This window comes from Promicromonospora thailandica (genome assembly GCF_024171955.1).
GTDB classification, from domain to species: Bacteria; Actinomycetota; Actinomycetes; order Actinomycetales; family Cellulomonadaceae; genus Promicromonospora; species Promicromonospora thailandica.
On record NZ_JAMTCS010000001.1, the window covers coordinates 396,120 to 452,664 of the forward strand.

The following is a 56,545-nucleotide window of genomic DNA, read 5'->3' on the forward strand; positions in this document are numbered from 1 at the left end:
GTGGGCCGACGCCGGCACGGACCCGAGGGTCACGAGGACGGCCGCGGCCAGGCCGGACAGGGCCGTGCGCCGCACGGCGGTCGTGCTCTTCATGGAACTCTCCGACTCTGGAGGTGGCCCGCACACCTAATCAGCGGGCCGAACTGCTGTCAAGAATGTGAACCGATGCGGCCGGAACCATTTACTCCACCCTGCGCCCCGCGTACGGTGGTTCACGTCACTGAACCAAGGTCGGCTCCGTGAACCTGGCGACCGCCAGGCCCGACCCCACCGGAGGGAAGACATGCCCAACATCACCGTCGAGCTGCTCCGCGGCCGCACGATCGAGCAGCGTCGCGAGTTCGCCAAGGCCGTGGCCGACAGCGCCGTCGAGATCCTGGGCGCCCGCCGCCAGGACGTCCGCATGGTCTTCAGCGAGATCACCCCCGACATCGTCGCCAACGGCGGTGTGCTGGCCAGCGAGGACGAGAGCCGCGCCGGCGTGGTCGCGGCGCTCGCCGACGACTGAGGCACGCGAGCCGCGCACGGCACGGCACGCGGGGCGTGGGCCCGGAGGACGAATCCTCCGGGCCCACGCCCGTGCTGCGCTACTTCACCCGGAGCGTCACCCGGGTCTCGGCGGCGAGGACGAGGTCGCTGCCGAGGTAGGAGACCGTCACGGTGACGTCCTTCCCCTTCACCTGCGGCACCTCGAACCGCACGCGCCCGTCCTGGACCGTGCCGAGCACGGTCGGGCCGTCCTTCACCACGAGCCGCACCTGCCCCGTCGCCGGGACGTCGTACGGCGCGGTGAGGGACACGTCCACCACCGTCTTCTTGTCCTTCCCCTTTCCGCTGTTCGCGGCGGAGATCTCCATCGTGGCGACCACCTTCTCCACGACGACCCGCACCTTCGACGACGACGCCGCGTGGTCGCCGTCCCCGCCGTAGCGGAGCGTGAGGTCGTGGACCCCCGGCGCCAGCGACCGGGCCGGCAGGACGATCGTGCCCCGCCCGTCCGCGATCGTCGCCGTGCCGAGCGGCTCGGTGCCGTCCCGCAGCTCCACCTCGCCGGTGGCCGTGTCGGGCGACACCGCCAGCGAGACCGAGCCCGCCGTGCCGTAGACGACGGGCAGCGCCACGCCGGCCACGGCCGTCGCCGTCGGGGACTTCACCGTGACCGTCACGGTGGCCGCTGCGGACCGGTCCTTCCCGTCGTCGGCCCGGTAGGTGAACACGTCCTTGCCGTTGAACCCGGCGTCGGGCGTGTAGGTGAACGAACCGTCCGCCGCGAGGGTGACCGTGCCGTTGGCCGGCTGGGTCACCGCCGTCGCGGTGAGGACGTTGCCGTCCTCGTCGGTGTCGTTGGCGAGCACGCCCGGCGCCGGGAGCGTCAGCGGCTGCCCGCCCACGGCCGCGTAGGCGTCGTCGCGCGCCACCGGCGCGGTGTTGACCGGCGGCTGCTCCTTCTCCTCCACGGTGATCGTCACGGTCGTCGCGGCCGACGACGCGGTGCCGTCGGACGCCCGGTAGGTGAACGTGTCGGTCCCCGCGTACCCGCTGTCGGGCGTGTAGGTGAAGGACCCGTCCGCCGCCAGCTCGACGTCGCCGTGGGCCGGCTGGGTGAGCCCCGTGGCCGTCAGGTCGTCGCCGTCCGCGTCGGTGTCGTTCGCGAGGAGACCCGGCGCCTGGACGGTCAGCGGCTCGTCCTCCACCGTGCCGTAGGCGTCCGCGGCACCCACGGGGGCCGCGTTGGCCGGCGGGCCCGCGTAGAGCTCACCCACCTGCTCCTCGGTCAGCTCGTACCCGAACATCCGGAAGTCGTCGACGAGCCCGTCCCAGCGGGCGTCCGGCCAGCTGGTACCACCGATGAGGTTCGTCGTCGTCCGGCCGTCCACGCCCACGTCACCGATGTCCACGGTGAAGTCGTCGCGGGTGGCCTGGAGCTCGCCGTCGAAGTAGATCTTGCCGACGGAGCCGCTCTGGGTGAACACCACGTGCGTCCACTCGTTCAGCGGCAGGTCGTTGCCCTGCCCCAGCACGAGCCGTTCCTGGGCGCTGCCCGGGGTACCCGGCGCCTTGAACGTCGCCGCGAAGCCGGTGGCCCCGTTGACCTGGGTGTTCGACTGCAGCAGGAAGAACGTGTCCGTGCTGCTGCCGATCTGGAGCAGGGGCACCCAGGTGGGCAGGGCGTCCGGCCGCGCCCAGATGGAGACGCTGAACTGGTCGTCCATGCCCGCCTCGATGTCGTCGGGCAGCTCGACCTGGTTGCCCGTGCCGGACGCGCCGCCGGGCAGGTTGATGCCCGCGCCGAACCGCCCGGTGGGCGTCCAGCCCGTCGCCCCGGAGAGCGTCGCCGCCCCGATCGAACCGTCCAGACCCGTGTTGGCCGCCGTCGACCCCTGGCCCTCGTCGAAGGCGTAGTGGATCGGCGTGCCCTCGCCGGGCGGCGGCCGCTCGACCGTGTGCTCCACCGTGTGGGCGGAGTCGCGCCAGCCGTCGTCGGCGAGGAAGCGGACCTCGACCTCGTGGGCGCCGGACTTGAGCGCGACGTCGGTGAACGTCACCTCCCCGTCCGCCACGTCGACCTGCCCGCCGAGGCGGGAGCCGTCGACCCACAGCTCGGCGACGCCCGCGGGCGCGCCGCCGGACGCGGCCGCGACCGTGGCCGAGACCGTGACCGGCTCGCCGAACGGCGACGGGGAGCCCGGCTCGACGCTGACCGTGGTGGTCGTGGCGAGCGCGGTGCCGTCGTCGTACAGGGCCGCGACGTCGGCGTCGCCGAGCGCCGAGGTGTAGACCCGGACGTCGTCCAGCAGGCCGTCGTAGGCCGGGTCCGGGAACCCGTTGCGGCCGAGCCAGTTGTTCGCCGTCGGGCCCACGTCGGTCATGTCGATCGTGAGGTCGTCGCGCGACGCGATCGGCTCGCCGTCGAGGTACAGCGTGCCGGTGGCACCCTGCCGCGTGAAGGCGACGTGGTTCCACTCGCCCGCCACGACGTCCCGGGTCGGCGTCGCGTAGACCCGTTCCTGGAGCGCCGCGCCCTTGGCCTTGAAGGTGGCCGCGAGCCCCGTCGCGCCGGCGGCGTTGGTCTGCATCTGGATCTGGAAGAAGCTGCCCGTGTCGCCGGTCCCGTCCCCGATGTGGAACAGGCCCGTCCAGCCCGTCTTCGTGTCGGGCCGCACCCAGAACGACGTGGTGAAGCTGTCCTCGCCCTGCAGCAGGTCGTCGGGCAGGTCGACGGCGTTGGCGGTGTCGCCGCCGGCCAGGTCGAGGGCGCCGCCGAACACGCCGTCCTCGCTCCAGCCCGTGGCGCCGGTCAGGGTCGCCGCGCCCACGTCACCGTCGGTGCCGCTGTTGGCGCCCCGGGTCCCGGAACCCTCGTCGAAGGCGTAGTGCACGGGCACGTCGGACGCGCCCGGGTCGGAGCCCACGACGACGACGTCGTCGATCATGACGCCCGCGCCCGAGTCACCGCCGCTCAGGGTCAGGTCCTGCGAGCGCGACTGCGCCGTGAACGTACCCACGTACGTGCCGAACCTGGTCTGCGAGGACAGGTCCGTGCCCGCCGTCAGGGTCGTGGTCAGGTCACCGACCGAGAGGTCGGCGGTGCCGGGCGCGGAGCCGGCGGACCGGCTGTCGCGCGCGTACCGCAGCGAGATGCGGTACTCGCGGCCCGGGTCGAGGCCCTTGACCGTGCGGGTCAGGCTGCCCTCGTCACCCACGGCGAGGTGGTAGCCCGTGAGGCCGAGGCCGCCCTGGCCAGGTCCCGCGGCGCGGACGAGCTGCACCTCGCTGTCGACCTCCCACGGGGACATGCGGCCGTTGCCGGGCTCGACGTCCACCACGGCCGGCGGGTTGGCGGAGCGCCACTCGGCCGGGATGCGCGGGTACTCGAGCTGGTCCACGAGGTGTGGCGAGCGGGCGTCCATCTCGACCGTCGGGTCGATCTGGACGATGTCGGCCACCGACGGCGTGCCGTCCTCGTCGAACACGAACAGCATGTACGCGCCGGGCGGCGCGTAGGTGCCGTCGACCGGCGTCTCGATCGTGAGCGTGTCGCCGTCCTGGGCGAACGCCAGGTCCTGGAAGTTCTGGTCGTTGTTGAACCCGTGCGTCACCGACCCGTTGCGCACCAGCGTGACGCGCGAGACGTCGGTGTCGGCCCGCACGTCGAACACGCCGTCGTAGCCGACCTTCTTCGGCACGGCCGTGACCTCGGGGCGCTCGGCGAGCTCCTCGCCGTCGAACAGGTAGGCGGGCGAGTAGAACTCGACGTCCGTGTAGCTGCGCGGACCCGGCGTGCCGCCGCCGCCCACCATGAGGCGGCCGTCGGGCAGGAGCAGGGCCGTCGAGTGGTACAGGCGGGCGTGCTCGTAGGGCACGTCGACCTGCGTCCACTCGCCGGTGTCGGGGTTCCAGATCTCGGCGGTGGTGACGTAGCCGCCGTTGCCGTTGTTGTCGCGCGAGCCGCCGGTGACGATCACGTTGCCGTCGGGCAGCACGGTCGAGGTGGCCCAGTGCCGCGCGTACCGCATCGGCTCGGTCGCCTCGACCACCGGCGCGTCGGTGCCGCCGGTGATGTCGACGGTGAAGCCGGCGCGGGCGCCGTCCGGACCGCCGCCGTTGGCCCACCAGCCACCGCCGACCTGCAGGATCTTGCCGGGGCGGTACATGGTCGCCGTCGACGTGGCGCCGACCGGGTTGCCGAGCGTGCCCTGGTTGGCGACCGCCGCGGGCAAGGTGCCGCGCAGCGTGATCTCGCCGTCGCCCGAGGGGTCGAGCTCGTACATCTGGGTGCCGGTGATGTTGAAGACGTTGCCGTTGCCCGGCGCCACGAAAGCGCGCGGGTACCACCAGCGGTTCTCGTCGGGCCCGTTGCCGCCCCCGCCGTCGCCGTACGCGGCCGCGCTGGTGGCACCGTCCAGGAGCTTCCAGGAGCTGCCCTCGTCCGGCGTGTAGCGCTCGGGGGTCAGCACGCCCGGGCCGCCGGGGCCGCCCTTGAGGCTGCCGCCCTGCACGACGATCGAGCCGTCCGGCAGCGTGGTGCCCGTCGGGTACCACCGCGGGTAGTTCATCGGGGCCTCGGTGCGCAGCCCCTGGTTGGTGGTGTAGCTCGTGACGCCGATGGCCGCGTCGTTGGGGGCGTTGCCGCCCAGGCCGTCGTCACCGCCCACCGTGAAGGTGGCGCGGCGGTGCGGCACCTGGACCTGCATCGAGCAGAACAGGTCGGTGTAGGTCGAGTTCTCGACGAGCCCCGAGACGAGGTTCGCCGTGGTGCGCTCCTCGGACGGGTCCCAGACGTCGATCTCCATCTGGCCGCCCTGCACCACGCACGAGTTGCCCTCGAAGTCGTAGGGGGTGTTGTCGGTGCAGCCGGACGACACGCTGCCGAACGACTGGACCTTGCCGTCGGACGTCAGCGCAGCGTTGATCGGCACCAGCGGCCACGGCGTCACGCCGCTCCAGGAGCCCTGCTCGGCCTTGCTCGGCGGCGAGCAGTCGGCGGGGAGCAGACCCGACGCGTAGGCGAGGCCGTGCTTCATCTGGGTGCGGATCGGCGCCTCGGAGTAGGCGGTGCCCTCGTGCCCCATGCCCGAGTACCACGACCGGCCGGCATCGATCTCCTGGCACCACGTGATCGGGTGGCTGGTGCCGTTGTGGCCCATGCCGTAGGACGTCTCGTCGGCCTCCAGCAGCGTGCGCACGTTCGGGGCCGGGTTGACCAGCCAGTCGTACCACTCGTCGCTGCGGGTGAAGCTCTCCGACAGGCCCTGGGTCAGGGGGTGCGTGGCGTCCTTGACCACCACGCGGCCCGGCCGCACCGCCGGGTTCTCCGGGTGCCCCTCGGACATCGCGCCCACGAGCCGGGCGTAGAACGGGTTCACGTCGTGCTCGCTCTGGCCCACCGACCAGCCCGCGTAGTGCATGCCCATGTACCCGCCGCCGCCGCGGATGTACTCCTCCAGCGCGGCCCGCTGCGCCACGTCGAACAGCACGCCACCCGTCTGCGCGAAGACGACGGCGTCCTTCGTGGCGAGGTTCTGCGTGGTGAACGCCGCGGCGTTCTCGGTCTCCTCGATCTCGACGGGCTGGGCGTACTCGGTGCCCAGCTGCGTGGCGAGGTCGCGCACGGCCTGGCGGGCCTGCACGTGCGACGCGTGGAAGTTCGGCTTGTAGAACAGCAGGACGCGCAGCACGCCGTCGTCGACGGAGCCTGCGCCCGCCAGGACGGGTGCCGCGGGTGCCGGGGCCGCCTGCGCGACACCGGCGCCGAGGGGTCCGGCCACCAGGAGGGCGGCGAGCGCGGCCGCGAGGTGCGCTCGGCGGGGTCGGCGCGCGTGGTGGCGCCGGTCAGGTCTGCGTAACAGGTTCATCGTTGATCCCTTTTCGCACGGTTCTCATGGAGTTTTCTTGCGCGCGGACACGGCCCGGCCGGCCGATCCCCCGCCCGAGGTCGGCCGACCGGAGCCGGCTCCGGTGGTGCTGTGGTGCTAGTGGTGCTGGTTCGTGCCCGTCACCGCAGCTCTGCGATGACCGTCTTGAGCTCGGTGTAGTCGTCCAGCCCGAAGGAGCCGAGCTCACGGCCCCAGCCGGACTGCTTGAAACCACCCCGGGGCAGGGTGACGTCGTCCGCGTGCCAGGTGTTCAGCCAGACCGTGCCGGCCCGCAGCTTGCCGCCCACCCGGTGCGCGGTGCCCAGGTCGCGCGACCACACGCCCGCGGCCAGGCCGTAGACCGTGTTGTTGGCCGCCGCGACCACCTCGTCCTCGCTGTCGAACGGGATGGCCGTGATGACCGGGCCGAAGATCTCGTCGGTCTGCACCGCCATCTGCTCGGTGACGTCGGTGATGAGCGTCGGGGCGAAGAAGTAGCCCCGGTCGGCCGCCGGGTCGGGGCTGCCCGCCGCGATCGTGGCACCGTCGGCCACCGCACCGCGCACGTAGCCCATGACCTTCTCGTGCTGCTCCTGCGAGACCAGCGGGCCCATCGTGGTGGCCGGGTCGAAGGCGTCGCCCACGCGGATGGCCTTGGCCGCCGCAGCCACCCCCTCGATGACCTGGTCGAACACCTCGCGCTGCACATACAGTCGCGAGCCGTTGACGCAGCACTGGCCCTCGTTGAAGTAGCCGGCGAGCGCGGCCCCGGCGATCGCCGCGTCCAGGTCGGCGTCAGCGAAGATGATGTTCGGCGCCTTGCCGCCGAGCTCCAGCGAGACCTTCTTGAGGTTCCGCGAGGCGCCCGCCGCGATCTTCTTGCCCACCTCGGTGCTGCCGGTGAAGGCCACCTTGTCGACGCCGTGGTGGTCCACGAGCGCCGCGCCCGCGTCGCCGAAGCCGGGCAGCACGTTGACCACGCCGGCCGGCACGCCGGCCTCGAGCAGCAGCTCGCCCAGGCGCAGCGCCGTCAGCGGGGTCTGCTCCGCGGGCTTGAGCACGATCGTGTTGCCCGCCGTGATCGACGGGACGATCTTGAACGCGGCCATGGTGAGCGGGAAGTTCCAGGGCACGATGCCCGCCACCACGCCGATGGCCTCGCGGCGCGTGTACGCGTGGAACTCCTTGCCGGGCACCGACATGGGGATCGTCGTGCCCTCCATCTTCGTGGCCCACCCCGCGAAGTAGCGGAACAGCTCGGCGGCCACGCCGACGTCGCCGCGGGCCGAGGCGAGACTCTTCCCGTTGTCGAGCGACTCGAGCTGCGCGAACTCCTCCGCGCGCTCCTCGATCATGTCGCCGATGCGCCACAGCAGGTGGGAGCGGTCGCGCGGGCTCATCCGCGACCACGGCCCGGCCTCGAACGCGTTCCGGGCGGCGGTGACCGCGCGGTCGGCGTCGACCGCCGAGGCCTGGGCGACCTGGACGAGCGTCTCCTCGGTCGCGGGATTCACCGTCGCGAAGGTCTGGCCGTCCTTCGCCTCCACCCACTCGCCGTCGATGAGGAGCTGCTTGGGCGAGGAGAGGAACGCGGAGACGGCGGGCAGGAGCTGGGGATTCTCGGACATGGGGGCCTTCCGTGAGGTCGTGGGTGTGGTGGTGCGGGCTGAGGACGGGCGTGACTACTTGATGATCAGCACCTTCGATCGGTCGAGGGTGAGCGCGACGGCGGCCACGATGATCGCGCCGTACAGGATCTGCTCGTACGCCGACGGCACGCCGACGATGGGCAGCCCCACGCGCAGCAGCGTCACCACGAGCGCACCGGCCAGGCTGCGCCACAGCGAGCCGTGGCCACCCGTGATGGCGGTGCCGCCCACCACGATGGCCGCCACGGCGGGCAGCAGCAGGTTGTCCGCCATGGTGGGGCTCCCGCTGAAGTTCCGGGACACCAGCATGACGGCCGCCAGCCCCGCGCACGCACCCGACAGCGTGAACGCCCCGACCTTGACCAGGTCCACGGGCGATCCGGCGAGGCGGGCCGCCGACTCGGAGTACCCGATGGCACGCACCCAGCTCCCGACCGGGGTGAGGCGCAGCACCAGGGACACGACCGCCACGACGACCAGGGCGACCACGAAGGCCATCGGCAGCACCCCGGCCACGTAGAGCGTGAGCCAGTGGGTGGTGCCGCGGTCGGACACCGGGATGGGCCCGGCGTCCGAGATCACCAGCGCGATCGCGGAGAAGATGCTCATCCCGCCGAGGGTGACGATGAACGACGGGATGCGCAGCAGCACGTGGGCGACGCCCTGCAGCGCCCCGATCGCACCGGCCACCGCGACGATCGCGAGCGTCGTCAGCCCGCCGAGGTCGGGCAGCCAGAGCGCGAAGAAGACCGTGGCCAGGGAGCACAGCGCGGCGATCGACAGGTCGATGCCACCGCACAGGACGACGACGGTGGCCCCGGCGGCGAGCACGACGAGCGGGGCCGCCGTGCGGACCGCCGCCGTGAGGCTGCTCAGCGTGAAGAACCCCGGGTCGACGACGGTCAGTGCGGCCAGCAGCACGACGAGCGCGATGACCGGCATGAACGACGTGAGCCGCTGGCCCACGGTGGGCCGGGCGACGACGGGCGCGTCGGAGGCCGGCTGGGCGAGGACGGGCGTGGACACGGTCAGACCATCTCCTTGACGAGGTCGAGCGGCGTCGGCTTGCCCCCGGAGGGAGCGGCGATCTCGGTGGTCGCGCGGCCGTCGCTCATCACGACGATCCGGTCGGACATGCCGATCGCCTCCTCGAGGCTGTCGGCGAGCAGCACGGTGGCCACCCCGCTGCCCGCGAGCTCCCGCATCAGGCGGTACACCTCCGAGCGCGCCCCGATGTCCAGGCCGCGCGTGGGGTGGTCGAGCAGCAGCAGCCGCACGTCGCCCGACACGAGCCAGCGCGCGAGCACCACCTTCTGCTGGTTGCCGCCGGACAGGCGCTGGATCGCGGTGCCCCGGTGCGGCGTGCGGATCGAGAGCCGCTCGATCCACGTGTCCACCAGGGTGGCCTGCTTGCGCGGCCGCACCAGGGGCCCGGAGCAGCGCGCCTGCTGCTTGGTCAGGGTCATGTTGTCGGCCACCGACATCGGGCCCACCATGCCCTCGGTCTTGCGCTCCGCCGGCACGTACCCGATGCCCGCCGCGCACGCCGCGCGCGTCCCCGACAGGTCGAGGCGCTCGCCGTCCAGCTGCACCTCACCCGCCGTGGTGGCCTCGGCGCCGAACAGAGCCCGGCAGAGGTCCTCGCGGCCGGAGCCGTGCACGCCGACGATGCCGACGATCTCGCCGGCGCGCACCTCGAGGTCGACGTCGCGGAACGTCCTGCCGGACAGGCCGCGCACCACCAGCCGGGGCCGGCCGGGCTCCTCGGACCGCTCCGCGAGGCCGTCGTGGTAGTGGTCGTCCGAGCCGGTCGAGCCGATCATCATCCGGTGCAGCTCGGCGGGAGCGGCACCGGCGGCGGGCACCTCGCCCACCGACCGGCCGCCGCGCAGCACGGCCACGCGGTCGCACACGTCGAGCACCTCGTCCAGGCGGTGCGAGACGAAGACGACGGAGGCGAACTCGCGCAGCCGCCGCACCTGCGTGAACAGGGTCTCGATCTCCTTGGACTCCAGCACGGAGGTGGGCTCGTCGAGGATGATCACGGGCGGGTGCGACGTGCGCTCCTCGATGCGCAGCACCTTGGCGATCTCGACCATCTGCCGGTCGGCGAAGCTCAGCGAGTCGGTGCGCGCGAGGGGGTCGATGTGCGACCCGATCTTGTCGAGCTGCTCCTGGGCGAGCCGCCGCATCGTGCGCCAGTGGTAGATGCCGCGGCGCACGCCCGGGCCCTCGCTGCCGAGCACGATGTTCTCGGCGGCGGTGAGGTTGGGCACCAGCGACTGCTCCTGGAACACCATGCCGAGGCCGTGGTTCGCGGCGTCGACGACGCTCCGCAGCCGCACCCGCTCCCCGCGCACCCAGATCTCGCCGGCGTCGGGCCGGACGAGGCCGACCAGCGCCTTGAGCAGCGTGGACTTGCCGGCGCCGTTCTCACCGGCCAGGCCGAGCACCTCGTTCTGGTGCACGACCAGGTCGACGCCGTCGAGCGCCTTGACGCCCGGGTAGTGCTTGACCAGGCCCCGCACCTCCAGGGCGGGCGGGGCCGTCCGGCCGCCCGGCACGGGCCCGGTCTGCAGGTTCGTGGTCACTTCGTCACCTGGTTCCTACGACGCTGGGGGATGACGGCGGCCGCGACGGCCGCCACGACGATGAGGCCCTGGACGCCGCCCTGCCAGTACGGGCTGACGCCGACCTGGACGAGGCCGTTGGTCAGCACCGTCACGAGCAGCACGCCGACCGTGGAGTGCAGGATGCCGCCGCGGCCGCCCGTGAGCAGCGTGCCGCCCACGACGGCGGCCGTGATGGCCGAGAAGTCGTAGCCCCGCCCGGCCTGGACCAGCCCGGCGCTGAGCTGGCTGGTGACCATGACGCCGGCGAGCCCGTAGAACGCGCCCGCCAGGGTGAAGACCGCCACCTTGTACGGGGCCACGCGTACGCCCGAGAGCGCCAGCACCTCCTCGGCGCCGCCGATCGCGAAGGCGTACCGGCCCAGGCGCGAGTAGCGCTGCACGAGCCAGCCGAGCAGCACGCAGCCCAGCGCGATCCAGGTCAGGTGGGCCAGCCCGAGGAACCGCTCGACGGCCCAGCCCTCCAGCATCGGGTCGGCGATGTTGGGCTGCACGCCCGCGAACAGGAGGGTGGCGAGGCCGAGCCCCACGGCCGAGACGCCGAGCGTCGCCATGAACGAGGGCACCTTGAGCAGCACCAGGGCGAGCCCGCTGAGACAGCCGAGCCCGGCCGCCAGGAGCACCGCGACGGCGATGCCGACGAACCCGAGGTCGTTGTCGTTGCGGTTGTTGGCGACCAGGAGGGCCACGGTGATCGCGGAGGCCCCCATGATCCCGGGAGCGGAGAGGTCGATCGACCCCATCATCAGCACGAAGCTGATGCCGATGGTCACCACGGCGAGCACCGCCGCGGCGTCGAGCACGTTCTGCACGTTGGAGAGCGTGCGGAAGCCGGGGCTGAGGGCCGCGAACACGCCGAACACGACCACCAGGGCGATCGGCGGGCCCGCGTCCCTCAGGGACACCCCCCGCCGAGGCTGGGGGCGTCGGGCCTGCACGACCTCGGTGTCGGCCTCGGCGGGGGATGTCATGGTCACGAGATCGCGCCCTGCGACCGGCTGAAGAGGTTGTCGCAGGCGAAGTCGGCCTCGCTCGTCTCCGGGGAGACGAAGTCGGCCACGTTGTCCTGCTGGATGAGGAACTGCTCGGCGAACCAGGCGCGGTCGTCGGCGGCGATGTCCTCGACGGCGAGCTCGCCGGTGGCGACGCAGTAGCCGATGGCCAGGCCGATGCCACCCTGCCACGGGCCGTCGCTCGAGACGGTCGCGGTCATGGTGCCCTCCTCGATGGCGGTCAGGGCGTCCGGCACGGCGTCGATGCCGACCACCGCGACGTCGTCCCGCCCGGCCTGCTGGAGGGCCTCGAGCGCCCCGAGCGCCATGTCGTCGTTGGCCGCCCAGATGCCCTTGATGTCGTCACCGTGCTTGGTGAGCAGCGTCTTGGTCACCTCGAGCGCCTCGGCGCGGGAGAAGTTGGCGGTCTGGTCGTCGAGCAGCTCGACGTCGGGGTTGCCCGCGAGCGACTCCTCCAGGCCGGCGAAGCGGTCCTTGGCGGCGCCGGTGTCGAGGATGCCCTGGAGGGCGACGATGCCGCCCGAGCCGCCGATGGCCTCGGCCAGCGCGTCGCCGATCTGCCTGCCGGACTCCACCCCGTCGTAGGTGATGTGCGACAGCCAGGAGTCGTAGTCGGCCACGTTCAGGTCGGCCGGCTTGTTCCACTGCGTCACGAGGTAGGCACCGGCCGCCTCGGCACCCTCCACGATGGGCGGGGTGTCGGAGTCGCCGTTGGGCAGGATGTTCATGACCAGGCACTCGGTGTCGCCGGCGAGCAGCTGGCTGATCTGCTCCTGCTGGCGCGTCGAGTCGCCGTCGTAGGTCAGGCGCTCCTGGGTGAGGCCGACCTGCTCGGCGAAGGCGTCGCCGCCGTCGAGCCACGAGGCCTCGTAGGGGTTGGACTCGTTGCGGACCTGGCCCACCAGGGTCACGTCGGCGGGGTCGCAGGCGCCGGAGGCCACGTCGCCGCCGGCGGCCCCGCCGCCGGCGGCCGTCTCGGTGCAGCCCGTGAGGGCGGCGGCCGCGAGGGCCACGCCGAGCACGGCAGCCGTGGGTCGAGAGGTGAACTTCATCGTTGATCCTCGATTTCGTTGGTGCCGGTGACCGGCGGGGGGTGTCGTAGGGACGGAGGGTCAGCGGGCCATCCAGCCTCCGTCGACGGCCAGCACGTGGCCGTTGACGTAGTCGGCGGCCGGGGAGCTGAGGAAGACGGCAGCTCCGGCGACGTCCTCGGCGGTACCCCAGCGGCCGGCCGGGATCCGTTCGAGGATCGAGCGTGAGCGGTCCGCGTCCTCGCGGAGCGCCGTGGTGTTGTCGGTGACCATGTAGCCGGGCGCGATGGCGTTGACCTGGACGCCGTGCGGCCCCCACTCGTTCGCCAGCGCCTTGGTGATGCCCGCGACGCCGTGCTTGGAGGCGGCGTACGAGACCACCCGGAGGCCGCCCTGGAAGGACAGCAGGCTGGCGATGCTGACGACCTTGCCGTGGCCGCGCGCGACCATGGGCCGGCCGAGCTGCTGGGTGAGGAAGAAGAGGCCGTTGAGGTTGACGTCGAGCACGCGCTGCCAGGAGTCCCGGCCGACGTCGACGGAGTCGGCGCGGTCGATGATCCCGGCGTTGTTGACCAGGACGTCGACCTGCCGCGACGCGTTCAGGTCGGCGCCGACCCGCTCGACCGCGTCCAGGTCGCTCACGTCCAGGTCGACGACGTCGGCCTTCCCGCCCGCCTCGGTGACCAGGTCGCGCGTGGCGTCCTGGTGGCCGGGGCGCCCGAGGAGCACGACGTCGGCGCCCGCGCGCGCGAGGCCGACGGCGACGGCCTGTCCGAGGCCCCGGCCCGCGCCCGTCACCACGGCGCACCGGCCGTGCAGGTCGAAGGGCGAGGTGGCGCCGGTCGCGGTCACAGGTCCTCCAGCGCCACGGGGCTGAGGTCGGTGTAGACGTTGTTCTCCCCGGCCATGGCCCAGATGAAGGCGTACGACCCGGTGCCGGCCCCCGCGTGGATGGACCACGGCGGGGAGATCACGGCCTCGCGGTTGCGCATCACGAGGTGGCGCGTGGCGCCGGGCTGCCCGAGGAAGTGGAAGACGCGGTCGGTCTCCTCGAGGTCCACGTAGCAGTAGATCTCGGTGCGCCGGTCGTGCAGGTGCGGCGGGAAGGTGTTCCAGACGGAGCCGCTGGCGATGACCGTCACGCCGAACTGGAGCACGGAGGTCTGCAGCTCCTGGCCCCACGCGTAGCGGAAGAGGTTGCGCTCGTTGGCCGCCTCGGCCGAGCCCAGCGCGACCGGCTCCACCTCGGTGTGGCGCAGCGCCGTGGTCGGGTAGGTCGCGTGCGCCGGGGCCGACACGAAGTAGAAGGCGGCGTCGGCGCCGCCGAAGGTGACCTGGCTCCCCCGGCCCACGAAGAGGCCGTCGAGGTGGTCGAGCTCGTACTTCTCGTCGTCGACGACGACGTGGCCCGCACCTCCGACGTTGATGACCCCCAGCTCGCGCCCCTCGAGGTGGGACGCCGTCCCCAGCACCTCGGTCCAGGCGGGCAGCTCCACCTCGTCGGTGCCGGGGACCGCCCCGCCCACGACCAGCCGGTCGTCGTGGGTGTACGTTCCCCGCACCTCGCCGGCCGCGAAGAGGTCGGGAACGAGGAAGCTCTCCCGGAGGTCCGCGGTGGTGGCCGTCTCCGCGCCGGACGGAGATGTCGAGTATCGAACCTGGATCACGAAGTCGCCCCTCGGTTTGTGAACTGCGTTCGTCTATGTGAACTACGCCGACCATAGACGTGACCCCGGTCACGGGTCAAGGGGCGGAAACCTGTCCATGTATGCGAACTCGCGGTAGTGTCAGAATCACCCCGGGGCCCGGACCTGGGTACCCCCGCGGCACCAGAGGAGAGTTCATGCAGCGTCAGACGGAGCTTCAGAGGGAGACGGTCACCGAAGCGGGGCCGGTCAAGTCAGCGGCCCGCGCCCTCGACCTGCTGGACGACATCGCGGCCCACGGCCCCGGCACCCAGCTCCAGCTCTCGACGCGCCTCAACATCCCCAAGAGCAGCCTGCACGCGCTGCTGCGCACCATGACGGACCGCGGCTGGCTGCAGACCGACCCCACCGGCAGCGTCTACCAGCTCGGGATCCACTCCCTGGTCGTGAGCTCGGCGTACCTCGACGGCGACCCCGTGCTCGCCCGCGCCACGGCCGTGCTCGACGAGGTGGCCGCCGCCACCGAGGAGACCGTGCACCTCGGCCGGCTCGACGGGGCCGACGTCATCTACACCGCGAAGCGCGAGTCGGTGCACCCGCTGCGCATGCACTCCGCCGTCGGCCGACGGCTGCCCGCGTACGCCACGTCGCTGGGACGTGCGCTGCTCGCCGAGCTGCCGCCCGAGTCCCGCAGCGCCCTGGTGCCGGAGTCGATCGCCGCGATCACGCCGCGCACGACCACCGACAAGGACGCCGTGCTCGAGATCATCGACCAGGCGGCCTACCAGGGCTACGCCACGGAGAGCGAGGAGTCGTGCCTGGGTGTGCGCTGCTTCGGCGTCGCGCTGCCCTTCACCAACAGCTCGGCGGACGCGATGAGCGTCGCCGTGCCGATCAGCCGGCTCGGCAACGGGCGTGAGGACCTGATCATCGAGACGCTGCTCAGCGTGCGGTCGCGCCTGGCCGCGGTGCACGACAACAGCCTGGTGCGCTGACCTTCCCGGGCCCCGGGACCTCGAAGGCTCAGGCGGCTCGGCGGCTCGGAGGCTCAGGGCGCGAGGCCCTGCTCGTCCATCTCGGCCTGGCAGTCGTGGCCGCGGGCGAGCGCGGCGCGATAGCGCGCGGCCTCGGTCCGGACGGCGGCCTGGTCCGCCCGCAGCCGGGTGATCTGCTCCTCGACGGCGGCGGCGTGGCGCTCGAGCAGCGCGATCCGTGTGCGGTGGCTCTCGAGCCCGGCCGGAGCCAGCCGCACGAACTCGCGCACCTCCGCCACGGGCATCCCCGTGCGCCGCAGCACCTGGACGAGCCGGACGAAGCCCACGGCCAGCGGCGAGTACCGGCGCCGGCCGTCCGGGCCCCGGCCGACGTCGGGCAGCAGGCCCGTGCGCTCGTACCAGCGCAGCGTGTCGAGGCTCAGGCCCGTCAGCTCCGAGACCGCGCGGATGCCGATCCCGTCCGGGGGCGTCGAGGTGCCGCTCACCCGAGCCACACTAGCTCCGCCACGCCGCGGCCCGGCCGGCCACGTCGAGCACGAACCGGTACCGCACGTCGTTCTTCGCCAGGCGTGCGAACGCCGTGCCGACCTCGGCGAGCGGGAGCACCTCGACGTCCGCCACGATGCCGTGCGCGGCGCAGAAGTCCAGCATCTCCTGCGTCCGCACCGTGCCGGCGCCCGCGGACAGGGTCATCGTGCGGCCGAGCAGCGCCATGGGCTCCAGGTCGTAGCGGCCGGCCGTGCTGAGCACGACCAACTCGCCGCCGAGCCGGAGCGTGCGCAGGTACGGCGACCGGTCGTGCTGCGCCGACGCGGTGTCGACCACGAGGTCGAGCGGGCCGGCGGCCCGCATCGCGGCCTCGTCCGTGGATACGACCACCGCGTCGGCGCCCAGGTCGCGTGCGGCCCGGACCTTGTCCGCCGATGTGGTGAAGACCGTGACGTGGGCCCCCAGCGCCGCCGCGAACCGCACCGCCAGGTGGCCGAGCCCACCGAGCCCGACGACGCCGACCCGGTCCCCCGCGCCGACGCCCGCCCGCCGCAGCGGGTCGAACGTCGTGACGCCCGCGCACATGAGGGGTGCCGCGCCGGCGGGGTCCAGGCCCCGCCGGCAGGTGGTACACGAACGCCTCCCGCACCACGTACTCGGTCGAGTAGGCGCCGCGGGTCGTGCTGCCGTCGTGCCGGTCGACCCCGCCGTAGGTCGTGGTCGGGAGCTCCTCGCAGTACGTCTCGCGGTGATCGAGGCAGGCCGCGCACACGCCGCAGGAGTCGACGACGTTGCCCACGGCCACCGGGTCCCCCACCCGGAACCGGGTCACGTCGGCCCCGACGGCTGCGACCTCGCCCACGAACTCGTGGCCCGGCACCAGCGGCTCCGCGCCCGGGGCCAGGGCCTCGACGGCGTGGAGGTCGCTGTGACACACCCCCGCGTACGTGACCCGCACCGCGACGTCGTCGGGGTGCAGGTCACGCCGCTCGAAGGTGTAGGGCCGCAGGTCGTGTCCGGGTCCGAAGGCCGCGTAGCCGGTGGTCTCGCGCATACCGGCGACGCTACGAGCTGGAGTGCGCTCCAGCGCAAACGCGGCCGACGGACACGGCGCTGCTCGGCCGGCCTCCGGGTCAGGCGGCCGGGCGGGGCGCGGAACGGGCCGGGAGCGCCAGCGCGTGGACGGAAGCGACCGAGGCGAGCGCCGCGTCCAGGGCCTGCGGGGTCAGGCCGTGCTCGGCGACCTGGGCGTGGACCGCGGCGAGCACCTGGTCGGACGCCGCCCACAGCGGCACGCCGGCCTGGTCGGCCACGTCGAGGAGCATCTGCTCGGCGGTCAGGTCGTCGACCCTGCGCAGGACGGCGACGAGGCTCTTGGCCCGCTCGACGGAGACCTCGCTGACGACGAGGGCGGGGGCCCCGTCCGGGTGGTGCGACGGCTCCGACTCGTACTCCGACTGGTACGGGGCGGGCTGGACCTGAGCGGACGGCTGGGCGGTGAGTGACGGCGACATACGAACCTCCAGATCCGATGAGTTGCTGAGATCTGGAGCCGCTTCATGACCCCGGGACCCACAAGACTAGAGCAAGACCTCGCAAACGGGCAAATATCCCCCAGTGCCTCGAGCGCGCGGATCGGGTTCGGGATGCGAGTAACCGCAAACGGGACGAACCTCGGAATAACGGCGACGCGCACTGCGTCGCCATGACCAAGGAGGTTAGAGATGCCGTCCTGGCTCATCCTCATCATCATCGGTGTCGTGCTCGTGATCCTGGGAGTCGCCACCGAGATCGGCCAGTTCCTGATCTGGATCGGAGTGGCCGTCCTGGTGGTCAGCCTGGTGCTCGGGCTCGCCCGCCGTACCCGGACGTGACGTGACACCTCCGCAACCGGAGCCGGCCGGTGCCCCCACCGGCCGGCTCCGGTCGTCTCACGCCCGGGTCGCGCTTCGGCGTCGGCCCGGGCTGAGTCGTCGGCGCTGAGTCGTCGGCGCTGAGTCGTCGGCGCTGAGTCGTCGGTGGGCCGGGTCGATGGTGGACTGAGGCGATAGGTGCCCTGCTCGGCCTCCTCTCGGCCGCCCTCTACGGCGTCGCCGACGCCCTGGGCGGTGTCCTCTCCCGCAGCTGGCCCCCCGTGCGCGTCGCGCTGGCCGGACAGGTCGGCGGGCTCGTCGTCACCGCGGCGGCGGCGCCCCTCGCGGGCGGCACCGCGCCCACGTCGGCCGACCTGGCCTGGGGCGCGCTCTCCGGCGCCGGAACCGGCGTCGCGATGGTCTTCCTGTTCCGCGGCATGAGCCGGGGCGCCATGTCCGTGGTCATCCCGGTCAGCGCCGTGGGCGGTCTCGCCCTCCCCGTCCTGGTCACCACCGTGCTGCTCGGTGAGCGCCCGTCGGCCTGGGCGTGGGCCGGCATCACGCTCGCGCTGCCGGCCCTCTGGCTGGTCTCCCGGACCCGGACGACGACGGCGGACACTGCCGCCGGCGTCCGCGACGGGCTGGTGGCGAGCGTCGGCATCGCGCTGCAGTACCTCGCCCTGGCGCAGGCGAGCCCGGGTGCCGGCCTCTGGCCCGTGACGTCCGGGCGCGTCACCGCCGTGCTGGTGGTGGCGGCCATGGCGCTGCTGCCCGCCCTGCTGCCCGTGCACCGCGCCGCCCCCCGGCCCGCGCCGGCGCAGCCCCTGCCCCTACGGGTCACCGCGCTCGCGGGCCTGACCGGCGTCCTCGCCGCTGCCGCCCTCTTCTGCTATCTCCTGGCCACCCGCACGGCGCTGGTGGCCGTCGCGAGCGCCCTCTCGTGCCTGTACCCGGTGGTGCCGGTGCTGGTGGGCCTGACGTTCCTGCGGGAACGCCCCGGGCGCACGCAGGCGGCCGGCCTGGTCCTCGCCCTCGCCGCGTGCGCCCTGATCGTCGTGCCGTGACTCGACGCGACTCGCCGTGCCGCCGCGCGCCGTCCGAAGGCGAGCGGACCGGGGCGTCCCTAGTGTCGGAGGGAACCGGACGGCGAAGGAGCATCCCATGCGCATCGGCTACACCCTCATGACCGAGCAGAGCGGACCGCGCGAGCTGGTGCGGCACGCGACGGCGGCCGAGGAGGTCGGCTTCGACTTCGAGGTGTCGAGCGACCACTACTCCCCGTGGCTCACCGAGCAGGGGCACGCGCCCAACGCCTGGGTGCTGCTCGGCGCGGTCGCGCAGGCCACGAGCCGGGTGGGGCTGATGACCTTCGTGACCTGCCCGACCATGCGTTACCACCCCGCCGTGGTGGCGCAGCAGGCGGCGACGCTCCAGCTCCTGGCGGACGGGCGCTTCACGCTCGGGCTCGGCGCGGGCGAGAACCTGAACGAGCACGTGGTGGGCGAGGGCTGGCCGAGCATCGACGTACGGCACGACATGCTCGAGGAGGCGGTTCACGTGATCCGCGAGCTGCTCACCGGTGAGCTCGTGACGTGGGAGGGCGTCCACTTCCGCGTGGACTCGGCGCGCCTGTGGGACACGCCGGACGCGGGCGTGGAGATCGGCGTCGCCGTCTCCGGGGAGAAGAGCGTGGAGCGGTTCGCGCCCCTGGCGGACCACCTGGTGCAGGCGATGCCCGACGGCGACGTGGTGCGGCAGTGGAGCAGCACGCACCCGGGCACCTCGCGGGTGTACGGCCAGCTACCGGTGTGCTGGGACCCGGACGAGCAGGCGGCGGTCGAGCGCGCGCACGCCGAGTTCCGCTGGTTCGGCGGCGGGTGGGCGGTGAACGCCGACCTGCCCACGCCGGCCGGTTTCGCCGCGGCCTCGCAGTTCGTGCGCCCGGAGGACGTCGCGTCGTCGATCGCCTGCGGTCCCGACCTGGACCGGCTGGCCGACAGCGCGCGGCCGTTCCTCGAGGCGGGGTTCACCGACCTGGCCATCGTGCAGATCGGCGAGCACCAGCAGGACCGGTTCCTCGCCGAGGCCGCCGGCCCGCTGCTCGAACGCCTGCGGAACCTGTAGCGGAACCTGGGGCGGGGAACCCGGAGCAGCCCGGTCACGCCCGGCTGAACCGCAGCCCCAGGTGGTCCATCGTGGCCGGGAGGGGGTCGCCCGCCAGGTAGCGGCCCCGTTCCACGCGCAGGTCGTGCGCGGCGAGGTGCACGAGCAGGTGGGACGTGACCAGCAGCACGAGGTTGCGGCCCGGGCACGACACCGGGCCGCCGCTGAAGGGCACCAGGCCCCAGTCGGCGTTGTTGCGGCCGTCCAGCCAGGCCTCCGGCACGAACGCGTCGGCGTGGTCGAGCCGCTCCGGGTCGCGGTGGAAGAACGCGCTCACGACCGCGAACCCCGTGCCGGCGGGCAGGGTGCGCTCCCCCCAGACCGTGGGCTCCGTCGAGTCCCGCAGCACCACGAGCGTGGTCGGCCACAGGCGCAGCGACTCCAGCACGCAGGCGCGGGCGTACGGCAGCAGCGCCGTGCCGGGCCCCGGGTCCGCCGACTCGGCGAGCAGCCGCGCGCGGACCTCGGGCCGGGCGGCGACCACGGCGAGCGCCCGCAGCGTCGCGGCCCCCGCGGCGTCGAACGCGAACAGCCAGTGCGGTACCTGGCCCGGCGCGGTGGCGGCTCCCGCGGCCCGGGCGGCGGCGGCCAGCGTCCCTGGCTCGGCGGCCCCGGTGCGGTACTCCAGGCGGCGGGCGAGCTCCTGCCGGAGGTCGTCGTCGCGCGGGTGGAAGACCGACCAGTTGGCGTGCCCGCGCAGCGTGTTCAGCAGGTCGACGAGCTCGTGGTCGCCGCGGGCCGGGGCGCCGAACACGATCTCGAGCACGACCTCCCACCAGACCCGGGCGAAGGTCTGCGCGTCGAACCCGCCCGACCCGTGCAGCTCGCGGACCAGGACGCCGGCGCCGTGCCGGACGGCGTCCGTGAAGGCGGCCCCGTCGTCGTGCACGGGCAGCTCGGTGCGCAGCGCCGCCTCGTTGAACGGCCGCCGGACCGCGCGGTCGGGCGTCGGGGAGATGAGCACGCCGTCGGGCTGGAAGTGCCGCAGCGCGCCGACCTTCTCCGTCGTGGCGGGCGTGAAGGGTTCGGGCGATCCCTCCAGCAGCCGGCGCACGTGGTCGGGCTGCGTGACCACGACCATGCGGCGCGGCCCGAGGCGCAGCGCGAGCGGGGCGCCGTCGTGCCGCGCGCGCAGCCCGGCCAGGACCGCGCGGGCCGTGCGGTCCGTCTGGTGGCGCTCGGCCCAGGCGGTGGCCCGCGGCCGGCGGACGATCGCCCCCTGGGCCACCAGCGGCGCGAGCACGGAGGTGGCCACGCGGACCGTCGCGGCCGGGCCCAGGTCGACGGGCGTGTCCGTCACGGCCGGCCCGGCTGCTCGGCGGTCCGGTCGGCCGGCACGGTCGGGTCGAGCACCACCTTGACGCACCCGTCGTCCTTGGCCTGGAACATCGCGTACGCCTCGGCGGCGCGCTCGAGCGGCCAGCGGTGGGTCCGCAGGTCGAGCACGCCCAGCGGGTCGGCGGGGTCCTGGACGAGCGGCAGCAGGTCGTCCGTCCAGCGCCGCACGTTGGCCTGCCCCTGGCGGATCGTGACCTGCTTGTCGAACAGCCGCAGCATGGGCAGCGGGTCCTTCGCGCCGCCGTAGACACCGGACAGGGACAGCACCCCGCCCCGGCGCACCAGGTCGATGCCCAGGAGCAGCGCGGCGAGCCGGTCGACGCCCGCGTGCTCCACGACCGGCCGGCCGAGCACGTCCGGCAGCAGGCCCGACGCCTTCTGCATCGCCTCGGCGACCGGCGACCCGTGGGCCTCCATGCCGACCGCGTCGATGACGGCGTCCGGGCCACGCCCCTCGGTCAGGTCGCGCACGGCGCCGAGCACGTCGGTGCGGCTCTGGTCGATCACGGTGGCACCGTGCCGCGCGGCCATGGCCAGCCGCTCGGGGACCAGGTCCACGCCGATCACGAGGCCCGCGCCACGATGGGCGGCGACCCGGGCCGCCATCTGGCCGATCGGGCCCAGGCCGAGCACCACGACCGACCCGCCCTCGGGCACGTCGGCGTACTCGACCGCCTGCCACGCCGTGGGCAGCACGTCCGACAGGTAGAGGTAGCGCTCGTCCGGCTCGCCGTCGTCCGGCACCACCACCGGCCCGTAGTGCGCCTGCGGCACGCGCAGGTACTGCGCCTGGCCGCCCGGCACCTGGCCGTACAGCTTCGTGTACCCGAACAGCGCCGCACCGCTGCCCTGGTCGGTCACCTGGGTGGTCTCGCACTGCGACTGGAGCCCGCGCCGGCACATCCAGCACCGGCCGCAGGCGATCCCGAACGGAACCACCACCCGGTCCCCCACGCGCAGGTCGCCGGCCTCCGGCCCGACCTCCTCCACGACACCCATGGCCTCGTGCCCCAGCACGTCGCCGGCGTCGAGGAAGGGGCCCAGCACGCCGTACAGGTGCAGGTCGGAACCGCAGACGGCCGTGGACGTGACCCGCACGACGGCGTCGGTCGGCTCCTCGATCCTCGGGTCCGGCACGTCCTCGACCCGGACCTGCTCCTTGCCCTGCCACGTGAGTGCTCTCATGGTCGCCGTCCGATCTGCTCGGGGTGCACGGTCTCCGGCCAGCCTCACCCGGGACGCGGTCACCCGCACGTGATCACACCCCGGGAGCGCCTCGCCGCCCGGAAGACTGCACGGAGAAGCGGTTCGAGATGCGAGTGGTCGCGGGGCGCTCGAACGTGGTGAGAACCGGAAGAAGCCCGGTGACGATCCTCGGTGGAGGTCACTGTGCGAGTTCTCGGAGTGAACGCTCTCTTCCACGATCCCTCGGCCGCGCTCGTCGTGGACGGCCGGATCCTCGCCGCCGCCGAGGAGGAACGGTTCACCCGGCGCAAGCACGGCAAGCGGCCCGTGCCGTTCGCGGCCTGGGAGCTGCCGGAGCACGCCATGCGGTGGTGCCTGGAGGCGAACGGGCTCACGCCCGGCGACCTCGACGCCGTCGCCTACTCCTTCGACCCGGCCCTCGCCGAGCCCGCCGAGGCGATGGGCCTCGCCGACCCGTGGGACTGGCTGCGCCTGCGGTACGCCGAACGGGCCCCGCAGTTCATCGCCACGGCCCTGCCCGGCCTGGACCCCGGCCTCGTCCGGTTCGTGCCGCACGAGGTGTCGCACGCCGCGTCCGCGGCGCTCGCCGCCCCCTTCCCCGCGTGCAGCGTGATGTCGCTCGACGGCCGCGGCGAACGCTCCTCCTTCCTGGCGGGCCGGTACGAGGACGGCAAGCTGGAGGTGCTCGCGACCCAGGACCTGCCCCACTCGCTCGGCCTGGTCTACGAGTCCCTGACCGAGCACCTCGGGTTCCTGCGGTCGAGCGACGAGTACAAGGTGATGGCGCTCGCGTCCTACGGCCGGCCGCGGTTCCTGCCCGAGCTGCGGGAGCTGCTACGGACCGACCCGGAGGGCGGCTTCGTCGCCGAGGCCCCCGACTGGTCGCAGTGGGCCGCCCCGGGCTCCCCGGGGCTCACCGACGGCGGCCTCGGCGACGACCAGGCGGACCTCGCGGCGTCGCTCCAGGCGCGGCTGGAGGAGCTGCTCGTCGAGCTGGCCACGTGGCTGTACGCGCGCACGGGGGACGAGGCGCTGGCGCTCGCCGGCGGGACGGCCCTGAACTGCGTGGCGAACTCGCGGCTGTGGCGGGGCACCCCGTTCGAGCACGTCTGGGTGCAGCCCGCGGCCGGCGACGCGGGGACGGCGCTCGGCGCCGCCCTCCAGCTCACGGCCGAGGCGGGCGTGGTGCCCGAGCCCATGACCTCCGCGGCCCTGGGTCCCTCCTGGTCGGACGACGAGCTCGCCGAGGCGCTGCGCACGGCCCGGATCCCGTTCGGCACGCCGGACGACCTGCCGGAGCAGGTGGCCGCCGTGCTGGCCGACGACGGCATGGTCGCCTGGTTCGACGGGCGCTCCGAGTTCGGGCCCCGCGCCCTGGGGCAGCGCTCGCTGCTCGCGCACCCGGGCCACCGGGCCAACACGGAGCGGCTCAACCTGGTCAAGGGCCGCGAGCAGTTCCGCCCGGTGGCGCCCATGGTGCTCCTCGAGCACGCCGAGGAGATCTTCTCGGGCGGCCCGCTGCCCAGCCCCTACATGCTGTTCGTGCACGACGTCGCCCCGGCCTGGCAGAGCCGCATCCCCGCGACCGTCCACGTGGACGGCACGGCCCGCGTCCAGACGGTCGACGGCTCCCAGCCCCGGCTGCAGGCGACCCTCCGCGCGTTCCGGGACCGCACGGGCCTGCCGGTCCTGGTGAACACGAGCCTCAACACGGCGGGCCGCCCCATGGTCGACAGCCCGCGCGACGCGCTCGAGCTCTTCGGTTCCGCACCGGTCGACGCGCTGGTGCTGGGGCCCCACCTCGTCCGCCGGGCCGACGCGTTCGGGGGTGCGGCATGACGCCCGCGCCGTCGTACGCGGTGGTGGTGCCCACCGTCGGGCGCACCCGGCTGGCCGCGCTGCTCGCGTCGGTGCGGCAGGCGGCGGCCGTCGGGCCCGCACCGGAAGAGGTCGTCGTCGTCGACGACCGCCCCGTGCCGCGGCGCGGCCCGAACCCGCCGCTCGACCTGGGACCGGACCCGGTGCCCGGCGTCCGCGTGCTGCGCAGCGCGGGCCGCGGCCCCGCCGCCGCCCGCAACGCCGGCTGGCGGTCCGTCCGCACGGAGTGGGTCGCGTTCCTGGACGACGACGTGGTCGTGCCCCCGCTCTGGGCCGACGCGCTCGCCCAGGACCTCGCCGCCGCCGGGCCCGACGTCGGCGGGGTGCAGGGCCGGATCCGGGTGCCGCTGCCGGGGCACCGGCCGCCCACCGACCTCGAGCGCAACACCGCCGGCCTGGAGCGCGCCCGCTGGGCCACGGCCGACATGGCCTACCGGCGGGCCGCCCTCCAGGCGGTGCACGGCTTCGACGAACGCTTCCCGCGCGCCTACCGGGAGGACGCCGACCTGGCCCTGCGGGTCCGCGCGGCCGGCTGGGACCTGGAGCGCGGGGTGCGCACCGTCGAGCACCCGGTGCGGCCGGCGGGCGGTCTCGCGAGCCTGCGCGCCCAGGCCGGCAACGCCGACGACGCCCTGCTGCGCGCGCTCCACGGCCCCGCCTGGCGCACCCGCACCGAGGCGGGGCCCGGGCGCCTGCCCTGGCACGTCGCCACGGTCGCGGCGGGCCTCACGGCGCTGGGGGCCGGCGTGACGGCGGCCGCCCTGACCGACCGGGACCCGCACACGACCCGTGTCGTGGCCGCCCTCGCGGGCGCCGCGTGGGCGGGTCTGACGGCGCGGTTCGTCCACGAGCGGCTCGCACCAGGGCCACGCCCCGGCGACGAGGGCCACGCGGCCGAGGTGCGCCGGATGATCGTCACCAGCGTGCTCATCCCCGTCGCCGCCGTCGCGCACCGCGTGCGCGGGGCCTGGCGCTGGCGGCAGGGCCTGGGCCGGACCGTGCCGCCCTGGCCGCTGCCGGTGCGGGCCGTGCTGTTCGACCGGGACGGCACGCTGGTCCGCGACGTGCCCTACAACGGCGACCCGGACGCCGTCGAGCCCCTGCCCGGCGCGCGGCGCGTGCTCGACGGGTTCCGCGCGGACGGCCTGTTCGTCGGCGTCGTGTCGAACCAGTCCGGCATCGGCCGCGGGATGCTGACCGGCGCCCAGGTCGACGCGGTCGACCGCAGGATCCGCCGGCTGCTCGGCCGCTTCGACACCTGGCAGCGCTGCCCGCACGCCCCCGAGCAGGGCTGCTCGTGCCGCAAGCCCGAGCCCGGCCTGGTGCTGCGGGCCGCCGACGACCTCGGGGTGCTCCCGGCGGAGTGCCTCGTGGTCGGCGACATCGGCAGCGACGTCGGCGCGGCGGTCGCGGCCGGCGCGCGCACCGTCCTGGTGCCCACCGAGGTGACCCGGACCGAGGAGCTGACCCGGGCCCCCGCGGTGGCGGCCACGCTCGACGAGGTGGTGACGCTCCTGTGACGACCCCCGACACCCTTCCCGGCCGGGTCCTGGCGGTACGGCTCGACAGCGACGGCGACGTGCTCCTGACCGGCCCCGCCGTCCGCGCGCTGGCCGCGACGTACGAGCAGGTCGACCTGCTCGTCTCCGAGGCCGGCGCCCAGGCCGCCGCGCTGCTGCCCGGCGTCAGCGAGACCCTCCGGTTCGAGGCCCCGTGGTCCGGCACCGAGCCGCCCCCGGTCTCGGCGCAGGCCGTCACCGACCTCGTGTCCGACCTCGCCACGCGCCGGTACGAGCTGGCCGTGATCTTCACGTCGTTCCACCAGTCGCCGCTCCCCATGGCCCTGCTCGCCCGCCTCGCCGGCATCCCCCGCGTCGTCGCCACGAGCGTCGACTACCCGGGCTCGCTGCTCGACGTCCGCCACCGGCGCGGACCCGGGCTGCACGAGGTCGAGGCGGCGCTCGAGCTCGCGGACCGGGCCGGCGCCCGGCTGCCGGACGGCGACGACGGCCTGCTGGCGGTCCGCCGTCCGCTCCCCGCCGTACCCGCGGACGTCGCCGACCCGCCCGACCTCGCCGGCACACCGCCGCGGCGCACCGTCGTCGTGCACCCCGGGGCGTCCGTGCCGGCCCGCGCACCGCTGCCCGAGGACGCCCGGGCGCTCGCCGAGCGCCTCGCGGACGACGGCTGGGACGTGGTCGTCACCGGTTCCGCGGCGGAGCAGGACCTGACGGCCTTCGTGGCGGGCGACCACGCCACCGACCTCGGCGGCCGGACGACGCTGGCCGAGCTCGCCGCCGTGCTGGAGTCCGCGGCCTGCGTCGTGGTGGGCAACACCGGGCCGGCGCACCTCGCCGCGGCCGTCGGCACGCCCGTGGCCAGCCTGTTCGCCCCCGTCGTCCCGGCCGAGCGGTGGCTGCCCTACGGCGTGCCGCGCCTCGTGCTCGGCGACCAGACAGCGGCCTGCCGCGCCACCCGCGCCCGGACGTGCCCCGTGCCCGGCCACCCGTGCCTCGCGTCGGTCAGCCCGGAGGAGGTGGCCGCCGCCGTCGACCGGCTCGCCCGCCCCGTCCCCGCCGCGACGGACGGCGTGGACCCGGCCGACGAGGGGTGGCTGTCGTGAGGGTGCTGCTCTGGCACGTGCACGGGTCGTGGACCACCGCCTTCGTCCAGGGCGGGCACGAGTACCTGGTGCCCGTGCTGCCCGGCCGCCCGGCGGACGGGCGCGGACGCGCCCGCACCTGGGACTGGCCCGCCTCCGTGCACGAGCTGACGCCCGACGGCCTGCGCCGCGCGTTCGACGAGGGCGGCGTGGACGCCGTGCTGCTCCAGCGGCCGCACGAGGCGCGGCTGCTGCGCGCATGGACCGGCCGCCGGGCCGGGCACGACGTCCCGGCCGTCTACCTGGAGCACGACGCACCGGGCGGCCCCGCCGCCGCGACCCGGCACCCCATGGCGGACGCCGACGTCGTGGCCGGCGGCCGGGTGCCGGTCGTGCACGTCACCGGCTTCAACGCCCTCATGTGGGACACGGGCCGGGCCCGGACCGTCGTCATCGACCACGGCGTGCCCGATCCCGGCCCCCGCTGGACGGGCGAGCGCGCGCACGTCGCCGCCGTCGTCAACGAACCCGTGCGGCGGTGGCGCGCCGCGGGCACCGACGTGCTGCTGCACGTGGCGAGCCGGGTGCCGGCCGAGGTGTACGGGATGGGCACGGAGCACCTGGCGGAGCACCTGGGCACCCGCGGCCCGACGGCGGCCGCCACGGCCGGCCGCCTGTACGACCTGCCTCAGGCCGCGCTGCACGACCGCCTCGCCGGCGCCCGCGCGTACCTGCACCCGTACCGGTGGACCAGCCTCGGCCTCGCGCTGCTGGAGGCCATGGCCCTGGGCCTGCCCGTGCTCGCCCTGCCGGTCACCGAGGCCTACGCCGCCGTGCCGCCGTCGGCCGGGGTGCTCAGCACCGACCCCGACGAGCTCGCGGCCGTGGCCCGGCGCTGGCTCGCCGACCCCGCGGAGGCCGCCGCGTACGGCAAGGCCGCCCGGGAGCACGTGCTCACCCGCTACCCGCTCGACGTGTTCCTCGACCGGTGGACCACGCTGCTCGACCAGGAGGTCTCCGCATGGGCACGAGCATGAGGATCGGCATGATCTCGGAGCACGCCAGCCCGCTCGCCGTACTGGGCGAGGCGGACGCGGGCGGGCAGAACGTCCACGTCGCGGCGCTCGCCCGCCGCCTGGCCGCCGACGGCCACCACGTCGACGTCTACACGCGGCGCGACGACGCCGCGCTGCCCTGCCGCGTACCCCTGACCGACGGCGTGGACGTGGTGCACGTGGACGCCGGGCCGCCGAGGCCGCTGCCCAAGGACGAGCTGCTGCCCTGGATGGACGCGTTCGGGGACGAGCTCGCCGCCCGCTTCACCGACCCCGCGGTACGGCCCGACGTGCTGCACGCGCACTTCTGGATGTCCGGGGTCGCCGCGCTGCGCGCGACCCGGTGGTCCGTCCACCCGGGCGTGCCGGACATCCCCGTGGTCCAGACCTTCCACGCGCTGGGCACGGTCAAGCGGAGGCACCAGGGGGACGCCGACACGAGCCCGCCCGCGCGCGTCGACCTCGAGGCGGCGCTGTGCCGCGACGTGGACCTGGTGGTCGCCACGTGCCAGGACGAGGTGCGCGAGCTGCACCGCATGGGCGCCGACGACGACCGGCTCCGGGTGGTGCCCTGCGGGGTCGACCTCGGGGTGTTCACCCCCGGCCCGCACGGGTCGCGCCGCCCCGACGGCGACGGCACCCTGCGCGTGCTCTCCCTCGGCCGCCTCGTGGAGCGCAAGGGCGTCGCCACGGTGATCGAGGCGCTCGCGCTGCTGGCCGGGCGCGGCCGGAGCGACGTCGAGCTGGTCGTCGCCGGCGGCCCGCCGGCCGCCGGGGTGCACCGCGACCCGGAGGCACGCCGCCTGCTCGACCTCGCCCTGCGGGCCGGGGTCGCGGACCGCGTGCGGTTCGTCGGCGCGCTGTCCCACGACCAGGTGCCCGGCCTGCTGCACGACGTCGACGCTGTGGCCTGCACGCCCTGGTACGAACCGTTCGGCATCGTGCCGCTGGAGGCTGCCGCCTGCGGCCGGCCGGTCGTCGCCTCGGCGGTGGGCGGCATGCTCGACACGGTGGTGCACGACCGCACCGGGCTGCTGGTACCGCCCCGCGACCCCGAGGCGGTCGCCGACGCGCTCGAACGGTTGTCGGACGACCGGTACCGGCACCGCCTGGGCGCGGCTGCCCGGGTCCGCGCCGAGCGCAGCTACGGCTGGGCCGCCGTGGCGCGGCAGACCGCCGACGCCTACGCCGAGGTCGTCGGAGCCCCGTCCACCCGCGGCCGGCCGGACCGGACCGCGACGCGCCCCGCGCCCGTCCCCACCGGAGGAGTCCGATGAGCGACCGCACCCTCAGCACGGCCGACCAGCAGCCGCCCGGCCGGACCGGCTGGCTGCACCGGCACTGCGCCGACCTCGGCGTCGGCCTCGACTACGTGACCGCCGCCCACGAACGGATCGAGGCCTGGGGCGGCGACCTCGCCGACCGGCTGCTGTCCGGGCACCGCCTGCTCGTGGCCGGGAACGGGGGCAGCGCCGCGGAGGCGCAGCACCTGACCGCCGAGCTCGTCGGGCGGTTCGAGGGCGAGCGGGTGCCGCTCGCCGCGATCGCCCTGCACGCCGAGACCTCCAGCCTCAGCGCCATCGTCAACGACTACGGGCAGGACGAGATGTTCGCCCGGCAGGTCGCCGCGCACGGCCGGCCCGGTGACGTGCTGCTGTGCCTGTCGACCTCCGGGTCGAGCGCGAACGTGCTGGTGGCGGCGCGGCGGGCCCGCGAGCTGGGGCTCACCACGTGGGCCCTGACCGGGCAGGCGCCCAACCCGCTCGCCGCGCTGTGCGACGACGTGCTCGCCGTCCCGTCCGCCTCGGGGTCCGCCGTGCAGGAGGTCCACCTGGTGGTGGTGCACGCCCTGTGCGCGGCGCTCGACGCCCGGGTGGCGGCGCGGGACCAGGAACGGGATCAAGAACGGGAGCGGGCACGGGTGCGGGAACGGACCCGGGAGCGCACACAGGAGAAGGTCCGGGGGCCAATCCGTGACAAGGTCCGGGGCCCGGCGGCCGGCTCGCCCGCGGCGGGAGCGCGCAGGTGACGGCCGCCGGACGCGTGACCCTGGCCTCGGTGCCGGACGCCACGGTGCCCGACGCCACGGTGCCCGACTTCACGGTGCCCGGCCGTCGGCCGGCGCGCCCGGTCGTGGTCGTGGTCGGTGACGTGCTGCTCGACCGGGACGTCGACGGCACGGTCACCCGGCTCGCCCCCGACGCGCCTGTGCCGGTGGTCGACGTGACGCACGTGCGCCAGAGCCCGGGCGGCGCGGGACTCGCGGCGCTGCTCTGCGCCCGGCGTGCCGACGTGGTGCTCGTGACCCCGCTCGCCGACGACGCGGACGGGCGCGAGCTGCGCCACCAGCTCCGCGACGTGGCGCTCGTCGGGCTCGGCCACGAGGGTCCGACCCGCCGCAAGACGCGCGTGCGCAGCGCGGGTCAGAACCTCGTCCGGGTGGACGACGGCGGTCCGGGCACGCCGGCCGACGTCACCGCGAGCACCGCCCTCGTGCGCGACGTCCTCGCGCGCTGCGACGCCGTGCTGGTCGCGGACTACGGCGGCGGCGTGAGCCGCGACCCGGCGCTGCGCGACCTGCTCGCCGAGGCTGCCGGCCGGGTGCCCCTCGTCTGGGACCCGCACCCCCGGGGCGGCGCCCCCGTGCCCGGGGCGGCCCTGGTCACGCCGAGCGCGGCCGAGGCGGAGCGGGCCGCCGCGGACCTCCCCGGACCACCGGCCGGCACCGACGCCGCGGCCGCGGCCGGCGCCCTCCGCCGGGCGTGGGACGCGGAGGCCGTCTGCGTGACCGCGGGCGAGCAGGGTGCGTTCGTCGCGACCCGCTCGGGCGACGCCGCGGACGACGACGGCCCGGACGACGCCGCGGACGATGACGGCCCGGACGACGGGCTGCCCGGGCCGGTCCGCCACGTGCCCGCCCCGCCCGTGCCCGGTGCCGACCCGTGCGGCGCGGGCGACTGCTTCGCCGCGGCCGCCGTCGTCGGCCTGGCCGAGCGCACGAACGTGGGCACCGACGCGGGCACCGACGCGAGGAGCACCGACGCGAGCGGCACCGACGTGACCGCCGCCGAGGTGATGGACGCCGTCCAGGAGGCCGTCGCCGCCGCGAGCGCCTGGGTCGCGTCGGGCGGCGCGGACGGCTTCCGCCGCGCCCGCGAGTCCGGCGCGGCGCCCGCCGCACCGGCCCCGGAGGTCTCGCTCGCGGAGCTCGGCGCCCGGCTGCGGGCGGACGGCGGCACGCTGGTGGCGACCAGCGGCTGCTTCGACCTGCTGCACGCGGGCCACGTGAGCCTGCTGTCGGCTGCCCGGCGGCTCGGCGACCACCTCGTGGTGCTGCTCAACTCCGACAGCTCGGTGCGCCGGCTCAAGGGGCCGGAGCGTCCTGTCGTGCCCCTGGAGGACCGGGCCCGGGTGCTGGAGGGGCTGGCGTGCGTCGACGCCGTCGTCGTGCTGGACGACGACGAGCCGTCCGCCGCGGTGGCCGCGCTCCGGCCCGACGTCTGGGCCAAGGGCGGCGACTACACCTGGCACGACCTGCCCGAGGCGGCGGTCGTGCACGCCTACGGCGGGCGGGTCGTGACCGTCCCCCGCCTCCGGGGCCGGTCGACCACCGGGCTCGTCAGCCGGGTCCGGGAGTCGGAGCCGGTCGGCCCCGTCCGCGCCGCGACACCCACCGCAACCACGAGGAGGTCGTCATGACCGTGCCGCCCACCACATCAGCCACGTCCACCACATCCGCCACCACCGCTCCCGCCGTCCCGCCCGCCCCGCGGCCGGTCGGCACCGTGCTCGTCACGGGCGGCTCGTCCGGGCTCGGTGCCGCGCTCGTCGACGCGGTGTCCGCCGCGGGCGGGACGCCCGCGGTGCTCGACGTCGCGGAGCCGCGCGCCGACGTGCCGTTCGTGGCCGCCGACCTGGGCGACCCCGGCGCCGCGCAGGCCGCCGTCGACGCGCTGGTCGAGCAGGTGGGGCCGCCCGACGCCGTCGTGACCGCCGCGGGCATCGACGCGTGCGGTCCCCTGCTGGAGATCGACCCGGAGCGCTGGGAGCGGGTCGTGCGCGTCAACCTGTTCGGCACGGTCGCCGTGGTCCGGGCCGCCCTGCCCCACCTGGAGGAACGGCGCGGCACGGTGGTCACGGTCGCCTCGACTCTCGCGCTGCGGGGTGCGGCCGACGCGACCGCCTACTGCGCGTCCAAGTGGGGCATCCGCGGGTTCAGCCAGGCGCTGGCCGCCGAGTACGCGGGCCGGGTCGGCGTGACGTGCCTGATCCCCGGCGGCATGCGGACCCCGTTCTTCGACGGCCGCACCGAGCAGTACCGGCCGGGCCCCGACGCCGACCTCAACGACCCCGCGGCGACGGCGGGCGCGGTGCTCACGGCGCTCACCCAGCCGCGCGGGAGCGAGATCCGCGAGATGCTCGTCATGGCGTCGGGCGAGGCGTCCTGGCCGTGAGGGGACGAGGCGGACGGAGAACACCATGACGGTGCTGGTGCTGCGGGCGCTCGGCCTGGGCGACGCGCTGACGGGGGTGCCCGCGCTCCGCGGGGTGCGCCGGGCCTGGCCGGGGCACCGGATCGTGCTGGCCGCGCCGCCGGGGGTCGGCACGTGGCTGACCCGCCTGGGGGTGGTGGACGCCGTCCTGCCCGCACGGGGTCTCGGCCGGCTGCCGTGGCCCTGGGCGGGGCCCGGCGGCGCGAAGGACGCCCCGGGCTGCCTGGCGGTGGACCTGCACGGCCGCGGCCCGCGCAGCCACCAGGTGCTGCAGGCGACCCGGCCGGACGCGCTCGTCGCCTTCGGCAACCCCCGCGCCGGGCACGTCGGGCCCGAGTGGGTGGCCGGCGAGCACGAGGTGCTGCGCTGGTGCCGGCTGGTCCGCACCGTCGGCGGGGTCTGCGGCCCGGAGGACCTGCGCCTCGGCCCGCCCGACCCGCCGGGCGGGCGGGGCGAGCACGTCGTGGTGCACCCGGGGGCCGCGGCCGCCGCGCGGCGCTGGCCCCCGGCGCGCTGGGCGCGGGTGGTCGCGGCGCTGGTCGCCGAGGGTCGTCCCGTGGTGCTGACCGGATCCGCGGACGAGCAGCGGCTCTGTCACCAGGTGCGCTGTGCGTCGGGCGTGGGCGCGGCCGTCCGGGACCTGTCCGGCCGGCTCTCGCTGCCCGCGCTGGCCGACCTCGTGGCGTCGGCGCGGCTGCTGGTCAGCACCGACACCGGTGTGGCCCATGTCGCGACGGCGTACGGCACGCCGTCCGTCACCCTGTTCGGGCCTACCCCGCCCGCACACTGGGGGCCGCTGATCGACCGGGAGCGGCACGTCGTCGTCTGGCACGAGCAGTCCGGCACCCCGCCCCGCGACGCCAACGCGAACCGCCTGGACCCGGCCCTCGACCGCGTCTCGGCGGACGACGTGACCGCGGCCTGCGACCGGGCGCTCAGGCCGCGGCCGGCGACCGCTGCCGGAACCACTCCACGGTCCGTGCCAGCCCGTCCCGCCAGCTGACCCGGGGCTCCCAGCCCAGCTCGGACCGGGCCAGCCCGATGTCGGGGCAGCGCATGCCCGGGTCGTGCACGGGGCGCTCGACGTGCTCGACCGCCGACACCGATCCCGTCGCCGCGAGCACGTCGGCCGCGATCTGCCGCACCGAGAGCTCGTGCGGGTTGCCGAGGTTCATCGGGCCCGGGTGGCCGCTGTCCGCGAACGCCAGCAGGCCCGCGACCAGGTCGTCGACGTAGCACAGCGACCGGGTCTGCGTGCCGTCGCCCGCCACCGTGAGCGGCTCGCCCGCGAGCGCCTGCCGCACGAACGTGGGCACCACGCGCCCGTCGTGCCCGCGCATGCGCGGACCGTAGGTGTTGAAGATGCGCACGATGCCGGTGTCGGTGCCCGTGGCCCGCCGGTAGCCGGCGGTCAGGGCCTCGCCGAAGCGCTTGGACTCGTCGTACACGCTGCGCGGCCCGACGCTGCTCACGTTGCCCCAGTAGCTCTCGTGCTGCGGGTGCACCTGGGGGTCGCCGTACACCTCGGACGTCGAGGCCAGCACGAACCGCGCGCCCTGCTCCCGGGCCAGCTCCAGCGCGGCGCGCGTGCCCCGGGAGCCGGCGTCGAGGGTCTCGAGCGGGTGCTCGAGGTAGTCGACGGGGGACGCGGGCGAGGCGAGGTGCAGCACGAGGTCGGTGCCGGGCCGCAGGGCGGCGCGGACGGACCGCGAGGTGAGGCCATCGGCGACGTCGCACCGCTCGAACCGCAGCCGCTCGTGCCCGCGCACGCCCGCCAGGTTGTCCAGGCTGCCGGTGAGCAGGTTGTCCAGGCACAGCACCTCCGCGCCGGAGTCGAGGAGCGCCTCGCAGAGCCTGCTGCCCACGAACCCCGCGCCGCCCGTGACGACGGCTCGCACGGGGGTCACGGGTCTCGCCGATCGTCTGGCGCGCTCCCCGGGAACACGGTCCGGTTCTGGCTGCCCATCGGTCGTCCTCTCGCCCGGGCCCGGCAGCCTGGTCTCGACCACACCGTCCACCCTGCACCCGGCCCGGATCACTCGCAGCGCCGCGCCCGGCCGTCACAGCGCAGCCGTCACAGCGCGGGCGAGCGCCGCGTCCAGCCGGGGGCGAGCCGCACCGTGGCGGGCGCGTCGGTGCGTACGTCCGCGACGTCGGTCCAGCCGACGAGGAAGGTGCCGCGGTGCCGCCGCCGGACGAGCTGCGGGATCGGCCACGGCGAGCGCACCTCGGTGCGCTCGTACCCCAGGAAGGACCCGCCGCTGCGCGGGCTCACGAGCAGGCCGACGAGGCGGGCGCGGCCCACCTCGTCGCGGTTCGCGGTGTGGGTGCTGAGCGGGTCTTCGGGATTCTCCCGGTCCTGGTTCTCACGGTCCTGGTCGTCCCCGGCGTCCTCGGGGTCGGTGCTCTCGGGGCCCGTGACCTCCAGGGCGAACCGCACGTCCACGACGACGCCGAGCGCGGCGCCGTCCGGCCCCAGCACCCGCGCGTCGAGGAGGTCGCCGACGTTCACCCGTCCCCCTCCGGGTCGTGCCGCCCCCCGGGGATGCGGCCCACCACGTGGTTGCGGAACCAGCGTTCCACCCAGTTGGCGTCCAGCCGGTCGGACCGGACGGAGAGCTCGATCGCGGTGCCCACGTGAACCACGTCGGACCAGTCGATGCGCGGCAGGCGCGAGGCGGGCACCGCCGAAGAGCCGCGTGAACAGCACCGGGCCCACGAGGATCGCCCCGACCTGGACCTCGGCGCCGGGCCGCGCCTCCTGCCCGTCGGTGCCCGTCAGCTCCAGGTCGTCGACGGCGCGCACGGGCTCGCCGTCGGCGTCGAGCACCTGCCGGCTGAGCAGGTGCAGCCGGGCGTCCACGATGCGTTCGCGCGTCACGACCCCGCCCCCGTCGCGATCATGAGGGGGATCGCGGCCAGGGCCGCCACCACGACGATCACCAGGTACACCGTGCCGAGCGCGTTCACCACGCGCCCGTTGACGTACCGGCCCATGTACTGCGGGTCGTTGGCCACGACGAGGATGGGCACGTAGGTCAGCGGCAGCGCGACGGCGGAGAAGACGACCGACATCTCGGTGACCGTCACCGGGTCCACGCTGGTCATGAGGATGCCGACGCCGAGCAGCACCGCCACGATCATCGTGAGGTGGAACCGGGCGGCGTGGGCCGGCCTGCGGAACTTGCCCCACGACCAGCCCATGTACTGCGCCAGGGAGTACCCGCTGGACAGCGCGGTCTCCAGGGCGGCGCCGAACGTCGCGGCGACGATGCCGACCAGCACCACGGCCAGCAGCATGACGCCGCCCGCCTGCGCCACCGGCAGCACGATCTGGGACAGCGACGAGACCTCGATGCCCGCGGGGAGCAGCACGACGGCCGCGCACGCGGCGATCGTGACCGACAGCATGCCGCCGAGCGGGAACCCGATGAGCACGTTGACGCGGTTGGTCGCGAGGTCTTTGGCCGTCCAGCGCTCCTCGACCGCGCCGGAGGAGAAGAAGAACACCTCGTAGGGCGTCATGGCGGCGCCGAACAGGGCCACCGCGTAGTACCAGTACGCAGCCGGGTGCTCGTTCGCGGGCGGCGACGGCGGCACGGCCTGCCGCAGCAGCTCGCCCCAGTCCGGGCCCAGCAGGAACAGCGCCACCGCGAAGCCGATCAGCAGCAGGCCGAGCAGCCCGGCGACGTTCTCCATGACGTCGAACTTCACGCGCCACAGCACGAGCCACACGGCCAGCCCTGCCACGGGGATCCAGAGCCGCGGCTCGACGCTGCTGGCCAGGTGCAGCGCGAGCGCGATGCCGCCGATCTCGGCCGTGAGGGTGAGGAGGTTGATCGCGAACGACGCCACGAGGTTGGCGCCCGCCGCCCGGGGTCCGAGCCGCTCCCGGATGATCTCGAACGTCGCCCGGCCGCTCACCGCTGCCACGCGCCCGGACATGTTCGCGAAGCGGCAGATGCCGACCACACCCAGGACGACCACCCAGACGAGCGACAGCCCGAACCGGGACCCGACGACGGCGTTGGTGACCAGGTCACCGATGTCCACGAAGCCGCCGATGGCCGTGAGGATGCCGAGGGCGGCGCCCATGACCTTCTTCACGGGCCACCCGCCGCGGCCAGGGCGTCGTCGACGGCACCGGTGGCGGTGGCGAGGTCGGCGAGCAGCGCGTCGGCGGTGGGCGGTACGGCGTCCGCGCCGGCCAGGTCTCCCCCGGACCGCGCGGCGGTCCACTCCCGGGCGCGCACGACGACGTCCGTCACGTCGCCGACGGCGGACAGCCCCGTGGACCGCTGGTCGGACGAGGTGGCGTCGGGCGGCACGAGCGTGGTCAGCGCGAGCTCCGCGTCGTCGAGCGCACGGAGCTGGTCGAGCAGCGCCGTGTCGGCCACGGGCCCGGTGAGCCGGCCGCGCGAGAGCTGCTCGACCGTGATCCGGGTGGCCTGCGCCGCCGAGCGGGCCTCCGCGAGCGCGTCGGCCACCGCGGCGGTGGCCTGCCCCGGCTCCTGGTGGCTCGCGACGGTGCAGCCGGCGGTGGCGGTCAGCGTGCCGGTCAGCGTGGCGGTCAGCACCGAAGCGACGACGACGGACCGCGCCGCCCCGCGCCTCGTCGTCCCCACCCGGCCCCCGTGCATGCCTCCATGGTGCTCACCCGGGCGGATGCTCGCACGTCAGCGCGCTGCGAGGGGTTCCGTGGCCGGGCCGTCGAGCACCGCGCCGTCGGCGGCGAAGCGCGACCCGTGCACGGGGCAGTCCCACGACTGCTCCTGGTCGTTCCACCGGACCACCCCGCCCAGGTGCGGGCAGACCCGCGACACCCGACGGGACCCGGCGCGCTGCCCGGACGGGCGGGTCGCGGCGCAGGCCCAGCCGGCCGACTGCTCGGCGAACGTCGCGACCGTGTCGCGCGTGGGGCGTGCTGGGCGGGCCCACGGCTCCAGGGCCGGGGCCCAGTACTCGGGGCTCCCCAGCAGGCGGCCCGCCAGGGCGAGCCCGGCGGCCGCGGCCGTGGTGAGCCCCCACTTGGCGTACCCGGTCGCCACGAGCACCCGGTCGTCGCCGGGCACCGCGGGCCCGACCAGGGGCATCCCGGTGTCGCTCGTGTAGTCCTGGGCCGCCCAGGCGTGCCGCGCGGCGCCCACGGGCAGGTGCTCCCGGACCCACCCCTCCAGCGCGGCGACGCGCGCCGCCGGGTCGGGCTCCCGGCCCACGGCGAAACCCTCGCCGCCGACCATGAGCAGGTTGCCCGCCGTGCGCAGCGAGCGGGTCGGGGACCCCGCGGTGATCGACATGGTCGAGGCGAACCCCGGCGGCAGGTCCTCTGCCCGGGCCACGTCCCACGTCGTGATCAGGCTGCGGCCCGCGTGGAGCCGCAGGAACAGGCCGCCGACACGTCCCGGCGGGGTGCCGGTGGCCAGGACCACCCGGTCGGCGACGACGGTGCCGCGGGTCGTCCGCAGCGCGACGCCGGTGCCGTGCCGGCGCACCTGCCGCACGCGGACGCCGTCGTGCACCGCGACGCCGCGGGCGTGCAGCCGGGCGCGCAGGGCCGCGAGCGCCCGCAGGGGGTCCACCTGGCCCTGGCCGGGGAGCCGCACGGCGCCGTGGTTCGCGCCCGGGTACGGCGGCTCGTCCTCCCAGTGGACGGGCAGGCCGTGGCGCAGGCCCACGGCGAGGACGTCGTCGAGCACCGCGGTCTGCTCGGCCGTGGTCGCCACCGTCAGGTCGTCGCGGTCCTCCACGGGCACGCCCACCTCGGCGAGCGTGCGGCGCAGCCAGCCCAGGCCCGCCGTGCCCGCGGCGACGTAGTGGTGCACCGTGTCCTCCCCGAGGCGGGCGAGCTCGGCGAGCCGGGTGCCCTGCAGCAGCGAGAGCTTGCCCGTGGAGCGGGCGGTGGTGGTTGCAGCGGCCGCTGTGCCGGCCGGTGCGCCGGCCGTCCCGGCGTCGAGGACGACGACGTCCGCGCCGCCGTCGGCGAGCAGGTGCGCCGTCACGGTGCCGGTGAGTCCCGCGCCCACCACGACCACGTCGGCGCGCAGGGGGCCGCGCGCCGTCTCCTGGATGCTGTCGTCCATCCTGCCTCCGATCGCTGCGCCGTGCCCGGACCGTCCCAGGCTGGCACGGGGCGTGCGGACTCGCAGGGGCCGGTCAGGGGGCTGCGGTGGCCGGTGCCCGGGAACCGGGCTACGGTCAAGGTGGAGTCAAGACACGGCGCCGGACTGCGATGACGGAGGCCCCGATGACGACACCGACCGCACGTACCACCGCCCAGCAGGCGTCCGACGCCCGACCCGCAGCCGTCCCCGAGCGGGCCGGCGACCTGGTCAGAACGATCGCCGCGGGCACCCCGGTCGTCTCCGGCCAGTACCGCGTGGCGCTGGCGACCGGCACGTGGTGGTGGTCCGACGAGGTGTACCGCCTGTACGGGTACGAGCCCGACGAGGTCAAGCCCGGCCGCGCGGTGCTGCGGGCCCGCAGGCACCCCGACGACCAGGACCGCGTGGTCCACGAGGCCGTGCGCGCGCTGCGCGCCGGCCACCCCTTCACCTGCGCGCAGCGCATCGTCGACACGCACGGTCGCACCCGCACCCTCATGGTGTCCGGGCAGGCCGTGCGGACGGCGTCCGGCCCGGAGCTGGTGGGCCAGGTGGCCGACGTGACGCCGCTGCAGCGCGAGGCCGTGGCGCGGGAGGCCCGCCGGGCGGTCGACGGCGCGATGGCCTCGGCGGCGACGATCGAGCAGGCGCGCGGGGTGCTGATGGCCGTGCACGGGCTCACCGAGGAGGACGCGCTCACCATGCTCACCGAGCGCGCCGCGACCGCGGGCGCCGACCTGCGCAGCGTGGCCGCCCAGCTCCTGGCCGGGCTCGCCGAGCCGGGGGCGCTCGGCGCCCCCGCGGCCCGGCAGGTGCGCCGTGTGCTCGCCGAGGTGGTGCCGACCAAGCGGTCGCGCGTGCACGACCCGCTGCTCACGCGCCGGGCGGCCTGAGGCCGGGGTTCACTCCCCCGCGCGCTGCTCCCGCAGCAGGGCCGCGGCCTGGCCGCCGTCGGGCTCCTGCGCCAGCGCGTCGAGCGTCTGCTCCACCTTCTCCGCCTCCTGGCGCGGCGGGAGCAGCGGCACGTCGGGGTCCACGACGGCCTCGACGAGCACGGGCCGGTCGGCGGCCAGGGCGCGCGACCAGGCCTCGCCCACCTGGCCCGGGTCGTCCACGCGGATGCCCTCCAGGCCGAGCAGCCGCGCGTAGTCGGCGTACGGGAAGTCTGGCACCGTCTGGGAGACCGGGAACCGCGGGTCGCCCTCCATCTCGCGCTGCTCCCAGCTCACCTCGGCCAGGTCGCCGTTGTGCAGCACGAGGACGACGAACCGCGGGTCGGCCCAGTCGCGCCAGCGGTGCGCGACCGTGATGAGCTCCGACAGGCCGTTCATCTGCATGGCGCCGTCGCCCGCGAGCGCCACGACGGGCCGGTCGGGGTGCAGCAGCTTGGCCGCGATCCCGTACGGCATGGCCGAACCCATGGACGCGAGCGTGCTCGACAGGTGCGCGGGCACGCCCTCGGGCAGCCGCAGGAACCGGGCGTACCAGTAGGTGACCGACCCGACGTCGACGGCGACCTGGGCGTCGGACGGCAGGCGCGCGGACAGCTCGCTCACCACGTGCTGCGGGTTGAGCCGCTCGGACCGCTGCTCGACCCGGCGCCCGGCGACGTCGTGCCAGCCGCTGACGAAGCCCTCCACCTGGTCGCGCCACCCGGTGCGCCGCGGCAGCAGCGGCAGGAGGGCGTCGAGCGTGGCGGCGGCGTCGCCGACGAGGGCCTCCTCCACCGGGTACTTGGTGCCGATGTTGCGCCCGGTGACGTCGACCTGCACCGCCCGGGCCTGGCCGGGCGCCGGGTAGTACTCGGTCCAGGGGTCGTTGCTGCCCACGATCAGGAGGGTGTCGCACCCCGCCATGAGGTCGGCCGACGCGGTGGTGCCCAGGTGCCCCATGACGCCGCAGTGGTACGGCAGCGACTCGTCGAGCACGGGCTTGCCCAGGAGCGACGTCGTCAGGCCGCCGCCCAGCCGCTCGACCACCTCCCGCACCTGGCGTTCCGCGCCCGCGGCCCCCTGCCCGGCCAGCACCGCGACCCGCTCGCCGGCGCCGAGCAGGTCGGCGGCCGCGCGCAGGCGCGCGTCGTCGGGCACGACCCGGGGCTGCGCCCAGGCCGTCGAGGACTGCACGACGCCGTGCGACTGCTCGCCCTCGTCGGGCGCCTCGGCCTGCTGCACGTCGTGCGGCACGATCACGCAGACCGGGCTCGACGTCGCCAGCGCGGTGCGGAACGCGTTGTCCAGGGCGTGCGGCAGCTGGTCCGGCGAGACCACGGTCTGCACGTACTGCCCGCACACGTCCTTGAAGAGGGTGTGCAGGTCCACCTCCTGCTGGTACCCGGCGCCGAGCGCGCTCGTCACGACCTGCCCGACGATCGCGACCACCGGCTTGCGGTCCAGCTTGGCGTCGTACAGCCCCTCCAGCAGGTGGATCGCGCCGGGTCCCTGCGTCGCGAGGCACACGCCGGCACCCCCGCCGTACTTGGCGTGACCGGTCGCCATGAAGGCGGCCATCTCCTCGTGCCGCGCCGTCACCAGCTCGACCTGCTCCTCGTGCCGGCGCAGCGCCGCCAGCAGGGGGTCGACGCCGTCGCCCGCGTACCCGAAGACGCGGGTCACGCCCCAGTCGGCCAGTCGTTCGACGAGTCGGTCTGCCACGGTGGAGGTCATTCGCTCTCCCAGGGTCGTCCGGCGCACGACCGCGGCGTCGGCTCCACCGGGATGCGCCCGCTCCATCGTGGGCACGCGGCGCGGCACTCGCACGCGCGTCAGGCGGTGGCGGTGCAGTCCTGGCTGAACGTGTTCCACCAGCGGCCGTCGCGCTCGACCCACAGCGAGCTGACGTACATCGCCTCCGGCTCGCCGCCGCCGGCGGGCTCGTAGTCAGCGCGGTAGCAGAGGAGCACCGAGCCGGGCGCGACCTCGACGACACGCTCCTGGGTGATGCGGTAGGAGGTGACGGTCGGTCCGTCGGCGAGCTCGGCCGCGTGCTCGTCCCGGGTGGCGAAACCCGTCGGGTACAGGCCGACGAAGTCCTCGGAGAGCAGTGCGCGGTCGGCGTCGGGGTCCCCGGCGACCAGCGCGTCCCAGACCCGGGTCTCGAGGGCGACGAAGAAGTCGGTGGTGCGGTCAGGCATGGGGCTCCTCGCGGTGACGGTCGCGTACCCGGCCATGATGGACGTCCCCGCACCCCACCCGCCGACCGAGGGAACCTGATGCACGCCGACCACTACGACGGCTTCGCGGCCCGGTACGAAGCCGAGAACCAGCGCAACCTGCTCAACGCCTACTACGACCGCCCGGCGATGATCCGGCTCGCCGGCGACGTGGCCGGGCGCAGGATCCTCGACGCCGGGTGCGGGTCCGGCCCGCTGACCGCCGCGCTGCGCTCGGCGGGCGCGCTGATGACGGGCGTGGACGGCAGCCCGGAGATGCTCGCCCTGGCCCGCGAGCGCCTCGGCGACGCCGTGCCGCTGCACGTGGCCGACCTGGCGAGGCCGCTGCCGTTCGCGGACGGCGCGTTCGACGACGTCGTCTGCTCCCTCGTGCTGCACTACCTCGAGGACTGGGCGGGGCCGCTGGCCGAGCTCCGTCGGGTGCTCCGGCCGGGCGGACGACTCATCCTCTCGGTGAACCACCCGTCCGTGCGCGTGTTCTTCAACCCGGAGGAGGACTACTTCGCCACCCGGCCGTACACCGAGACGTTCGTCTTCGAGGACGGCACCGAGGAGCTGCCGTTCTGGCACCGGTCGCTGACCACGATGGTCCGGGAGTTCCTCGCGGCGGGGTTCCGCATCTCCGCCGTCGAGGAACCGCCGCCCGCGCCGGACACCCCGCGCGACCTGCTGCCGCCGCGCGTCGCGAGCGGCGAGCGGGAGGCGTTCCTGTGCTTCCTGTACGTCGTGCTCACGGCGGAGTGAGCGGCCCCAGGACGTCCGCCGGGTCCGCGTCGAGGCCGAGGGTCTCCAGCACGTGCAGCAGACTGCGCTCCTCGTAGCGGAAGTGGCTCTCCATGATCGCGGCGATGCCCTCGAGGTGGGCCGCCAGCGCCTCCGGCGGCTCGGCCGCCGACACCGCCGCCTCCAGGCCACCGACGAGGTGGCCGATCATCGAGTGGTCCTGGCGCAGCGCGCGCAGGGTCCCGGCCAGCTCGGGGTGCGCGGCCGCGACCGCGGGGAAGATCTCGCGGTCCTCCCCCTCGTGGTGCCCGGTCAGGGCCGTGCAGAAGCCGTGGCAGAACAGGAGGAGCTCGCGGGTCGCGGGTGTGCCGGAGGCGAGCGCCTCCCGCGTGACCGTCAGTGCGTCGCGCAGGCGTGCGTGCACCCTGCGCAGCTCGGTGCTCCAGGCCACCAGCCTGGTCGTCTCGCCCTCAGTCACGTGAGGGCGAAGGGGTCAGCGAGGTCATCGCCGTCTCCTTCGGGTCCCGCGCCTCCATGCCTGACACGGTCTGCCACCGGCACGCGACGCTGGGGCCGAGGCTAGCAGGCACCGGCGCGGCCGGCGGGGAGTCCCCGCCGGCCGGGCCGGGCCTGGGTGCCGCTAGGCGGCGTCCTCGACGAACAGGCGCGGCAGGAAGTCGATGAGCGACTTCTGCCAGACGTCCCAGCTGTGCGGGCCCGGGATGATCGGCGCGAACTCGTGGTTCACGCCGCGGTTCTCCATGGCGTCGATGAGCTGGAGCGTCGCACCGTAGGTGAAGTCCTGCACGTCACCGGAGTAGACGCGCAGCAGCTTCGTGCCCTCGTTGATGGCCTCGACGTCAGCGTTGGCCGGCGGCGCGCCGAACGCCGACATGGCGCCGATGTACCCGAACTCGCCCGGGTGCGCCCACAGGGTGCTGAGCGTGTGGCCCGAACCCATCGAGAGCCCCGCCAGCGCCCGCTGGTCGCCCCTGGAGCTGATGTTCAGCTGCTCCTGCGCGGCCGGGACGATGCGCGTGGTGACCTCCGTGGGGAAGTCCACGCCGTTGCCGTTGGCCATGACGACCACCATCGGCACCATCGTGCCGTTCCGGTAGTGGTTGTCGAGGATGCGCTGCACGTGGCCCACCTCGACCCAGTCGGTCCACGTCTGCCCGCCACCGTGCTGCAGGTAGAAGACCGGGTACGGCTCGGCCCGGTCCGCGTCGTAGTCCGGCGGCGTCCACACGTACGCCGAGCGCTCCGTGCCGCCGCCCGCGGTGCTCGGGTAGCTCAGGACGCTGACCTCACCGCGTGCCTCTTCCGGCACCTGCGCCGTGTACCGGCCACGGAGCGTGTCGCCCTCGACCGTGAACGTGCTCCAGGTCGGCTCGGAGAACACCGAGGTCGGGTTCGTGGCGTCCTTGCGGTCCACGCCGTCGACCACGAACTTGTAGTAGTACGAGCCGCCCTCGACCGCGAGCGAGAGCCGCCACGACCCGTCGGCCTGCTGGACCATGTGGGTGCGCGGCCAGCTACCGGCCGGGCCGAAGTTGCCCCAGACCGTGACGTTGTTCGCGTCGGGCGCGACCTCGGGGCCGAGCTCGAAGGTGACCACGCCGTTCTCGTCGATCCACGGCGTCGGGGTGGTGCCCGGCGCCGGCAGCTCGTGCGCCACGAACGGCAGGTGCCCCTCGCTCGGTCCCTCGTCCGCATCCTCCTGGAAGATGCGCCCGGCGAAGTCGTGCAGGCTCTTCTGCCACGTGTCCCACGTGCCGCCCGTCTCGGGGTCCGACCCGTCGGACTGGAACTCCACGCCCGCCGCCGTCAGCTTCCCCGCGAGCGCGACGGTGGAGTCGTACCCCGGGTCGGTGACGTTGCCCGCGTACAGGCGGACGACGTCGACCGCGTCGTTGATCTGCTTGGCCTTGCCCTTCGGGATCGCCGCGTCGAGACCGCCCGAGAACGAGCCGACGCCGCCGAAGTCGCGCGGCTTGGCGACCACGGCGTCCAGGGCCTGCTCCGCGCCGCGCCCGATGCCGGCGATGGCACGGTCCGCCCCCTTGTGGGAGACGTTGAAGGCGCGCTCGACGGCGGGCAGCAGGTCCTTCGTCACGCCGGCGGGGGCCGGTGCGTCGCCGTCCGCCATGACGACGACCATCGGCTCGGCGTCGCCGTCGAGCGTGAGGTTGTCCATGATCTGGCCGAGCCGGCCCAGCTCCACCCACTCGCGGTGGCTCTGGCCCTCGTCCTGCAGCAGGTAGAGCACCGGGTACCGCTGCGCGCGGTCCGCGTCGTACCCCGGGGGCGTCCACACGAGCGCCTCCTTCTGGTGCCTCGGCCCCTTGCCGTAGGCGAGCGTGTCGAGCTCGCCGCCGCCGGCCACGTCGTCGAGCCACTCCGCACCCGGTCCGGGCACGAACAGCGTGCTGTAGGTGGGCCTCGACGTCACCTCCTGCGGCGCGTCGGGGTTGCGGAAGGCGACCGCGTCCTGGTCCGCCGCGGGGCGCGCGGCGTACTGGTAGTAGTAGAGCCCGGGCTCGAGGGGGCCGAGCGTGGCGGTCAGGTTCGACCCGCTGGCCCCCATGTTGAGGTCGGTCCACGCCTTGCCGGGGCCGAAGTTCCCCTGTACCGCGACGGGGCCGTCCGCGATCCCGGTCGCCTCGGTCACGGCCGCGCGGGGCACGGTGAAGCGGTAGACGTCCGAGACCGGGTTGTCGGGCACCTCGCCCACCCACGGGTCGCTGCTCACCGCGTCGGCCGCGGCCGTCGGCGCGACGAGCAGGGTGCCTGCCATCGCGGCTCCAGCGGCAGCCGCCGCCAGTCGTCGGCCTCGTCGAAACGGGCGGGCGCTGCGCGCCTGAGGTTGTCTCACCATTGACCTTCCTCTCGTTCGAAATCGATGTCGTACGCCACGAGGGCGGCCGCTCCGCCGCACTCGCGCATGACAGGTGACCGCGTCGGCACCTGCCACGTGTGGGGGCCCGGGCCAGGCTGGCCCGGGCGGTTCGTCGCGCCGGTCAGCCGGTGGCGCTCACGCCTCGCCGGCCTGCGGCCTCGTGGCCGCGAGCAGGCCGTGCGCCGACAGGGACAAAGCTCTTCGGGTCATCTGCGTGCTCCCTTGCACGAGCGTGTTCCAGCCGAGGCCGAACTTTATCGATAAAGTGGACTTTAACGATAAAGTTGCGGCCTGACAAGACGTCGGCGCATCCGCCGTACGGCACGATGGCGGCATGGCACGCACCCGCACCCCGCGCGGCCCGTACGTGCGCGAGGCCCGCCTGGACGGGCCCGCCGCGGAGGGCTGGCCGTTCACGATCCCGGCCGTGCGGGCCCTGGCGGACGGTGCGGTGCTCGACCTCGACCACCCGGTCACGGTGCTGTGCGGGGACAACGGCAGCGGCAAGTCGACCGTCGTCGAGGCCCTCGCTGCCGCCGCCGGCCTCAACGTGGAGGGCGGGTCCACGAACTTCCGGTTCAGCACGCGGGAGGCCGAGACCCCGCTGGCCGACCACCTGCGCCTCGTGCGGCACCCTGGCCGGCGGCCGGCGGACGGGTTCTTCCTGCGCGCGGAGTCGTACTTCAACGTCGCCTCCGAGATCGAGCGCCTCGACGCCGTCCCGAACAGCCCGCGCCTGCTCCCGAGGTACGGCGGCGTCTCCCCGCACGAGCGTTCGCACGGCGAGTCCTTCCTCGACCTCGTGACCCACCGGTTCGGCACCCGCGGGCTCTACGTGCTGGACGAGCCGGAGGCCGCGCTGTCCGTCACGGGCTGCCTGGCGCTGCTCGCCCGCGTGACCGAGCTGGCCGAGGCGGGGGCCCAGTTCGTCCTGGCGACACACTCGCCGATCCTGCTGGCCATCCCCGGCGCGGTCATCCACCAGCTCGACGAGCACGGCCTGAGCCGCATCGCGTACGACGACGCGCTGCCCGTGGTCACCATGCGCGCCTTCCTGGCGGCCCCGGGGCGGTTCGTGGAGCGGCTCCGGTCGGACGCGCCCTGAGCGGAGCCGGCGGCCCCGGTACGATCCGGGCGTGCTCCACCCCGCGACCCCCGACGACCTCGACGAGCTGGCCCAGTTCCTGCGCACCGCCGACCTGACCGTCGCCGCCCTCGCGGAACCCGCCGTACGCCTGTGGCTCGAGCGCGACGGCGCCGACGGCCCCGTCCGTGCCACCACCGGCTTCGAGCTCGGCACCGACGGCCGGCACGCGCTGGTGCGCAGCGTCGCCGTCCGCCCCGACCTGCGAGGAACCGGGGACGGGCTGCGCCTCGCGCGCTTCGCCCTGGACCGCGCCGCCGACGCCGGGGCACGGCACGCGTGGCTGTTCTCCCGCAGGTCAGGCGGGTTCTGGCAGAAGCTCGGCTTCGAGCGCACGACGACGGACGCGCTCGCCGCGGCGCTGCCCGATGCGCACCAGGTGCGGCTGTTCCGCGCGACCGGGCAGCTCGAGCGGGAGGTCGCGTGGCGGCGTCCGCTGACGGTGCTCGCTCGATGACGCGCGTGGCGTGAGGCCGCGCGAATCTCACCCACCCGCGCCGTGGCGCCGTGCCCGCCCCCGGGGACAATCGACAGGGAGAGCGGGAGGCAGCAGATGGCACGGATTCTCCTGACCGGCAGCACCAGCGGGATCGGCCTGGCCGCCGCGGCCAGGCTCGCCGAGCAGCCGCACGACCTGATCCTGCACGGACCCGAGACCGAGCACGCCGCTGCCGCCGTCGTCGACCGGGTCGCACGAGGCGCCCACCCGGACGCGACGATCCGGTACGTGTCCGCGGACTTCACCGACCCGGACGCCGTACGAGCGCTGGTCTCCCCGGCCGGACGGCTCGACGTGCTCGTCAACAACGCCGCGGTACCGGGACCGCCGTCCCTGACGCTGGGGCCGGCGGGCACCGACGTCGCCTATCAGGTGAACTTCCTGGCGGGCACGCTGCTCACGCACCTCCTGCTGCCGGCTCTCGCCCCTGAGGGCCGGATCGTCGACGTCGCTTCGGCGACGCACTTCTCCGCGACGCTGGACCTGGACGACCTCGACTTCCGCAGGCGGACCTACTCCCCCTCCACCGCCTACGCGCAGTCGAAGCTCGCGATCGTCGCCTACTCCAACTGGCTCGCCGCGCGCGTCAGCCAGACGGTCGTGAGCATCCATCCGGGCGTCGTCGCCACGGGTCTGCTCCACGCCATGTTCGCGATAGACGGCGTGCCGCCGACGGTGGGCGGCGACAACCTCGCCGCCGCCACGAGCATGCGTGTCGCGAGCGGCACCTACCTCGACGAGACCGTCCCGGCCGAACCGTCGGCCGAGTCCCGCGACCCGGACCTGCAGAACAGGCTGGTCGAGGACACCCAGCAGCGGCTGGGGGTCTCGCTGCCCTGACGTCAGCGGTGTCCTCCGGATCGATCAGGCGAGTGAGGTCGCCGGACACCGATCAGGCACGTGCGGCCGCCCGCCGTCCGAGCCGCGGGATCAGGCCGAGCGAACGCACGGCTATGCCTCCGATGACGAGGGTGGCGACCAGCAGCGCCAACCACGAGAGCGCGGATCCGAGGGGCCCGCCCGTCGCCGTCGTGAGCAGGCGGATCGCATATGTCGCACTGGCGGCGACGGTGAACGTCGTGGCCCAGAAGCCGATCACGAACGGCGTGCGTGTGTACACGGGCAGCAGGAACAGGTGCGGCACCAGCAGCGCGATCATGAGCGCCGCGAAGACCGTGTCGACGATGGAGTACCGCCCCTCGGAGATCGCCCACCACGCGTTGCCGGCCACGGCCGGCGGCGCGGCGAAGATCGCGACGGTCGGAAACAGCGCAGGCGGGACCGCCGGTCCCGTGCTGTACCGCACGACGAGCAGGCTCGCGAGCAACATCCAGAACATGATCCCGACGGCGAGCAGGCCGATCGCGACGTCACGCTGCCCGATCGTGGCGAGCGACTGCGAGGCGACCAGGGTGGCCGCGACGGTGGGCAGCAGGTACCCGCCATGGATCGCCGTGGTGTCGCGTGGCTGTGACAGCACGGACGACACGAACCACGCTCCGTGTGTCGCGGAGAGGACGAGCATGGTCCACACCGCGATCGTGGACGCGACGGGGTACCACTGGAACAGGTGCGCGGAGAGGAGCGAACCGACTGCCGGGACGAGCGCAGCGAACGGGCCGAGCACGGGGTGGTGCAGATCGCGGGCGACGGCCCGCAGGCCGCCGGGCCGGCGCAGGTACTCGATCGTGATGAACCCCCAGGCCAGTCCCGCCACCGCCCAGAGCGCCTCGCCGACCGCCACCGGAGCGTCGAGCAGCTGGCCGGCCGTGGTCCAGGTTCCCGCGAGGCCGGCCGTGCCGAACGCGATACCGAAGAAGTTCAGGGGGAGCCTACGGGTGCCGGGCTCGGCGGTGGTCATCATTACCTCCGGTGTGGACTGGGAGATGCGCGAGGGTCGCCGGGCGCAGGGTGCGGCGTGATGAGACGTAAGGCACTGGCGCGCCCGGAACGAGACGGTCCGTCAGGAACCTTCCCCGAGTCCTCGCAGCGGTCGCCGGCCCTTCACGGACACCTTCGAACCGGCTGAGGTCGTGTTTTCTTCCCGGTCGGCCCGAGGCTCGGCGAACCCACCGACCGTAAACTGCTGGCACGGGCCGCGGGTGTCCCTGTCACGGACAGGCAGCTCGCCGCGGACCTCTGATCCTGGCCGGACCCGCCTCGGGGAAAGGACTCGCAGTGGCTGCCAAGGATTCGCCGCTCGGCGACTATCTGCGCGCGCGCCGCGCGGTCGTCTCTCCCGAGGAAGCCGGCGTCGTCTCGCACACGCTGCGCCGTGTCCCAGGTCTCCGGCGCGACGAGGTCGCCCGCGCCGCCGGCATCAGCCAGGAGTACTACCTACGGCTCGAACAAGGCCGCGACCGCACGCCGTCGGACCAGGTGCTGCGCGCGCTGGGTCGCGCGCTGATGCTGGACGAGGCCGCCGTCTCCTACCTGCTCCTGCTCGCGCACGCCGAACCGGTCGACCTGCAGGCACAGGAGGCCGCCGTCTCGATGGACAACCTCGCCGCGATCCTGAACGCCTGGCCCAACACGCCCGCGTACATCATCGACTCCCGCCACACCGTGGTGCTGTCGAACGCCATGGCCCGTGCCGTCGTCCCGCATGCGCTCGAGCCCGGCGTGAACATCGCCGAGGCAGTGTTCACCCTGCCTGAGGTCCGCGCGCTACCGACCTGGGACCGGCTTGCCTCACGTACAGTGCGCCGGCTGCGCTACTACGGGCACCCGTTCGATCCACGTCTGCACGCGCTGGCAGCGCGGCTGTCCGAGCAGGATCCGGTCTTCCGCACGCTCTGGGAACGACAGGACGTCGACCCGTACTACGACGGCGACGTACGCCCGGAGGTGCAGGGGTACGGTCAGATCGTGCTGCGCCACCAGACGCTGGTGGTGCCCGGCACACCCGGCTACCTGCTCTGCGTCTATCACGCCGAGCCGGGCACACCGAGCGCGGAGGCGATCGCCCACCTCGCCGCTCGGATCTCCTCCACCTCCGCATAGGCGCACCACCACTCGGCCCAGCCTGTCCCTCGGAGGGGCACGCTGGATCCGTGCGCGCTCCGTAACGTCGTCCTCGAGTTCGTGGCAGCCATGACCACCGCGGCCGCCGCCTGAGAGGAACGCCCATGACCCGCCCCATCCACCTTCTCGACCGTATCCTCCAAGCCCACGGCGGCCGTGCCCGCTGGGCCGAGGTATCGACCATCAGCGCCGAGCGCTCGTTCGGCGGCGTCTTCTGGGATCTCAAACAGGTCGCGGGAACCGCGGAGCACGGCCGGTTCACGGTCGACCTGCGCCACCAGGAGACCAGCCTGGAATCGTTCGGGGCTCCCGATGTGCGTACCCGGTTCACTGCGGACCGGGTCGAGCTGGTGCGTGGCACCCCGGACGGCGACGAGATCATCGAGGCCGTCGACAACCCGCGGGCGACCTTCGAGGGCCACGTGCTGGAGACCCCGTGGACTCCGCTGCAGCTCGCCTACTTCACCGGCTACGCCATGTGGACCTACAACACCGAGCCGTGGTCGTTCACCTTCCCCGGTGTGCAGGTCGAGGAGATCGGCCCGTGGACCGAACCCGACGGCACGGTGCTCGACCGCCTGCGAGTCACCTACCCGCCGGACATCGCGACGCACACCCCGACCCAGACCCTCTACGCGGACGCGGACGGCGTGCTGCGCCGCCGCGACTACGAGGTCGACATCGCCGGCGGATCCCCGAGCGTCGAGTACATGACGGACCAGTTCTGGGCCGACGGGCTGCTCCTCGCCGGCAGCCGCAAGATCTTCGTCCGTGACGGCGACGGCGCGGCGATACCGGACCCGCTCATCGTCTCGATCGACATCGGCGACGTCCGACTCGGCTGATCGGCCGACGTCAGTAGAGCGCCGGCTACATCCATCGATACGACGAAGACCCGTGGAGGGACGAGATGACGAACGATCCACTGGTGACACCGCCCGTCGCGCTCGGCACCTGGGCGTGGGGCGACAGCGGACAGGCAGGCAACGGCTACTTCGGTAGCCGCCTGACCGAGGCAGACCTGCACGAGATCGCCGAGAAGGCCATGACCAGCGGGCTGACCCTCTGGGACACCGCCACCGTGTACGGCATGGGCCGCTCCGAGCGGGCCCTCGCCAGGGCACTGACACAGTTCGACCGCGGCGAGTACCAGCTGTCGACGAAGTTCACCCCGCAGATCGCCGGGGCCGGCGACGACCCGATCGCCGACGCGCTCGAGCAGAGCCTGACCAACCTGGGCACCGACTACGTCGACCTGTACTGGATCCACAACCCCGCCGACGTCGAGCGCTGGACCCAGAGCCTGATCCCGCTGCTGGAGTCCGGAAAGGTCCGGCACGTCGGCGTCTCCAACCACGACCTGGACGAGATCGCGCGCGCTGACCGGATCCTCGGCCGAGCCGGATACCGGGTCGAGGCTGTGCAGAACCACTACAGCCTGCTCTACCGCAGCTCGGAGGAGGCCGGGATCATCGACCACTGCCGAGCGAACGGGGTGCGGTTCTTCTCCTACATGGTGCTCGAGCAGGGTGCGCTGACCGGTCGGTACGGGCCACAGAGCCCGATGCCCGCGGGCAGCGTCCGGGCCGCTGCCTACAACGACGTGCTGCCGAACCTGCAGGCTCTGACCGACCGGATGACCGCTCTCGGCGCGGCCCGGGGCGCGTCGCCGGCCGACATCGCTACGGCTTGGGCCGTCGCCAAGGGCACCACGCCCATCATCGGCGTGACGAAACCCGGCCACGTCGACGGGCTCCTCCGCGCGGGCGGCGCCGAGCTCACCGACGGGGAGATCGCCGAGCTCGAGAGCCTGGCCGACGCGACCGGCGTCGACACACGCGGCGGCTGGGAGCACGCGATGCAGTAGCGCCGCGCCAGGCCTGGGTCGGTGTGGCGCACGGGCGGCAGACCGCCACGCCGTCCGGGTCAGTCGTCCGAGGCGACGACCAGGTGGATGGATTCCCGTTCGCGGTCGATCGCGACGAACTCGTGAAAACTGGTGCTGCTCACACCGGCGTAGGACAGGAGGTCCGGTTCGACGTCCTTGGGGCCATCGAGACGATAGACCGTGCCCTGGTCGAGCGTCCGCGACAGCAGGTGCTCCACTCGGTCGTGGGAACGGAGCGACATGGGTGGCCCGGCCAGCTCGTCATCCATCCAGCTGTGGACCGTACTGCGCGCTGCGGCCGCCGTGGCGAGGACGAACATCTCGCCTCGGCGCGCCACGGTCCATGGACAGGAGCTCCGTCGACGCTGGTTTCCCCGCCGAAACCGTACGGCGATCCGTACCCGTACGAATAGAAGCGCGAGGACATCAGCGCGGTGAGCAATGTCCCGTCGTCAAGGCCGGCGTCCAGGGAGAACTGCACATGATCGACCCACATGAACGTGCCGTGATCGAGAGCGACGTGCGAATGCTCCTCGACACTGAGCCATGGAAGACGAGGCCAGGGCCATTCGGTGCGGGCGTCGCGGGGTCCGACGCGAGGCTCCCTCGCCGCTTCCTCCTCGGAGAGGAGCAAGAACGTCACGAACTGCTTGCCGACCTCCAGGACTCGCACCCACGACCAGCCGTCCGGCCGACCGGCAACGAGCAAAGCTCCCGCCGCAACGTGCGACAGACTTCGATTCGCCTGAACCCGTCCGATGCCGTCGGCGCCGACGTCGACCAGATCGGTGAAGATGTCGATCTCGATCATGCCGGCACTCCCTTCTTGAACGACTCGATTCCGCGTTCGTCGAGCGAGAGCTGCGCGGTCTCGGCGAACAGGACGGGGAGCCGCAGCAGGGCCGCGACACGGCTGATCTCCGGGGTGAGACCTTCGGCCCGCAACACCGCCGATGGCGCCGAGACTTGCTTGTAGAAGCCGTCGTAGACATGCCAGTCGTAGGTATACAGGCCGCGTCTGCTCGCTCCAAACCAGTCCGAGTAGTCACCAGAACGGTCTTGTTGTCTGCAATCGAGCGATTCGCCGATCACGGGCAACTGCGTTCGCAATCCCTCGACGACGGTTTCGACTGCCACTCCGTGACTCAGAACAGCCTCGGGGATCGGTCCGTATCCGGCGCTGGAGATGAGCGCGACAGATCCATCCCGGTCGGTCGCGAGGAAGTCCCACTCTCGCCCTACTACATCATCTCGGTCCAAAGACGCGCTCATGAGCGCATCCTCCCAGTGATCGGGACAAGGGCGAGCTGGCTTGGCACGGCTGCTATGGCGGTCCTTGCCCGCCAGAACAGGTCGTGGAGGACATCTGGGCGGTTGCGAACGGCGACCTCGCGCAGTCCACCTCTGCCGCCCACCTCGCCCTGCCTGACTTCCGAGACCTGCGAATGACCGCCAACGAAATGCGCGGCTGACGCTCATCGCCCACCTGTCCCCAGAGGGAACGCCCATCCACAGAGGAAGTACGCCGTGCTTCTCAATGCCAGCCCGTCCACCTACCGGCGCGCTTCTGGCGGAGCGTCCGACTCGAGCGACTGCGCCTTCTTCCTGAGGTTCCTCCGGACCAGCACGACAACGGGAACCGCCACGATCAGGATGACCACGAGAGCGATTCCTCCGGCGACGATCAGGACGTTCCCCACACCAGCCATGTGGTCTCCGGCGCTCGTGTCGTCGAGGCCCGCAGGCCTCGGCCCGAGCTCGTTCGCCAGCCACCCGTACTCGATCTCCCGGACCTCACCCTGGTACTCGATCGCGAGGATGTCGAACCTCATCGGCAGCTCGTTCCACACCACCGTGGCCGCCGTCTTCCGCGCGGCGTCACCATCCATGGAGTCGTGCAGCAGCACGATCGTCACGACGTCGACCGACTCCTCAGGGTGTTCGAGGTACTCCCTGCGCCCGGCGTGCACCCCCGCGTCGTCGAAACCCGCGGCTACGAGCTTCGACCGCACAGAGGCAAGGCCCTCCAGGAACTCACCCGAATCTGCCGTCGACGAACATCCGGTAAGAAGCATGAGGGTCGCCGTGAGCATGGCGAGCACACACCCGAGCGGGCTGTTTCCGATGGAACTGCGTCCGATTGCAGGACCATGCACGACGGACCCCCTCATCTTCGTGGGCGAATAGTCCCATATGGGCCTCGGCGGGGAGGACGTGCCGCCGTCACCCGCTCTCACCACGACGGTCAGCCGGGGTTCGCCTTCCTTCGGGCCACTGCCACTCGAGAGTCTCCAGGCCTGGTCAGCGGACCAGGCCGAAACCGGGGTGATGCTCAGACGTTGAAGCGGAACTCCACCACGTCGCCGTCCTGCATCACGTAGTCCTTGCCCTCGATGCGCGCCTTGCCCGCGGCCTTCGCGGCCGCGACCGAACCGGCCTCGACGAGGTCGTCGAACGAGACCACCTCGGCCTTGATGAAGCCGCGCTCGAAGTCCGTGTGGATGACGCCGGCGGCCTGCGGGGCGGTCCAGCCCTTGCGGATCGTCCAGGCGCGCGCCTCCTTGGGGCCGGCCGTCAGGTAGGTCTGCAGGCCGAGGGTCTCGAAGCCGACCTTGGCGAGCTGGTCCAGCCCGGACTCGGCCTGGCCCGTCTCGGCCAGCATCTCTGCGGCCTCCTCGGGTTCGAGCTCGACGAGCTCGGACTCGAACTTGGCGTCGAGGAAGATCGCCTGGGCGGGGGCGACCACCTTGCGCAGCGCCTCCTGCGACGCGGTGTCGGCCAGGCCCGCGTCATCGGTGTTGAAGACGTAGATGAACGGCTTGGCCGTCATGAGCTGCAGGCTCGCGATCTCGGCGAGGTCCAGGCCGGCGTCCGCGGCGCCCTGGTAGAGCGTGATGCCCTTGTCGAGGATCTCCTGGGCCTTCTTCGCGGCGGCATACAGGACGGGGTCGCCGCGCTTGATCTTGACCTCCTTCTCCATCCTCGGGAGCGCCTTCTCGAGGGTCTGGAGGTCGGCCAGGATCAGCTCGGTGGAGATGGTCTCGATGTCGCCGGGGGCGTCCAGCGATCCGTCGACGCGCACGACGTCCGGGTCGTCGAAGGCTCGCGTGACCTGGCAGATCGCGTCGGCCTCGCGGATGTTCGCGAGGAACTTGTTGCCCAGGCCCTCACCCTCGGACGCGCCCTTGACGATGCCCGCGATGTCGACGAACGACACCGTGGCGGGCAGGATCCGCTGGCTGCTGAAGATCTCGGCCAGCTTGTCCAGCCGCTCGTCGGGCAGCGAGACCACGCCGACGTTGGGCTCGATCGTGGCGAACGGGTAGTTCGCCGCGAGCACCTGGTTGCGGGTCAGCGCGTTGAAGAGGGTGGACTTGCCGACGTTGGGCAGGCCGACGATGCCGATAGTGAGAGCCACGTCGGGCAAGTTTACGTGGGTTGCGCGGTCGGGGCTGCGCCCGCTTCGATGAGGTCCAGGTCGCGGGTGGCGAACTGGTGGTGCTCCCACTCCTCCGAGAGCACCACCCAGACGCACTGGGCCGCGACGAACGGCTCCGACTGGTCCATCCAGGGTGGCGGGTCGGCCGGGCTGCCCGCCTGCTCGGGCGTGACGGAGGCCAGGTAGTCGCGCACCTCTCGCACCCGGCCGCGCCGTACCTCCAGCACCTCCGCGTACGACGGCGACGCGGCCGGGTCGATGCCCAGCGCAGGAGCCTCGTCGGCATACGGCGTGTGCGGCATCCCTGCGGGCCAGAACACGTCGGTGCGGCGCCCCTGAGCGCCCCACCGCAGCCAGCCGTCGGTGCAGAACACCAGGTGGCGCAGCGTCTGGGCGAACGACCACTCCTCGTCGACCGAGACGTCCACGGTGCCCTCCGGCATCGCGGCGACACGCTCGTAGGTCGCTTCCCACATGCGCTCGTACGCGTCGAGCGCCGCCCGGAGCCCGGCGAGCGTGCGGTCCTGGAGCAGCGCCCGCTCGGGGTGCCGCCTGTTGAGCTCGGCCTCCACGAGCGGCGCCACCTCGACCCCGTTGAGGCGCAGGCCGAAGATGTCGCCGTCGATGTCGGCCCCGGAGAGCTCCACACCCCGCATGCGCACGCCGTTGAGGCGCACCTCGCGGAACGACGCACCGGTCATGTCGACGTGACGGATGTCTGCACCCGACAGGTCGGCGCCGCTGATCCTGTCCACTCGTCCTTCGATGTGATCCATGTCACGGACGGTACGCCGGACCACTGACATCGACGCCGCCGCCTGTCAGGGGAACGACTGCACCTGCTGGAGCAGCTCCGGCAGCCGCCGGTCGTACACGCGCGCGCCGAACCGGACACCGAGGACCAGCATCAGCACGCCGTACAGCAGCCCGCCGACCAGCGTGGCCACGCCCCACAGCACGCCACCCAGGAGCACCGCCGCGATCCCGAGGGCGAGCACCGGCACGGACAGGCCGAGGGTGACCGCGAACCCGACACCCTGCGACACCATCGTGGCGACCGCCGCGCCCTGCGGGGACTTGAGCGGGCTCTCCCCCGGCTTGGCCACGGGATAGACGAGACGCGCCGAGACCGCACTGGACACGCCGGTGCTCACGAGCAGCAGGCCGAGGGCGAGGCCGAGCAACGGCAGCAGCAGGTGCCAGGAGTCGGCCACCCAGACCGTCGCCACCACGGTGAGCGCGGCGACCACCGGGCCCAC

The 56,545-nt window shown here is 73.8% G+C and carries 53 protein-coding genes and 1 pseudogene (2 of these 54 only partly in view); 22 read left to right on the top strand and 32 right to left on the bottom strand.

What is annotated here, in order from left to right; all coding sequences use genetic code 11:
* Positions 1-93 carry the 5' portion of a YcnI family copper-binding membrane protein gene (locus APR03_RS01870; protein ID WP_253832167.1) on the bottom strand. The gene continues 624 nt to the left of window position 1, outside the view, so the window shows 93 of its 717 coding nt (coding positions 1-93); it begins with the start codon at positions 91-93; the stop codon falls past the left edge of the window.
* A gap of 190 nt (positions 94-283) precedes the next feature.
* Between APR03_RS01870 and APR03_RS01875 the strand changes: the two genes are divergently transcribed.
* Positions 284-508: a tautomerase family protein gene (locus tag APR03_RS01875; RefSeq protein WP_253832169.1), complete on the top strand. Its 225-nt coding sequence runs from the start codon at positions 284-286 to the stop codon at positions 506-508.
* A 79-nt stretch (positions 509-587) separates the two neighbouring features.
* Here APR03_RS01875 and APR03_RS01880 read toward each other — a convergent pair whose 3' ends face one another.
* From APR03_RS01880 to kduI, 8 genes are all read right to left on the bottom strand, one after another.
* Positions 588-6,356, bottom strand: a complete 5,769-nt coding sequence (locus APR03_RS01880) for a LamG-like jellyroll fold domain-containing protein (protein WP_253832171.1) — start codon at positions 6,354-6,356, stop codon at positions 588-590.
* Between the two features lie 140 nt (positions 6,357-6,496).
* The gene (locus tag APR03_RS01885; RefSeq protein WP_253832173.1) at positions 6,497-7,984 is read right to left on the bottom strand and encodes an aldehyde dehydrogenase family protein; all 1,488 of its coding nucleotides are present in this window, start codon (positions 7,982-7,984) and stop codon (positions 6,497-6,499) included.
* Between the two features lie 54 nt (positions 7,985-8,038).
* Positions 8,039-9,031: an ABC transporter permease gene (locus APR03_RS01890; RefSeq protein ID WP_253832175.1), complete on the bottom strand. Its 993-nt coding sequence runs from the start codon at positions 9,029-9,031 to the stop codon at positions 8,039-8,041.
* Positions 9,032-9,033: 2 nt separating this feature from the next.
* A complete protein-coding gene (locus APR03_RS01895; protein ID WP_253832177.1) occupies positions 9,034-10,596 on the bottom strand; it encodes a sugar ABC transporter ATP-binding protein in 1,563 nt (520 codons plus the stop codon).
* Positions 10,593-11,606: an ABC transporter permease gene (locus tag APR03_RS01900; protein ID WP_253832685.1), complete on the bottom strand. Its 1,014-nt coding sequence runs from the start codon at positions 11,604-11,606 to the stop codon at positions 10,593-10,595. Before APR03_RS01900 ends, APR03_RS01895 begins: the two co-directional genes overlap by 4 nt.
* A 2-nt stretch (positions 11,607-11,608) precedes the next feature.
* A complete protein-coding gene (locus APR03_RS01905) occupies positions 11,609-12,700 on the bottom strand; it encodes a sugar ABC transporter substrate-binding protein (RefSeq protein WP_253832178.1) in 1,092 nt (363 codons plus the stop codon).
* Between the two features lie 60 nt (positions 12,701-12,760).
* Positions 12,761-13,531 (bottom strand): 2-dehydro-3-deoxy-D-gluconate 5-dehydrogenase KduD, encoded by a 771-nt coding sequence (gene kduD / locus APR03_RS01910; RefSeq protein WP_253832180.1) that lies wholly within the window; start codon positions 13,529-13,531, stop codon positions 12,761-12,763.
* Positions 13,528-14,346, bottom strand: a complete 819-nt coding sequence (gene kduI / locus APR03_RS01915) for a 5-dehydro-4-deoxy-D-glucuronate isomerase (RefSeq protein ID WP_253832182.1) — start codon at positions 14,344-14,346, stop codon at positions 13,528-13,530. Before kduI ends, kduD begins: the two co-directional genes overlap by 4 nt.
* A gap of 176 nt (positions 14,347-14,522) precedes the next feature.
* On the opposite strand from kduI, the gene APR03_RS01920 reads away from it, so the two are divergent.
* A complete protein-coding gene (locus APR03_RS01920) occupies positions 14,523-15,320 on the top strand; it encodes an IclR family transcriptional regulator (RefSeq protein ID WP_253832184.1) in 798 nt (265 codons plus the stop codon).
* 53 nt (positions 15,321-15,373) lie between these two features.
* On the opposite strand, the gene APR03_RS01925 is transcribed toward APR03_RS01920, so the two are convergent.
* The 4 genes and pseudogenes from APR03_RS01925 to APR03_RS01940 form a co-directional block, all read right to left on the bottom strand.
* Positions 15,374-15,805, bottom strand: coding sequence for a MerR family transcriptional regulator (locus tag APR03_RS01925; protein ID WP_253832186.1), 432 nt, complete (start codon positions 15,803-15,805; stop codon positions 15,374-15,376).
* Positions 15,806-15,815: 10 nt separating this feature from the next.
* Positions 15,816-16,394, bottom strand: coding sequence for a zinc-binding dehydrogenase (locus APR03_RS01930; RefSeq protein ID WP_253832188.1), 579 nt, complete (start codon positions 16,392-16,394; stop codon positions 15,816-15,818).
* Positions 16,395-16,488: 94 nt separating this feature from the next.
* Positions 16,489-16,863 (bottom strand): annotated as a pseudogene (locus APR03_RS01935) (alcohol dehydrogenase catalytic domain-containing protein); the annotation flags it as partial.
* Positions 16,864-16,942: 79 nt separating this feature from the next.
* A complete protein-coding gene (locus APR03_RS01940; protein ID WP_253832190.1) occupies positions 16,943-17,323 on the bottom strand; it encodes a hypothetical protein in 381 nt (126 codons plus the stop codon).
* A gap of 210 nt (positions 17,324-17,533) precedes the next feature.
* Here APR03_RS01940 and APR03_RS01945 point away from each other — a divergent pair, with 210 nt between their 5' ends.
* The 3 genes from APR03_RS01945 (at position 17,534) to APR03_RS01955 (ending at position 19,786) form a co-directional block, all read left to right on the top strand.
* Entirely contained in the window at positions 17,534-17,683 is a 150-nt protein-coding gene (locus tag APR03_RS01945; protein WP_253832192.1) for a hypothetical protein, read from the top strand.
* Positions 17,684-17,865: 182 nt separating this feature from the next.
* Positions 17,866-18,726 (top strand): EamA family transporter, encoded by an 861-nt coding sequence (locus APR03_RS01950; protein WP_275977036.1) that lies wholly within the window; start codon positions 17,866-17,868, stop codon positions 18,724-18,726.
* Positions 18,727-18,823: 97 nt separating this feature from the next.
* The gene (locus APR03_RS01955) at positions 18,824-19,786 is read left to right on the top strand and encodes an LLM class F420-dependent oxidoreductase (RefSeq protein ID WP_253832193.1); all 963 of its coding nucleotides are present in this window, start codon (positions 18,824-18,826) and stop codon (positions 19,784-19,786) included.
* A gap of 34 nt (positions 19,787-19,820) precedes the next feature.
* Here APR03_RS01955 and APR03_RS01960 read toward each other — a convergent pair whose 3' ends face one another.
* Entirely contained in the window at positions 19,821-21,125 is a 1,305-nt protein-coding gene (locus APR03_RS01960; protein WP_253832195.1) for a cytochrome P450, read from the bottom strand.
* On the bottom strand, positions 21,122-22,348 hold the full coding sequence (locus APR03_RS01965) for a zinc-dependent alcohol dehydrogenase (RefSeq protein ID WP_253832197.1): 1,227 nt from the start codon (positions 22,346-22,348) through the stop codon (positions 21,122-21,124). The genes APR03_RS01960 and APR03_RS01965 overlap by 4 nt, the downstream gene beginning before the upstream one ends.
* Positions 22,349-22,552: 204 nt before the next feature.
* Between APR03_RS01965 and APR03_RS25135 the strand changes: the two genes are divergently transcribed.
* From APR03_RS25135 to APR03_RS02015, 9 genes are read left to right on the top strand one after another with little or no spacing between them, the layout of a single operon-like run.
* Positions 22,553-24,208: a carbamoyltransferase family protein gene (locus APR03_RS25135; RefSeq protein ID WP_253832199.1), complete on the top strand. Its 1,656-nt coding sequence runs from the start codon at positions 22,553-22,555 to the stop codon at positions 24,206-24,208.
* On the top strand, positions 24,205-25,767 hold the full coding sequence (locus tag APR03_RS25140) for an HAD-IIIA family hydrolase (protein ID WP_308216420.1): 1,563 nt from the start codon (positions 24,205-24,207) through the stop codon (positions 25,765-25,767). The genes APR03_RS25135 and APR03_RS25140 overlap by 4 nt, the downstream gene beginning before the upstream one ends.
* Complete coding sequence (locus APR03_RS01985; RefSeq protein WP_253832201.1) at positions 25,764-26,870, top strand: glycosyltransferase family 9 protein; 1,107 nt, start codon at positions 25,764-25,766, stop codon at positions 26,868-26,870. Before APR03_RS25140 ends, APR03_RS01985 begins: the two co-directional genes overlap by 4 nt.
* Positions 26,858-27,886: a glycosyltransferase gene (locus APR03_RS01990; RefSeq protein WP_253832203.1), complete on the top strand. Its 1,029-nt coding sequence runs from the start codon at positions 26,858-26,860 to the stop codon at positions 27,884-27,886. Before APR03_RS01985 ends, APR03_RS01990 begins: the two co-directional genes overlap by 13 nt.
* Complete coding sequence (locus APR03_RS01995) at positions 27,883-29,181, top strand: glycosyltransferase (RefSeq protein WP_417715076.1); 1,299 nt, start codon at positions 27,883-27,885, stop codon at positions 29,179-29,181. Before APR03_RS01990 ends, APR03_RS01995 begins: the two co-directional genes overlap by 4 nt.
* Positions 29,178-29,933: a D-sedoheptulose-7-phosphate isomerase gene (locus APR03_RS02000; RefSeq protein ID WP_253832208.1), complete on the top strand. Its 756-nt coding sequence runs from the start codon at positions 29,178-29,180 to the stop codon at positions 29,931-29,933. The genes APR03_RS01995 and APR03_RS02000 overlap by 4 nt, the downstream gene beginning before the upstream one ends.
* Positions 29,930-31,603 carry a PfkB family carbohydrate kinase gene (locus tag APR03_RS02005; protein ID WP_253832210.1) on the top strand — a complete coding sequence of 558 codons (1,674 nt, stop codon included), beginning with the start codon at positions 29,930-29,932 and terminating at the stop codon, positions 31,601-31,603. Before APR03_RS02000 ends, APR03_RS02005 begins: the two co-directional genes overlap by 4 nt.
* Entirely contained in the window at positions 31,600-32,358 is a 759-nt protein-coding gene (locus APR03_RS02010) for an SDR family oxidoreductase (protein WP_253832212.1), read from the top strand. Before APR03_RS02005 ends, APR03_RS02010 begins: the two co-directional genes overlap by 4 nt.
* A 25-nt stretch (positions 32,359-32,383) precedes the next feature.
* A complete protein-coding gene (locus tag APR03_RS02015; RefSeq protein WP_253832214.1) occupies positions 32,384-33,400 on the top strand; it encodes a glycosyltransferase family 9 protein in 1,017 nt (338 codons plus the stop codon).
* Here the strand turns inward: APR03_RS02015 and APR03_RS02020 are convergent.
* The 6 genes from APR03_RS02020 to APR03_RS02045 all read right to left on the bottom strand — a co-directional run bounded on the left by APR03_RS02020 (position 33,333) and on the right by APR03_RS02045 (position 38,477).
* Complete coding sequence (locus APR03_RS02020; protein WP_253832692.1) at positions 33,333-34,295, bottom strand: NAD-dependent epimerase/dehydratase family protein; 963 nt, start codon at positions 34,293-34,295, stop codon at positions 33,333-33,335. The genes APR03_RS02015 and APR03_RS02020 overlap by 68 nt on opposite strands.
* A gap of 176 nt (positions 34,296-34,471) precedes the next feature.
* Positions 34,472-34,909, bottom strand: a complete 438-nt coding sequence (locus tag APR03_RS02025) for a PRC-barrel domain containing protein (RefSeq protein WP_253832216.1) — start codon at positions 34,907-34,909, stop codon at positions 34,472-34,474.
* Positions 34,906-35,082: a hypothetical protein gene (locus tag APR03_RS02030; RefSeq protein ID WP_253832218.1), complete on the bottom strand. Its 177-nt coding sequence runs from the start codon at positions 35,080-35,082 to the stop codon at positions 34,906-34,908. Before APR03_RS02030 ends, APR03_RS02025 begins: the two co-directional genes overlap by 4 nt.
* 192 nt (positions 35,083-35,274) lie before the next feature.
* The gene (locus APR03_RS02035; RefSeq protein ID WP_253832220.1) at positions 35,275-36,504 is read right to left on the bottom strand and encodes an NRAMP family divalent metal transporter; all 1,230 of its coding nucleotides are present in this window, start codon (positions 36,502-36,504) and stop codon (positions 35,275-35,277) included.
* Entirely contained in the window at positions 36,501-37,037 is a 537-nt protein-coding gene (locus APR03_RS02040) for a hypothetical protein (protein WP_253832222.1), read from the bottom strand. The genes APR03_RS02035 and APR03_RS02040 overlap by 4 nt, the downstream gene beginning before the upstream one ends.
* Positions 37,038-37,073: 36 nt before the next feature.
* On the bottom strand, positions 37,074-38,477 hold the full coding sequence (locus APR03_RS02045; RefSeq protein ID WP_253832223.1) for an FAD-dependent oxidoreductase: 1,404 nt from the start codon (positions 38,475-38,477) through the stop codon (positions 37,074-37,076).
* Between the two features lie 164 nt (positions 38,478-38,641).
* On the opposite strand from APR03_RS02045, the gene APR03_RS02050 reads away from it, so the two are divergent.
* A complete protein-coding gene (locus APR03_RS02050; protein ID WP_253832225.1) occupies positions 38,642-39,391 on the top strand; it encodes a PAS and ANTAR domain-containing protein in 750 nt (249 codons plus the stop codon).
* Between the two features lie 9 nt (positions 39,392-39,400).
* Here APR03_RS02050 and APR03_RS02055 read toward each other — a convergent pair whose 3' ends face one another.
* Positions 39,401-41,152, bottom strand: a complete 1,752-nt coding sequence (locus APR03_RS02055) for a thiamine pyrophosphate-requiring protein (protein ID WP_308216422.1) — start codon at positions 41,150-41,152, stop codon at positions 39,401-39,403.
* Positions 41,153-41,262: 110 nt separating this feature from the next.
* The gene (locus APR03_RS02060) at positions 41,263-41,631 is read right to left on the bottom strand and encodes a nuclear transport factor 2 family protein (RefSeq protein ID WP_253832229.1); all 369 of its coding nucleotides are present in this window, start codon (positions 41,629-41,631) and stop codon (positions 41,263-41,265) included.
* A gap of 78 nt (positions 41,632-41,709) precedes the next feature.
* Between APR03_RS02060 and APR03_RS02065 the strand changes: the two genes are divergently transcribed.
* On the top strand, positions 41,710-42,414 hold the full coding sequence (locus APR03_RS02065) for a class I SAM-dependent methyltransferase (protein WP_253832231.1): 705 nt from the start codon (positions 41,710-41,712) through the stop codon (positions 42,412-42,414).
* On the opposite strand, the gene APR03_RS02070 is transcribed toward APR03_RS02065, so the two are convergent.
* The gene (locus APR03_RS02070) at positions 42,401-42,844 is read right to left on the bottom strand and encodes a hemerythrin domain-containing protein (protein ID WP_253832233.1); all 444 of its coding nucleotides are present in this window, start codon (positions 42,842-42,844) and stop codon (positions 42,401-42,403) included. The genes APR03_RS02065 and APR03_RS02070 overlap by 14 nt on opposite strands.
* Positions 42,845-43,033: 189 nt before the next feature.
* On the bottom strand, positions 43,034-45,190 hold the full coding sequence (locus APR03_RS02075) for an alpha/beta hydrolase (protein ID WP_253832235.1): 2,157 nt from the start codon (positions 45,188-45,190) through the stop codon (positions 43,034-43,036).
* A gap of 436 nt (positions 45,191-45,626) precedes the next feature.
* Between APR03_RS02075 and APR03_RS02080 the strand changes: the two genes are divergently transcribed.
* The 3 genes from APR03_RS02080 to APR03_RS02090 all read left to right on the top strand — a co-directional run bounded on the left by APR03_RS02080 (position 45,627) and on the right by APR03_RS02090 (position 47,775).
* Complete coding sequence (locus tag APR03_RS02080) at positions 45,627-46,397, top strand: AAA family ATPase (protein ID WP_253832237.1); 771 nt, start codon at positions 45,627-45,629, stop codon at positions 46,395-46,397.
* 31 nt (positions 46,398-46,428) lie between these two features.
* Positions 46,429-46,893, top strand: a complete 465-nt coding sequence (locus tag APR03_RS02085) for a GNAT family N-acetyltransferase (protein WP_253832239.1) — start codon at positions 46,429-46,431, stop codon at positions 46,891-46,893.
* 96 nt (positions 46,894-46,989) lie between these two features.
* Complete coding sequence (locus APR03_RS02090; RefSeq protein WP_253832241.1) at positions 46,990-47,775, top strand: SDR family NAD(P)-dependent oxidoreductase; 786 nt, start codon at positions 46,990-46,992, stop codon at positions 47,773-47,775.
* Between the two features lie 52 nt (positions 47,776-47,827).
* On the opposite strand, the gene APR03_RS02095 is transcribed toward APR03_RS02090, so the two are convergent.
* Positions 47,828-48,796, bottom strand: a complete 969-nt coding sequence (locus tag APR03_RS02095; RefSeq protein WP_253832243.1) for an SLAC1 family transporter — start codon at positions 48,794-48,796, stop codon at positions 47,828-47,830.
* A gap of 317 nt (positions 48,797-49,113) precedes the next feature.
* Here APR03_RS02095 and APR03_RS02100 point away from each other — a divergent pair, with 317 nt between their 5' ends.
* From APR03_RS02100 to APR03_RS02110, 3 genes are all read left to right on the top strand, one after another.
* Positions 49,114-49,938: a helix-turn-helix domain-containing protein gene (locus APR03_RS02100; protein WP_253832245.1), complete on the top strand. Its 825-nt coding sequence runs from the start codon at positions 49,114-49,116 to the stop codon at positions 49,936-49,938.
* A 125-nt stretch (positions 49,939-50,063) separates the two neighbouring features.
* On the top strand, positions 50,064-50,804 hold the full coding sequence (locus APR03_RS02105; RefSeq protein ID WP_253832247.1) for a hypothetical protein: 741 nt from the start codon (positions 50,064-50,066) through the stop codon (positions 50,802-50,804).
* Positions 50,805-50,869: 65 nt separating this feature from the next.
* On the top strand, positions 50,870-51,826 hold the full coding sequence (locus APR03_RS02110; protein WP_253832249.1) for an aldo/keto reductase: 957 nt from the start codon (positions 50,870-50,872) through the stop codon (positions 51,824-51,826).
* Positions 51,827-51,885: 59 nt separating this feature from the next.
* Here the strand turns inward: APR03_RS02110 and APR03_RS02115 are convergent, their stop codons facing one another.
* The 6 genes from APR03_RS02115 to APR03_RS02140 form a co-directional block, all read right to left on the bottom strand.
* A complete protein-coding gene (locus APR03_RS02115) occupies positions 51,886-52,116 on the bottom strand; it encodes a hypothetical protein (protein WP_253832250.1) in 231 nt (76 codons plus the stop codon).
* Positions 52,117-52,654: 538 nt separating this feature from the next.
* Positions 52,655-53,119: a hypothetical protein gene (locus tag APR03_RS02120; protein WP_253832252.1), complete on the bottom strand. Its 465-nt coding sequence runs from the start codon at positions 53,117-53,119 to the stop codon at positions 52,655-52,657.
* Positions 53,120-53,400: 281 nt separating this feature from the next.
* Complete coding sequence (locus APR03_RS02125) at positions 53,401-53,940, bottom strand: hypothetical protein (protein ID WP_253832254.1); 540 nt, start codon at positions 53,938-53,940, stop codon at positions 53,401-53,403.
* 239 nt (positions 53,941-54,179) lie between these two features.
* Entirely contained in the window at positions 54,180-55,265 is a 1,086-nt protein-coding gene (ychF, locus tag APR03_RS02130; RefSeq protein ID WP_253832256.1) for a redox-regulated ATPase YchF, read from the bottom strand.
* A gap of 11 nt (positions 55,266-55,276) precedes the next feature.
* Positions 55,277-56,062: a DinB family protein gene (locus tag APR03_RS02135; RefSeq protein WP_253832258.1), complete on the bottom strand. Its 786-nt coding sequence runs from the start codon at positions 56,060-56,062 to the stop codon at positions 55,277-55,279.
* A 45-nt stretch (positions 56,063-56,107) separates the two neighbouring features.
* Positions 56,108-56,545: the 3' end of a hypothetical protein gene (locus tag APR03_RS02140; protein WP_253832260.1), read on the bottom strand. Its footprint extends 1,131 nt past the window's final position; 438 of the gene's 1,569 nt are visible here — the last part of the coding sequence; its start codon lies beyond the right edge, outside the window; the stop codon is at positions 56,108-56,110.

Excerpts from the sequence above, each read along its gene's own strand:
- APR03_RS01875 (WP_253832169.1), top strand. The coding sequence starts at position 284 with ATGCCCAACATCACCGTCGAGCTGCTCCGCGGCCGCACGATCGAGCAG.
- APR03_RS01880 (WP_253832171.1), bottom strand. The coding sequence starts at position 6,356 with ATGAACCTGTTACGCAGACCTGACCGGCGCCACCACGCGCGCCGACCC.
- APR03_RS01885 (WP_253832173.1), bottom strand. The coding sequence starts at position 7,984 with ATGTCCGAGAATCCCCAGCTCCTGCCCGCCGTCTCCGCGTTCCTCTCC.
- APR03_RS01900 (WP_253832685.1), bottom strand. The coding sequence starts at position 11,606 with ATGACATCCCCCGCCGAGGCCGACACCGAGGTCGTGCAGGCCCGACGC.
- APR03_RS01905 (WP_253832178.1), bottom strand. The coding sequence starts at position 12,700 with ATGAAGTTCACCTCTCGACCCACGGCTGCCGTGCTCGGCGTGGCCCTC.
- APR03_RS01920 (WP_253832184.1), top strand. The coding sequence starts at position 14,523 with ATGCAGCGTCAGACGGAGCTTCAGAGGGAGACGGTCACCGAAGCGGGG.
- APR03_RS01930 (WP_253832188.1), bottom strand. The coding sequence starts at position 16,394 with ATGTGCGCGGGCGTCACGACGTTCGACCCGCTGCGGCGGGCGGGCGTC.
- APR03_RS01940 (WP_253832190.1), bottom strand. The coding sequence starts at position 17,323 with ATGTCGCCGTCACTCACCGCCCAGCCGTCCGCTCAGGTCCAGCCCGCC.
- APR03_RS01945 (WP_253832192.1), top strand. The coding sequence starts at position 17,534 with ATGCCGTCCTGGCTCATCCTCATCATCATCGGTGTCGTGCTCGTGATC.
- APR03_RS01955 (WP_253832193.1), top strand. The coding sequence starts at position 18,824 with ATGCGCATCGGCTACACCCTCATGACCGAGCAGAGCGGACCGCGCGAG.
- APR03_RS01965 (WP_253832197.1), bottom strand. The coding sequence starts at position 22,348 with ATGAGAGCACTCACGTGGCAGGGCAAGGAGCAGGTCCGGGTCGAGGAC.
- APR03_RS25140 (WP_308216420.1), top strand. The coding sequence starts at position 24,205 with ATGACGCCCGCGCCGTCGTACGCGGTGGTGGTGCCCACCGTCGGGCGC.
- APR03_RS01995 (WP_417715076.1), top strand. The coding sequence starts at position 27,883 with ATGAGGATCGGCATGATCTCGGAGCACGCCAGCCCGCTCGCCGTACTG.
- APR03_RS02000 (WP_253832208.1), top strand. The coding sequence starts at position 29,178 with ATGAGCGACCGCACCCTCAGCACGGCCGACCAGCAGCCGCCCGGCCGG.
- APR03_RS02010 (WP_253832212.1), top strand. The coding sequence starts at position 31,600 with ATGACCGTGCCGCCCACCACATCAGCCACGTCCACCACATCCGCCACC.
- APR03_RS02015 (WP_253832214.1), top strand. The coding sequence starts at position 32,384 with ATGACGGTGCTGGTGCTGCGGGCGCTCGGCCTGGGCGACGCGCTGACG.
- APR03_RS02040 (WP_253832222.1), bottom strand. The coding sequence starts at position 37,037 with ATGCACGGGGGCCGGGTGGGGACGACGAGGCGCGGGGCGGCGCGGTCC.
- APR03_RS02045 (WP_253832223.1), bottom strand. The coding sequence starts at position 38,477 with ATGGACGACAGCATCCAGGAGACGGCGCGCGGCCCCCTGCGCGCCGAC.
- APR03_RS02050 (WP_253832225.1), top strand. The coding sequence starts at position 38,642 with ATGACGACACCGACCGCACGTACCACCGCCCAGCAGGCGTCCGACGCC.
- APR03_RS02060 (WP_253832229.1), bottom strand. The coding sequence starts at position 41,631 with ATGCCTGACCGCACCACCGACTTCTTCGTCGCCCTCGAGACCCGGGTC.
- APR03_RS02065 (WP_253832231.1), top strand. The coding sequence starts at position 41,710 with ATGCACGCCGACCACTACGACGGCTTCGCGGCCCGGTACGAAGCCGAG.
- APR03_RS02075 (WP_253832235.1), bottom strand. The coding sequence starts at position 45,190 with ATGGCAGGCACCCTGCTCGTCGCGCCGACGGCCGCGGCCGACGCGGTG.
- APR03_RS02080 (WP_253832237.1), top strand. The coding sequence starts at position 45,627 with ATGGCACGCACCCGCACCCCGCGCGGCCCGTACGTGCGCGAGGCCCGC.
- APR03_RS02090 (WP_253832241.1), top strand. The coding sequence starts at position 46,990 with ATGGCACGGATTCTCCTGACCGGCAGCACCAGCGGGATCGGCCTGGCC.
- APR03_RS02095 (WP_253832243.1), bottom strand. The coding sequence starts at position 48,796 with ATGACCACCGCCGAGCCCGGCACCCGTAGGCTCCCCCTGAACTTCTTC.
- APR03_RS02105 (WP_253832247.1), top strand. The coding sequence starts at position 50,064 with ATGACCCGCCCCATCCACCTTCTCGACCGTATCCTCCAAGCCCACGGC.
- APR03_RS02110 (WP_253832249.1), top strand. The coding sequence starts at position 50,870 with ATGACGAACGATCCACTGGTGACACCGCCCGTCGCGCTCGGCACCTGG.
- APR03_RS02115 (WP_253832250.1), bottom strand. The coding sequence starts at position 52,116 with ATGGATGACGAGCTGGCCGGGCCACCCATGTCGCTCCGTTCCCACGAC.
- APR03_RS02120 (WP_253832252.1), bottom strand. The coding sequence starts at position 53,119 with ATGAGCGCGTCTTTGGACCGAGATGATGTAGTAGGGCGAGAGTGGGAC.
- APR03_RS02125 (WP_253832254.1), bottom strand. The coding sequence starts at position 53,940 with ATGCTCACGGCGACCCTCATGCTTCTTACCGGATGTTCGTCGACGGCA.
- APR03_RS02135 (WP_253832258.1), bottom strand. The coding sequence starts at position 56,062 with ATGGATCACATCGAAGGACGAGTGGACAGGATCAGCGGCGCCGACCTG.